This is a genomic window from Hydrogenophaga sp. (assembly GCF_018780075.1).
In the GTDB taxonomy this organism is placed as follows: domain Bacteria; phylum Pseudomonadota; class Gammaproteobacteria; order Burkholderiales; family Burkholderiaceae_C; genus Hydrogenophaga.
Genome location: NZ_JADMKB010000105.1, coordinates 1 through 57,326, shown reverse-complemented (window position 1 = coordinate 57,326; position 57,326 = coordinate 1). Strand labels below are relative to the sequence as shown.

General features: G+C 67.5%; 47 protein-coding genes and 1 pseudogene (1 of these 48 running past the window's edge). 22 read left to right on the top strand and 26 right to left on the bottom strand.

The features are described 5' to 3' along the window. Positions 1-2,091: the 3' portion of a patatin-like phospholipase family protein gene (locus IV088_RS17440; RefSeq protein WP_291104786.1), read on the top strand. The gene continues 198 nt to the left of window position 1, outside the view; 2,091 of the gene's 2,289 nt are visible here — the last part of the coding sequence; its start codon lies off the left edge, out of view; it ends in the stop codon at positions 2,089-2,091. Positions 2,092-2,177: 86 nt separating this feature from the next. Here the strand turns inward: IV088_RS17440 and IV088_RS17435 are convergent, their stop codons facing one another. The 11 genes from IV088_RS17435 to IV088_RS17385 form a co-directional block, all read right to left on the bottom strand. Beyond that, positions 2,178-2,999, bottom strand: coding sequence for a thioesterase family protein (locus IV088_RS17435; RefSeq protein WP_291104784.1), 822 nt, complete (start codon positions 2,997-2,999; stop codon positions 2,178-2,180). A gap of 4 nt (positions 3,000-3,003) precedes the next feature. Then, complete coding sequence (locus IV088_RS17430; protein WP_291104781.1) at positions 3,004-4,212, bottom strand: acetyl-CoA C-acyltransferase; 1,209 nt, start codon at positions 4,210-4,212, stop codon at positions 3,004-3,006. Positions 4,213-4,221: 9 nt separating this feature from the next. After that, positions 4,222-6,621: a 3-hydroxyacyl-CoA dehydrogenase/enoyl-CoA hydratase family protein gene (locus tag IV088_RS17425; protein ID WP_291104778.1), complete on the bottom strand. Its 2,400-nt coding sequence runs from the start codon at positions 6,619-6,621 to the stop codon at positions 4,222-4,224. Positions 6,622-6,747: 126 nt separating this feature from the next. Beyond that, positions 6,748-7,188: a DUF2147 domain-containing protein gene (locus IV088_RS17420; protein ID WP_291083784.1), complete on the bottom strand. Its 441-nt coding sequence runs from the start codon at positions 7,186-7,188 to the stop codon at positions 6,748-6,750. Between the two features lie 34 nt (positions 7,189-7,222). Then, complete coding sequence (locus tag IV088_RS17415) at positions 7,223-9,019, bottom strand: acyl-CoA dehydrogenase C-terminal domain-containing protein (protein ID WP_291104775.1); 1,797 nt, start codon at positions 9,017-9,019, stop codon at positions 7,223-7,225. 43 nt (positions 9,020-9,062) lie between these two features. Next, on the bottom strand, positions 9,063-9,767 hold the full coding sequence (locus IV088_RS17410) for a TetR/AcrR family transcriptional regulator (protein ID WP_291104774.1): 705 nt from the start codon (positions 9,765-9,767) through the stop codon (positions 9,063-9,065). 319 nt (positions 9,768-10,086) lie between these two features. Continuing rightward, positions 10,087-10,740, bottom strand: a complete 654-nt coding sequence (slmA, locus tag IV088_RS17405; protein ID WP_291104965.1) for a nucleoid occlusion factor SlmA — start codon at positions 10,738-10,740, stop codon at positions 10,087-10,089. Positions 10,741-10,874: 134 nt separating this feature from the next. Next, the gene (locus tag IV088_RS17400) at positions 10,875-12,350 is read right to left on the bottom strand and encodes an ATP-binding protein (RefSeq protein ID WP_291104772.1); all 1,476 of its coding nucleotides are present in this window, start codon (positions 12,348-12,350) and stop codon (positions 10,875-10,877) included. After that, positions 12,334-13,026 carry a response regulator transcription factor gene (locus IV088_RS17395; protein ID WP_291104769.1) on the bottom strand — a complete coding sequence of 231 codons (693 nt, stop codon included), beginning with the start codon at positions 13,024-13,026 and terminating at the stop codon, positions 12,334-12,336. Before IV088_RS17395 ends, IV088_RS17400 begins: the two co-directional genes overlap by 17 nt. A 103-nt stretch (positions 13,027-13,129) precedes the next feature. Next, positions 13,130-14,041, bottom strand: a complete 912-nt coding sequence (argB, locus tag IV088_RS17390; RefSeq protein WP_291104767.1) for an acetylglutamate kinase — start codon at positions 14,039-14,041, stop codon at positions 13,130-13,132. 138 nt (positions 14,042-14,179) lie between these two features. Next, positions 14,180-16,165, bottom strand: coding sequence for an SDR family oxidoreductase (locus IV088_RS17385; protein ID WP_291104765.1), 1,986 nt, complete (start codon positions 16,163-16,165; stop codon positions 14,180-14,182). A 214-nt stretch (positions 16,166-16,379) separates the two neighbouring features. Between IV088_RS17385 and IV088_RS17380 the strand changes: the two genes are divergently transcribed. The 4 genes from IV088_RS17380 (at position 16,380) to IV088_RS17365 (ending at position 19,732) form a co-directional block, all read left to right on the top strand. Beyond that, positions 16,380-16,922: a phasin family protein gene (locus IV088_RS17380; RefSeq protein WP_291104763.1), complete on the top strand. Its 543-nt coding sequence runs from the start codon at positions 16,380-16,382 to the stop codon at positions 16,920-16,922. Positions 16,923-17,045: 123 nt separating this feature from the next. Then, positions 17,046-18,281, top strand: a complete 1,236-nt coding sequence (locus IV088_RS17375; RefSeq protein WP_291104761.1) for a patatin-like phospholipase family protein — start codon at positions 17,046-17,048, stop codon at positions 18,279-18,281. A gap of 3 nt (positions 18,282-18,284) precedes the next feature. Then, entirely contained in the window at positions 18,285-18,944 is a 660-nt protein-coding gene (locus tag IV088_RS17370; RefSeq protein ID WP_291104758.1) for a TetR/AcrR family transcriptional regulator, read from the top strand. A 14-nt stretch (positions 18,945-18,958) separates the two neighbouring features. Continuing rightward, positions 18,959-19,732 carry a hypothetical protein gene (locus tag IV088_RS17365; protein ID WP_291104755.1) on the top strand — a complete coding sequence of 258 codons (774 nt, stop codon included), beginning with the start codon at positions 18,959-18,961 and terminating at the stop codon, positions 19,730-19,732. Between the two features lie 30 nt (positions 19,733-19,762). Here IV088_RS17365 and IV088_RS17360 read toward each other — a convergent pair whose 3' ends face one another. The 3 genes from IV088_RS17360 to IV088_RS17350 form a co-directional block, all read right to left on the bottom strand. Continuing rightward, the gene (locus IV088_RS17360; RefSeq protein ID WP_291104753.1) at positions 19,763-20,875 is read right to left on the bottom strand and encodes a M14 family metallopeptidase; all 1,113 of its coding nucleotides are present in this window, start codon (positions 20,873-20,875) and stop codon (positions 19,763-19,765) included. Then, positions 20,872-22,089 carry a M20 aminoacylase family protein gene (locus IV088_RS17355; RefSeq protein WP_291104750.1) on the bottom strand — a complete coding sequence of 406 codons (1,218 nt, stop codon included), beginning with the start codon at positions 22,087-22,089 and terminating at the stop codon, positions 20,872-20,874. The genes IV088_RS17360 and IV088_RS17355 overlap by 4 nt, the downstream gene beginning before the upstream one ends. A 113-nt stretch (positions 22,090-22,202) precedes the next feature. Beyond that, positions 22,203-23,351: an ABC transporter substrate-binding protein gene (locus tag IV088_RS17350; RefSeq protein ID WP_291104747.1), complete on the bottom strand. Its 1,149-nt coding sequence runs from the start codon at positions 23,349-23,351 to the stop codon at positions 22,203-22,205. A gap of 141 nt (positions 23,352-23,492) precedes the next feature. Here IV088_RS17350 and IV088_RS17345 point away from each other — a divergent pair, with 141 nt between their 5' ends. The 3 genes from IV088_RS17345 (at position 23,493) to IV088_RS17335 (ending at position 27,103) form a co-directional block, all read left to right on the top strand. After that, entirely contained in the window at positions 23,493-25,526 is a 2,034-nt protein-coding gene (locus IV088_RS17345) for a molybdopterin oxidoreductase family protein (RefSeq protein WP_291104744.1), read from the top strand. 164 nt (positions 25,527-25,690) lie between these two features. Next, a complete protein-coding gene (locus tag IV088_RS17340) occupies positions 25,691-26,764 on the top strand; it encodes an aminopeptidase (RefSeq protein WP_291104742.1) in 1,074 nt (357 codons plus the stop codon). 12 nt (positions 26,765-26,776) lie between these two features. Next, the gene (locus IV088_RS17335; protein ID WP_291104739.1) at positions 26,777-27,103 is read left to right on the top strand and encodes a polyhydroxyalkanoic acid system family protein; all 327 of its coding nucleotides are present in this window, start codon (positions 26,777-26,779) and stop codon (positions 27,101-27,103) included. 121 nt (positions 27,104-27,224) lie between these two features. On the opposite strand, the gene IV088_RS17330 is transcribed toward IV088_RS17335, so the two are convergent. Further along, positions 27,225-27,479, bottom strand: a complete 255-nt coding sequence (locus tag IV088_RS17330) for an acyl-CoA-binding protein (RefSeq protein WP_291104736.1) — start codon at positions 27,477-27,479, stop codon at positions 27,225-27,227. Positions 27,480-27,734: 255 nt separating this feature from the next. Here IV088_RS17330 and IV088_RS17325 point away from each other — a divergent pair, with 255 nt between their 5' ends. Continuing rightward, positions 27,735-29,159, top strand: a complete 1,425-nt coding sequence (locus IV088_RS17325) for a wax ester/triacylglycerol synthase family O-acyltransferase (protein ID WP_291104962.1) — start codon at positions 27,735-27,737, stop codon at positions 29,157-29,159. A 28-nt stretch (positions 29,160-29,187) separates the two neighbouring features. Here the strand turns inward: IV088_RS17325 and IV088_RS17320 are convergent, their stop codons facing one another. Both IV088_RS17320 and IV088_RS17315 read right to left on the bottom strand, forming a co-directional pair. After that, positions 29,188-29,952, bottom strand: a complete 765-nt coding sequence (locus IV088_RS17320; RefSeq protein WP_291104734.1) for a type III pantothenate kinase — start codon at positions 29,950-29,952, stop codon at positions 29,188-29,190. Between the two features lie 198 nt (positions 29,953-30,150). Continuing rightward, on the bottom strand, positions 30,151-30,822 hold the full coding sequence (locus IV088_RS17315) for a helix-turn-helix transcriptional regulator (protein WP_291104732.1): 672 nt from the start codon (positions 30,820-30,822) through the stop codon (positions 30,151-30,153). Between the two features lie 87 nt (positions 30,823-30,909). Between IV088_RS17315 and IV088_RS17310 the strand changes: the two genes are divergently transcribed. Both IV088_RS17310 and IV088_RS17305 read left to right on the top strand, forming a co-directional pair. Then, the gene (locus IV088_RS17310; protein WP_291104730.1) at positions 30,910-32,241 is read left to right on the top strand and encodes a HAMP domain-containing sensor histidine kinase; all 1,332 of its coding nucleotides are present in this window, start codon (positions 30,910-30,912) and stop codon (positions 32,239-32,241) included. A 3-nt stretch (positions 32,242-32,244) separates the two neighbouring features. Beyond that, complete coding sequence (locus tag IV088_RS17305) at positions 32,245-33,231, top strand: response regulator (protein ID WP_291104728.1); 987 nt, start codon at positions 32,245-32,247, stop codon at positions 33,229-33,231. Here IV088_RS17305 and cqsA read toward each other — a convergent pair. From cqsA to IV088_RS17285, 4 genes and pseudogenes are all read right to left on the bottom strand, one after another. Continuing rightward, positions 33,219-34,466: an alpha-hydroxyketone-type quorum-sensing autoinducer synthase gene (gene cqsA, locus IV088_RS17300; protein WP_291104724.1), complete on the bottom strand. Its 1,248-nt coding sequence runs from the start codon at positions 34,464-34,466 to the stop codon at positions 33,219-33,221. The genes IV088_RS17305 and cqsA overlap by 13 nt on opposite strands. A gap of 196 nt (positions 34,467-34,662) precedes the next feature. Further along, positions 34,663-35,073 (bottom strand): rhodanese-like domain-containing protein, encoded by a 411-nt coding sequence (locus tag IV088_RS17295; RefSeq protein WP_291104959.1) that lies wholly within the window; start codon positions 35,071-35,073, stop codon positions 34,663-34,665. Positions 35,074-35,277: 204 nt separating this feature from the next. Further along, positions 35,278-35,778 (bottom strand): annotated as a pseudogene (locus IV088_RS17290) (MBL fold metallo-hydrolase); the annotation flags it as partial. Between the two features lie 27 nt (positions 35,779-35,805). After that, entirely contained in the window at positions 35,806-36,051 is a 246-nt protein-coding gene (locus IV088_RS17285) for a metal-sensing transcriptional repressor (RefSeq protein WP_291104722.1), read from the bottom strand. A gap of 264 nt (positions 36,052-36,315) precedes the next feature. Here IV088_RS17285 and IV088_RS17280 point away from each other — a divergent pair, with 264 nt between their 5' ends. The 6 genes from IV088_RS17280 (at position 36,316) to IV088_RS17255 (ending at position 48,694) form a co-directional block, all read left to right on the top strand. Continuing rightward, positions 36,316-37,434, top strand: coding sequence for a TRAP transporter substrate-binding protein (locus IV088_RS17280; RefSeq protein WP_291104719.1), 1,119 nt, complete (start codon positions 36,316-36,318; stop codon positions 37,432-37,434). A gap of 59 nt (positions 37,435-37,493) precedes the next feature. Next, positions 37,494-38,114 carry a TRAP transporter small permease subunit gene (locus IV088_RS17275; protein WP_291104717.1) on the top strand — a complete coding sequence of 207 codons (621 nt, stop codon included), beginning with the start codon at positions 37,494-37,496 and terminating at the stop codon, positions 38,112-38,114. Further along, positions 38,111-40,120, top strand: a complete 2,010-nt coding sequence (locus tag IV088_RS17270; RefSeq protein ID WP_291104715.1) for a TRAP transporter large permease subunit — start codon at positions 38,111-38,113, stop codon at positions 40,118-40,120. The genes IV088_RS17275 and IV088_RS17270 overlap by 4 nt, the downstream gene beginning before the upstream one ends. Before the next feature lie 137 nt (positions 40,121-40,257). After that, positions 40,258-41,148: a PPK2 family polyphosphate kinase gene (locus IV088_RS17265; protein WP_291083835.1), complete on the top strand. Its 891-nt coding sequence runs from the start codon at positions 40,258-40,260 to the stop codon at positions 41,146-41,148. Between the two features lie 41 nt (positions 41,149-41,189). Then, positions 41,190-44,483, top strand: coding sequence for a fused isobutyryl-CoA mutase/GTPase IcmF (gene icmF, locus IV088_RS17260; protein WP_291104713.1), 3,294 nt, complete (start codon positions 41,190-41,192; stop codon positions 44,481-44,483). Positions 44,484-44,680: 197 nt separating this feature from the next. Beyond that, entirely contained in the window at positions 44,681-48,694 is a 4,014-nt protein-coding gene (locus IV088_RS17255; RefSeq protein ID WP_291104710.1) for a PAS domain S-box protein, read from the top strand. Between the two features lie 6 nt (positions 48,695-48,700). Here the strand turns inward: IV088_RS17255 and IV088_RS17250 are convergent, their stop codons facing one another. Beyond that, complete coding sequence (locus IV088_RS17250) at positions 48,701-49,816, bottom strand: DUF6352 family protein (protein ID WP_291104708.1); 1,116 nt, start codon at positions 49,814-49,816, stop codon at positions 48,701-48,703. Positions 49,817-49,866: 50 nt separating this feature from the next. Between IV088_RS17250 and rocF the strand changes: the two genes are divergently transcribed. Together rocF and IV088_RS17240 are read left to right on the top strand one after the other, a co-directional pair. Further along, a complete protein-coding gene (rocF, locus tag IV088_RS17245) occupies positions 49,867-50,796 on the top strand; it encodes an arginase (RefSeq protein WP_291104706.1) in 930 nt (309 codons plus the stop codon). 70 nt (positions 50,797-50,866) lie between these two features. After that, positions 50,867-51,505: a LysE family translocator gene (locus IV088_RS17240; RefSeq protein ID WP_291104704.1), complete on the top strand. Its 639-nt coding sequence runs from the start codon at positions 50,867-50,869 to the stop codon at positions 51,503-51,505. A 123-nt stretch (positions 51,506-51,628) separates the two neighbouring features. On the opposite strand, the gene IV088_RS17235 is transcribed toward IV088_RS17240, so the two are convergent. Continuing rightward, positions 51,629-51,928 (bottom strand): antibiotic biosynthesis monooxygenase family protein, encoded by a 300-nt coding sequence (locus IV088_RS17235; protein ID WP_291104702.1) that lies wholly within the window; start codon positions 51,926-51,928, stop codon positions 51,629-51,631. Positions 51,929-52,065: 137 nt separating this feature from the next. Beyond that, positions 52,066-53,700 (bottom strand): choline dehydrogenase, encoded by a 1,635-nt coding sequence (locus IV088_RS17230; RefSeq protein WP_291104699.1) that lies wholly within the window; start codon positions 53,698-53,700, stop codon positions 52,066-52,068. A 230-nt stretch (positions 53,701-53,930) separates the two neighbouring features. On the opposite strand from IV088_RS17230, the gene IV088_RS17225 reads away from it, so the two are divergent. Both IV088_RS17225 and IV088_RS17220 read left to right on the top strand, forming a co-directional pair. Next, on the top strand, positions 53,931-54,782 hold the full coding sequence (locus IV088_RS17225) for a 3-hydroxybutyryl-CoA dehydrogenase (RefSeq protein ID WP_291104696.1): 852 nt from the start codon (positions 53,931-53,933) through the stop codon (positions 54,780-54,782). Between the two features lie 115 nt (positions 54,783-54,897). After that, positions 54,898-55,437, top strand: coding sequence for a hemerythrin domain-containing protein (locus tag IV088_RS17220; RefSeq protein WP_291104694.1), 540 nt, complete (start codon positions 54,898-54,900; stop codon positions 55,435-55,437). Between the two features lie 30 nt (positions 55,438-55,467). Here the strand turns inward: IV088_RS17220 and IV088_RS17215 are convergent, their stop codons facing one another. Together IV088_RS17215 and IV088_RS17210 are read right to left on the bottom strand one after the other, a co-directional pair. After that, a complete protein-coding gene (locus IV088_RS17215) occupies positions 55,468-56,409 on the bottom strand; it encodes a pyridoxamine 5'-phosphate oxidase family protein (RefSeq protein ID WP_291104691.1) in 942 nt (313 codons plus the stop codon). Beyond that, on the bottom strand, positions 56,406-57,038 hold the full coding sequence (locus IV088_RS17210) for a glutathione S-transferase (protein WP_291104689.1): 633 nt from the start codon (positions 57,036-57,038) through the stop codon (positions 56,406-56,408). The genes IV088_RS17215 and IV088_RS17210 overlap by 4 nt, the downstream gene beginning before the upstream one ends. A gap of 101 nt (positions 57,039-57,139) precedes the next feature. Between IV088_RS17210 and IV088_RS17205 the strand changes: the two genes are divergently transcribed. Further along, positions 57,140-57,326: LysR family transcriptional regulator (locus IV088_RS17205; RefSeq protein ID WP_291104686.1), on the top strand; the 187-nt coding region annotated here is incomplete at its 3' end.

The following is a 57,326-nucleotide window of genomic DNA, read 5'->3' as shown; positions in this document are numbered from 1 at the left end:
GCGCGGGTGCCGGTGGACGTCATCGTCGGCACCTCGATGGGCGCGATCATCGGCGGGCTCTACGCCAGTGGCATGGGGGCCGAGGACCTGGAGCGAGAGATCCTGGCGGTGGACTGGGGCGACGTGTTCGAGCGGCGCGAACCGCGCCAGCTGCTCTCACAACGCCGCAAGGAAGAGGACTTCGAGCTCTCGCCGGTGCTGCAGGTGGGCTTTCGCGACGGCGAGTTCCGGTTGCCCACGGGCGCGGTGTCCACGCGTTCGCTGGAGATGCTGCTGCGCCGCTACACGCTCTCGACCCGCCTGCTCGCCACCTTCGACGGCCTGCCCACGCCGTTCCGCGCGGTGGCCACCGACATGGAAACCGGCAAGGCGGTGGTGATGGACCACGGCGACCTCGCGGCGGCGCTGCGCGCGAGCATGTCGGTGCCCGGCGTGTTCTCGCCCCTCGAAGTGGACGGCCGCATCCTGGGCGACGGCGGGCTGGTGAACAACCTGCCGGTGGACGTGGCGCGGCGCATGGGCGCGGACGTCATCATCGCGGTCAACATCGGCACGCCGCTGGCCGGGCGCGAGACCCTGGGCAGCCTGCTGGGCATCACGACGCAGATGGTCAACATCCTGACCGAGCAGAACGTGCAGGCCAGCATCGCCACGCTCACGCCCAGCGACTTGCTGCTGCAGCCACCGCTGGGCAAGCTGACCTCGGCCGATTTCGATCAGGCGAAGGCGCTGGTGGGCATCGGCACCGACCACGCGCGCTCGATGCGCGAGGCGCTGGCGCGCTTTGCGGTGGACGAGGCCAGCTACGCGCAATGGCGCGCGGCGCGCGGCATGAACGCGCAGGCCTACGCGGAGCGCATGGGCCAGGTGAAGGCGGTGCGCTTCGAGGGCGTGCCCGGGGCGCGCGCCGAGCAGCTCGCGCACACGCTGGACACCGCACCGGGGCAGCGCGTGGACGTGAAGCAGATCGAGGCCGATCTGCAGAAGCTCGCCGCCAGCGGCGACTACGACCGCGTGGACTACCGGCTGGAGCGCGAGCGCGGCAACACCGACGAAACCCTGGTGGTGAGCCTGCGCGAGAACGACTGGGGCCCCAACTACCTGCGGCTGGGCATGGACCTGCGCACCGATTTCGAGGGGCGCGGCGCCTTCAACCTGTTGATCAGCCACAACCGCCACTGGCTCAACGACCTCGGCGCCGAATGGCGCAACCGGCTGCAGCTGGGCGAAACGCTGGCAGGCTACTCCGAGCTGTACCAGCCCCTGGGCCAGGCCAACGAAGCCTTCGTGGCCGCCTACACCGACGCCAGCCTGAAGCGCGTCGAGGTGTACGGCAGCGACGGCAGCGCGCTGGGCATTGGCCGGCGCCAGGGCCTGCGGCTGGGCGCCGACATCGGCTGGCCCATCGGCATCCTGGGCCGCTATGGCGACCTGCGCGTGGGCCTGCAGCTGGGGCTGAACAAAGCCGTGCCCGAGCTGGTGTCGGCCAGCGTGGTCAACACGAGCGAGGCGATCAGCTCGCAGAAGTGGCGCGACGCCGGCGTGCGCGCGGCGGTGATCTCGGACCAGCTGGACTTCGCCAACTTCCCCTCGTCGGGCTACCGCCTGCAGGGCGAGCTGGCGGGCGGCCGGCGCAGCCTCGGCAGCGGGGCGAGCACCCGTTTCTCGCGGCTGGAGAGCAGCGGCACGGCGGTGCGCACCTGGGGCCGCCACAGCTTCAACCTTGGCGGCCGCTTCGCGCGCGCCACGCAGATCCCCGCGGGCGCCATCGACGAGTACTCGCTCGGAGGCTTCCAGCAGCTCTCGGGCTACCGCGTGGGCCAGGTCGCGGGCAACTACCTGTTGTTCGGGCGGCTGACCTACTACCAGCGCCTGCCCTGGAACGTGAGCGTGGCGCGCGCGCTGTTCGCGGGCGGGTCGATCGAGGCGGGCAACGCCTGGGCGAGCCGCCGCGACATCAGCTTCAAGGGACTGCGCACCGGCACCAGCCTGTTCATCGGCGCCGACACCGGGGTCGGCCCGCTGTACCTGGGCGTGGTCAGCGCGCCCAAGGGCTACACGGGGCTGTACCTGTTCCTGGGCCGACCGTGAACATCAGGCCCCCACACTCCGCCGCTGCGCGTGTCGTTGCCCCCCGAGGGGGCTGATCCGGCTTGGGGCGGCCCGGCGCCGGACCGTCACTCCTTGTAGTAAACGACCTGGTGGCTGGAGCACAGCAGGTGCCCGGCCTCGTTCCAGAGCAGCGCGGTCTGGTCGAAGAAGCCGTTGCGAAAGGCCTGGGCCCGCGCCTGGCCCAGCACCCAGCCGTGGCCGACCTCGGCCAGCTGCGCCGAGCCGGCGTGGAAGTACACCGTCATCGACACCGTGCCGGCCGGCACGCGCGTGGCGCGGCGCAGCCAGACGCGCGGGAAGAACACGTCGGCCAGCGCCGCGAGGCCACACAGGTCCAGTGGCCGCGGCACCGCCTCGCGCATCCACAGGCGCGAGCGGCTGTCGCTGCCCGTGCCGTCCCAGGTGGGCGGGATCGCGCCTTCGATGGGCCGCAGCTCGTAGCGCCGGATCCACTCGACCGGTGAGGGCACGGTGTACGGCGACACCTCGGACGGAACTGGGACGGCCGGCATGGCTTCGTCGTCCACGCTCCAGGTCTCGCGTCGCGCGGCCGTGACGGCCGAGGCGGTTGTCACGGTCTCGGCCTCGCCGGCGGCGTTGGTCTGAGTGATCGCCATCACCCAGTGCTGGGTGGAGCGGTTGGTGCGCACCGGCTGCGCCGACACCTCGAACGGCCCGTCGGCCAGCCCCGCGCAGAAGTTGACCGTCAGCGACAGCGGCTCGCCCAGCAGCGCCGGGTGAAGCATCACCGCGTTCAGCACCGTGGCCGCCGTGATGCCACCGAAAGGCCCCACCATGTTGGCGTAGGCCGATGAAGTGGCGCCGGTGTATTGGCCGTCGCCGGTGGCGGTCAGCGCGATGGCCTGGTCAAAGACATGCGCGTTCATGGCGTCACACCCGCTCAAAGATACCCGCCGCCCCTTGCCCCATGCCCACGCACATCGTCACCATGCCGTACTTCTTGTTGTGGCGCCTGAGCGCGTGCACCACGGTGGCCGAACGGATGGCGCCCGTCGCGCCCAGCGGGTGGCCGAGCGCGATGGCGCCGCCCATGGGGTTGACCTTGGCCGGGTCCAGGCCCAGGGTGTTCACCACGGCCAGCGACTGCGCGGCGAAGGCTTCGTTGAGCTCGAACCAGTCGATCTGGTCCTGCGTCAGGCCGGCGTTTTTCAGCGCCGCCGGGATCGCCTCGATCGGGCCGATGCCCATCAGGTGCGGTGGCACGCCGCGCGACGCGTAGCTGACGAAGCGGGCCAGCGGCGTGAGGTTGTAGCGTTTGAGAGCAGCCTCACTCACCAGGATCAGCGCACCCGCGCCGTCGCTGGTCTGCGAGCTGTTGCCCGCCGTCACCGAGCCGCGCGCCGCGAACACGGTGCGCAGCTTGGCCAGGCCTTCCAGGCTGGTGTCGGGGCGCGCGCCCTCGTCCAGGCTGATGATGCGGCTGCTGGTCGACACCTCGGCGGTTTCCAGGTTCACGCTGCGGTCGGTCACTTCCACCGGCGTGATCTCGTCGCTGAACTCGCCGTTCTTCATCGCGATCACGGCGCGCTGGTGCGACTGCACCGCGAACGCGTCCTGCGCGTCGCGGCTCACCTTCCATTGCTGCGCCACCTTCTCGGCCGTCAGGCCCATGCCGTAGGCGATGCCGTAGCTCTCGATGTCGTCGGTGTTGCGGAAGATGGTGGGCGAAAGGCTGGGCGAGTTGCCCATCATGGGCACCATGCTCATGCTCTCCACACCGGCTGCGATCATCACGTCGGCTTCACCAACGCGGATGCGGTCGGCCGCCATGGCCACGGCCGACAGGCCGGAGGCGCAGAAGCGATTGACGGTGATGCCGCCCACCGAGTTGGGCAGGCCGGCCAGGATGGCGCCGATGCGCGCCACGTTCAGGCCCTGCTGGGCTTCGGGGATCGCGCAGCCCGCGATCACGTCTTCCACGGCCTTGGGGTCCAGGTTCGGCACCTGGGCCATGGCGGCGCGCAGCGCGTGGGCCAGCAGGTCGTCCGGCCGCAGGTGCTTGAACGAACCCTTGTGCGAACGGCCGATGGGCGTGCGGGTGGCGGCGACGATGTAGGCGTCTTGGATCTGTTTGCTCATGTCGCTTCCTCAGTTGCGGACGGGCTTGCCGGTGTTCAGCATGCCCAGAATGCGCTCTTGCGTTTTCGGGTGAACGATCAGCGAGCAGAAGGCCTGGCGCTCCAGCGTCATCAGGTATTCCTCGCTGACCAGCGTGCCGGGTTCGACATCGCCGCCAGTGACCACATTCGCGATCAGCGACGCGATGTGGAAGTCGTGCTGGCTGATGAAGCCGCCGTCGCGCATGTTGACCAGGCTGCCCAGGATGGTGGCCTTGCCGTCGCGGCCGGCGACAGGGAACAGGCGCTTGTGCGGCGCGCGGTAGCCGCCCGCGAACAGTGCCTTCGCTTCGTTGATGGCGACGAACAGCAACTCGTCCTTGTGCGGCACGATCAGGTCGGAATGCAGCACATAGCCCAGCTGGCGCGACTCGATGGCGCTGGTGCCGACCTTGGCCATGGCCGCGGCGGTGAAGCCTTCGGTCAGGAAGGGCAGCAGGTCTTTGCCCGTGGAGGTCTCGGCGTTCTCGGCCGCGCGGCGCGCGATGTAGGTCAGGCCGCCGGCGCCGGGCACCAGGCCCACACCGACTTCGACCAGACCGACGTAGCTTTCCATGTGCAGCACGCGGCGCGCGCTGTGCACCGCCAGTTCGCAACCGCCGCCCAGCGCCAGGCCGCGCACGGCACTGACCACCGGCACGTTGGCGTAACGCAGGCGCAGCATCACCTGCTGCATGAAGCCTTCGGCGTCTTCGATGGCGGCCACGCCCACGGCCATGAAGGCCGGCAGCATGGCCTGCAGGTCGGCGCCGGCGCTGAAGGGCTCGTCGCCCGACCAGACCACCAGGCCCTGGTACTCCGACTCGGCCAGATCGATGGCGGCCATCAGGCCTTCGCAGACCTCGGGGCTGATGGCGTGCATCTTGGTCTTGATGCTGGCGATCAGCACCTGACCGTCCAGCGTCCAGGTGCGCAGGCTGTCGTTTTCGTCGATGGTGGTGCCAGCGGTCTCGAACTTCGGCCCGGCTTCGCCCAGCAGCAGCTCGGGGAAGTGCTGGCGCTCATAGACCGGCAGCGAGCGGCGCGCTTCGAACACGCCCTTGGACGGGTTCCACGAACCCTGGGCGGTGTGCACGCCACCGACCTCGGCCACGGGGCCCTTGAACACCCAGTCGGGCAGCGGTGCCTTGCTCAGCGCCTTGCCCGCGGCTATGTCCTCCTGGACCATCTTCGCGACTTCGAGCCAGCCGGCTTCCTGCCACAGCTCGAAGGGGCCCTGCTTCATGCCGAAGCCCCAGCGCATGGCCTGGTCCACATCGCGCGCGGTGTCGGCGATGGTGGCCAGGTGCACGGCGGCGTAATGGAAGCCGTTGCGCAAAATCGCCCAGAGGAACTGGCCTTGCGGGCCTTCGGCGTTGCGCAAGAGCTTCAGGCGCTCGGCGGCCGGACGCTTGAGCATGCGGCCGTAGACCTCGTCGGCCTTCTCGCCGGCAGGCACGTACTCACCGCTCTCCAGATCGAAGCGTTGGATGTCGCGCCCCACCTTCTTGAAGAAGCCGGCCTTGGCCTTCTGGCCCAGGCTCCCCAGCTCGATCAGCTTGGCCAGCACCGGCGGTGTGCCGAAGCTGCCGTAGAACGGATCGGTCTGTTCGTTCAGGTTGTCCTGCAGCGTCTTGATGACGTGGGCCATGGTGTCCAGACCCACCACGTCCGCGGTGCGGAAGGTGCCGCTGGACGCGCGCCCCAGGCGCTTGCCGGTCAGGTCGTCGACCACGTCGTAGGTCAGGCCGAAGTTCTCCACCTCCTTCATCGTCGCCAGCATGCCGGCGATGCCGATGCGGTTGGCCACGAAGTTGGGCGTGTCCTTCGCGCGCACCACGCCCTTGCCCAGGCCGCTGGTGACGAAGGCTTCCAGGTCGTCGAGGATCTGGGCTCCGGTCGTCGGGGTGTTGATCAGCTCCACCAGCGTCATGTAGCGCGGCGGGTTGAAGAAGTGGATGCCGCAGAAGCGCGGCTTGATCGCCTCAGGCAGCACCTCGGAGAGTTTGGTGATCGACAGACCCGAGGTGTTGGACGCGACGATGGCGTGCGGCGCAATGAAGGGCGCGATCTTCGTGTACAGGTCGAGCTTCCAGTCCATGCGCTCGGCGATGGCCTCGATGATCAGGTCGCAGTCCTTCAACTGATCCATGTGCTCTTCGTAGTTGGCCTGACCAATCAGGTCGGCATCGGCCACCACGCCCAGCGGTGAGGGCTTGAGCTTCTTCAGGTTCTCGATCGCGCGGGTCACGATGCCGTTCTTCGGGCCTTCCTTGGCAGGCAGGTCGAACAGCACAACCGGCACCTTGACGTTGACCAGGTGCGCGGCGATCTGCGCGCCCATCACGCCTGCGCCGAGCACGGCGACTTTCTTCACTTGAAATCGGTTCATTCGTTGAGTTCCTTTACGCGCCATGCAACGCGCGAGGGGTGTTGATCGAGGGATACCGCGGAACCGGCTTTGCCGGGCCGCAGGTGTCGCCCCCTTGAGGGGGTCGCGCGAAGCGCGGCAGGGGTGTCATTCCACCCTTATCCAGACCTGGGTGCGGTAGAACGGGCCGATGTAGCCGCGCATTTCCAGCTTCTTGCCGTCTTCGACGGGTTTGAGGCGCGTGCGGTAGACCTTGCCGTTGTTCGGGTCGACGATGTCGCCACCGTCGTACACGGTCTTGTCGTCGGCGCTCTGCTTGAGGTTGCGCAGAATGGTCATGCCCAGCACGGGCTTGTCCTTGCGCTCGTCGGTGCACTTGTCGCACACCGCGTCCTGTTTGCTGGTCGGGTCGAGCAGCTTTTCGATCGTGCCGCTGTAGACGCCGTTGTTTTCCTTGATGCGCACCAGGGACTTCTCTTTCTTCGAGTCGTCGTCAATCGTTTTCCACAGGCCCACGGGCGACATCTGCGCGAACGCGGACAGCGATGCCAGCGACAGGGCGAGGGTGCTCACAACGGTCTTGATCATGGAAGTCTCCTGGTGGTTGTTGGGAATCGCGTGTTTACGCCAGGGCGGCGTCGGTGTCCATCAGCACTTTTGAACCCGAGCGCGCGGTGCGCATCAGCGTCGCGGTCTCGGGGAACAGCTTGGCGAAATAGAAGCGCGCGGTCTGCAGCTTGGCCACGTAGAACGGGTCGGTGTTGCCGGCCGCGATCTCGCGCAGCGCCACCTGCGCCATGCGGGCCCAGAAGTAGCCGAACACCAGGTGACCGGCCACGCGCAGGTAGTCCACCGCGGCGGCGCCCACCTCGTCGGGGTTCTGCAGGCCCTTGAAACCGATCTCCATGGTGAACTTGGTGATCTGCTCGCCCAGCACGGCCAGCGGGTTGATGAACTCGGCCATCTTCTCGTTGACGCCCTCTTCCATCACCAGCGCGCCCACCAGCTTGCCGAACTTCTTGAGCGTGGCGCCGTTGTTGCCCAGCACCTTGCGGCCCAGCAGGTCCAGCGACTGGATGGTGTTGGTGCCCTCGTAAATCATGTTGATGCGCGCGTCGCGCACGAACTGCTCCATGCCCCATTCCTTGATGTAGCCGTGGCCGCCAAAAACCTGCTGGCACATGGTGGCCGCCTGGTAGCCGTTGTCGGTCAGGAAAGCCTTGGTGATGGGCGTCAGCAGCGAGAGCATCTCGTCGGCGTCCTTGCGCACCTTCTCGTCGGGGTGGTTGTGCACCTTCTCCAGCAGCACCGAGCTGTAAATGGCCAGCGCCCGGCCGCCTTCGGCGTAGGCCTTGGCGGTGAGCAGCATCTTGCGCACGTCGGGGTGCACGATGATCGGGTCGGCGGGCTTGTCCTTGGCCTTGGTGCCGGACAGGCTGCGCATCTGGATGCGGTCCTTGGCGTAGGCCAGCGCGTTCTGGTAGGCCACCTCGGTCAGGCCCAGCGACTGGTTGCCCACGCCCAGGCGGGCGGCGTTCATCATCACGAACATGCCCTGCATGCCCTTGTGCGGCTGGCCCACCAGGGTGCCGATGGCGCCGTCGATCACGATCTGCGCCGTGGCGTTGCCGTGGATGCCCATCTTGTGTTCCAGGCCACCGCAGTAGATGCCGTTTCGCTCACCCAAGGAGCCATCGGCGTTCACGAGGTACTTCGGCACCACAAACAGGCTGATGCCCTTGATGCCGGGGGGCGCGTCGGGCAGGCGGGCCAGCACCAGGTGGATGATGTTGTCGGCCATGTCGTGCTCACCGGCGCTGATGAAGATCTTGTTGCCGGTGATCTTGTAGGTGCCGTCGGCCTGCGGCTCGGCCTTGGTGCGCATGAGGCCCAGGTCGGTGCCGCAGTGCGGTTCGGTCAGGCACATGGTGCCGGTCCATTCGCCGCTGGTCATCTTGTGCAGGTAGGCGGCCTTCTGCTCGTCGGTGCCGTAGGTGTGCAGCGCGGCGTAGGCGCCGTGCGTCAGACCGGGGTACATGGCCCAGGCCTGGTTGGCCGAGTTCATCATTTCGTACATGCACTGGTTCACCACCAGCGGCAGGCCCTGGCCGCCGAACTCGGGGTCGCAACTCAGCGCCGCCCAGCCACCGTCCACATAGGTCTTGTAGGCTTCCTTGAAGCCCTTGGGCGTGGTGACTTCGTGCGTCTTCTGGTCGAGCTTGCAGCCTTCGGTGTCGCCGCTGATGTTCAGCGGAAAGATCACCTGGGATGCGAACTTGCCGCCCTCTTCCAGCACCGCGTTGATGGTGTCGGCGTCGATCTCGGTGTGTGCCGGAATGGACTTGAGGTCGTCGGTGACTTTGAGCACTTCGTGCATCACAAACTGCATGTCTCGCAGGGGCGGGTTGTAAACGGGCATGGGGAAACTCCTGTGCTGGGTTTGTGAAAAGGCGAAAAGGAAATCAGCCCTGCGTGCGTGCGGAGGCTGGGGTTTTGGTGGTCTTGCGCGCGATTGGCGCGGGGGCGCTCCCGAAGCGGGTCACGATGTTCTCGAACGCGCGCACGGCGCGGCTGGCCGAGTCGGGGCTGCGCAGGAAGCGGGCCTCGTAGTGCAACGCCAGGATCAGCGCGTGGATCTCGAACGCCATCTGCGCCGCGTCGGTGTCGGGTGCGAGGTGGCCTTCTTCGATGGAGATCTCGACCGCGCGGCGCATGGCGGAAAGCCAGGTGTTGACCGAACTCGCCAGCGCGTCGCGCACCGGGCCGGGCCGGTCGTCGAACTCGACCGCGCCGCTGATGTAGATGCAGCCCGAGTCGATCTCGACCGAGGTGCGCTTCATCCAGTTGTCGAACATCGCTCGCAGGCGGGGCAGGCCGCGCGGCGTGCTCATGGCGGGGTAGAACACCTCTTCTTCGAAGCGCGCGTGGTACTCGCGCACCACCGAGATCTGCAGCTCCTCGCGCGAGCCGAAGTGCGCAAACACGCCCGACTTGCTCATCTGCATGACCTCGGCCAGCGCCCCGATGGACAGGCCTTCGAGACCGATCTGTGTCGCCAGACCGAGCGCGGCGTCGACGATGGCCGCCTTGGTCTGTTGCCCCTTCTGCAAGGGTCGTACCTCGGCGGGTTCGCTGCGAGAGCGCTTGACGGTGGAAGTGATGCTCATGCGAGGTGGCGGTGCGTTAAAAAACAAACCGCTCGCAAATCGAACGGTCGTGCTATTTTTACCGCAAAACGTGCCACCCGTGCGATCTGCACGCCACGGGCGTCGAAATTGTTTAGGGGCCAGGCCCTAAAAGATCGACAGAAGAACGGTCCGTTGAGGGTTAACCCGCGCGCCTTGATGCCACCCCAGTCTCGCATCCGGTTTGGCGTGGTGCGGACGCGCGAGGCGGTGAGCCCAGGGCACCGCCGGGCCGGCTTCGCCGGACGGCCAGTGCCGCCCCCTCGAGGGGGTCGCGCAAAGCGCGGCGGGGGTGCTTCGTTTAAAGCCGGCCTTCGGGCAACAGCAGGGCCAGGCTGTGGTCCAGGCTTTCGCTGGGCAAGCGCTTGAAGCCGCTGCGCGCGAAGCGCTGCAGCCGCCCCACACAAAACGAGGTGATCACCGACGCATCGGCCTGGGCATCGACCGTGGGGGTGGCGGTGCCGACGAGCAAGGCCGCTTCGCGCATGTTCTGGCGCAGGGCCGACTCGATCTTGTCGAAGAACAGGTTCATGCGCTGCTGCAGCCGCTCGTTTTCAAACACCAGCGCGTCGCCCACCATGACCCGCGCCATGCCCGGGTTCTTTTCACCGAACTGCAACAGCAGGCTGACCAGCTTGCGCGAACGCAGGACCGCATCGGGTTCGCGGTCGCCCAGCTGGTTGATCAGGCCGAACACGGTCTGTTCGATGAACTCGATCAGGCCCTCGAACATCTGGGCCTTGCTGGCGAAATGGCGGTAGAGGGCGGCCTCGCTCACATCGAGCTTGGCGGCCAGCGCGGCCGTCGTGATGCGCTCGGCGCCGGGTTGTTCCAGCATGGTGGCCAGAGCCTGCAGGATCTGCACCTTGCGCTCGCCCGGCTTGGGCCGTTTGCGTCCATTGCCTTCGCTGCTGTCGGCGGCTTCGGGTGCGGCATCGGAAGCGGCGGCGGCCATGGGCAGAGGGGCGCTGGAGGTCATGGGCGAAAAGGTCCGTTGGTTTTCGGCGGTGGGCGAGAGTCCCTGCCCGTGGTGTGTCTTCCCTGTTTTGATTCTCGCACAGGCCCGTCGGCCCTCGGCCCGCGCTGAAGTCAGCGCGCAACAGCGCCGGGCGGCGGTGTCACCGCGTCAAAGCTCACCCGCACCCGCAGGCCATGCCCCATGGCGCCCACCGCCAGCTGAAGCTGCGTGCGGTGCGCGCGCGCGATCTCGTCGGCAATGGCCAGGCCCAGGCCGTTGCCCTCGGTCTGCGTGCCGGGCAGGCGGTAGAAGCGCTGCAGCACACGGTGCTGCTCGTCGCAGGCGATGCCCGGGCCGTCGTCTTCGACCTCCATCCAGGCGCGCCGCCCTGCCGGCGATTCTTCCAGCCCGCAACGCAGGGTGATGCGACCGCCCGGCGGGGTGTACTTCACCGCGTTGTCCACGACGTTGATCAGCAGCTCGCGCAACAGCCAGGCGTGGCCGCGCGTCTGGGCGGGCTGGCTCTCGATGCCCAGGTCCATCTGCTTGTTCGCCGCCGCATCGAGGTACAGCGCGAGGATGTTCTCGCACAGCTCGCGAAGGTCCACCTGCTCCATCGGCTGCGTGTCGGCGCTCACGCTGTCGGCGCGCGACAGCGCCAGCAGCTGGTTGGCCAGCTGCGAGGTCCGGCGGGTGGCGTCCCGCAGGCGCTGCACCTGTTCCACGCGCAGGCTCAGCAGATCGCCCTCCCCCATGGAGCGGGCCGCCTGCGCCCAGGCCTCCACCTGGGCCTGCAGACCGGCCAGCGGCGTGCGCAGCTGGTGCGCGGCGTCGGCGACAAAACGGCGCTGGGCCTGCGTCTGGTCGTTCACCAGCGAGAACAGGCGGTTGAGCGACGCCACCAGCGGGCGCACTTCGGCGGGCGCGCTCTCGGCGTCGATGGGGCTCAGGTCGCGCGGGGAACGGTGCTCCACCGCTTCCTTCAGGTCGATCAGCGGCCGCAAGGCGCGGGCCACGGCCCAGGTCACGGCCGCCGCGGCCACCAGCAGGAGCAGCAGGTTGGGCAACAGCACCCGCACCAGCACCGTGTCCAGCCAGTGCTGGCGCGCGTCCGATCCGTCGGCCAGCATCACGATCAACTCACCGGCCGCCGTGTCGTTGCGCTGCGCCACCACGCGGTAGGTGACACCGCCTTCCACCACACTCAGAAATTCAGCGTCACCTGTCGAAGGCAGCACCGTCGGCAGCCACGCGTCGCCGAGCAACAAGCGGCCGCTGGCGTCCATCAAGCCATAGGCCGCAAAGCCCTCCCGCTCTTTGAGAAACTCCTCCACCGGCGGCGCCAGGAGCAGCGCGAGCCCCAGCTCGGTCCCCAGCGCGCGGGGCTCGGAACCGTCCTGGCTCACCACCACCGAGTCGGCGAGCAGGGGCACCAGGCGCAGCAGCTGCTGGTCCTGCTGCAAGGCCGCCGTGCCGGCGCTCTGGTAGTGGAAAAACACGCTGACCATGCCCACCATGCCCAGGGGCAGAAACAGCATCACCAGCAGGCGGCGCTGCAGGCCCCAGATCAGGCCGTCCGAGGCCGCGCGTTCAACCCGGGGGCGCATGGTCGGGCGGCGCCGTCAGCTCCAGGCGGTAGCCAAACCCCCGGATGGAGCGCAACGCCACACCCGCCGGTTCGAGCTTGGCCCGCAGACGCGAGACATAGACCTCGATCGCGTTGGGCGTGATCTCCTTGTCCCAGCCGGTCAGGGCCGCCAGCAGCTTGTCTTTGGCCGCGGGCTTGGGCGCCTGGAGCAACAGGTATTCGAGCACCGTCCACTCGCGCGGGCCCAGCTCCATCGGTTGCCCTGCGAGGGTGACGCGGCGTTGCGCGGTGTCCATCTCCAGCGGCCCGAGCCCGAGCACCGCCGAGGTCGCGGCCTGCGAACGGCGCAGCAGGGCGCGCAGGCGCGCGAGCAACTCGGGCAGCTCGAAGGGCTTGAGCATGTAGTCGTCGGCGCCGAGGTCCAGGCCCTGCACGCGGTCGTGCAGCGCGTCGCGCGCCGTCAGGATCAGCACCGGCATGGTGAGTCCGAGCACGCGCAAACGCTGCGTGAGCTCCAGGCCGTTGAGCCCGGGCAGACCGATGTCCACGATCGCCAGATCGAAGCTGTCGCGCTCCAGCGCCTGCTCGGCCCGCTCGCCGCTGCCCACCCAGTCCACGGTGTAGCCGGCATCGGTGAGCCCCAGCTTCATGCCGCTGGCGACCATCACGTCGTCTTCAACCAGCAAGAGTCTCATCTAGCGATCCCGAGGGGGACGCACCCTGGAACCGGTGAAGCCGGATCCTCGGGTGCCCTGGATCGGAGGCCTCGCTCCGGACAGGAGCGTGCGAGTGTCCATGTCAGTGGTTCTTGATCATGGTGCCGAAGGGCTGGTCGCCCAGCACCTCCAGCAGCAACGCGTGCGGCACCCGGCCGTCGATGATGTGCACCGCGTTCACGCCGCTCTTGGCCGCGTCCAGCGCGCCCGCGATCTTGGGGATCATGCCGCCGGAGATGGTGCCGTCTTCACACAGCTCATCGATGCGGCGCGGCGTCAGCTCGGTCATCAGATGGCCTTCTTTGTCCAGCACACCACGGATGTTGGTGAGCATCAGCAGCTTCTCGGCCTGCAACACCGTGGCCAGCTTGGCGGCCACCACGTCGGCGTTGATGTTGTAGCTCTCGTTCTTCTCGCCGAAGCCGATCGGGCTGACCACCGGGATGAACTGGTCGTCCTGCAGCGCCTGGACCACGCTGGGGTCGATGCTGACGATGTCGCCCACCTGGCCCACGTCGTGCTCCAGACCCGGGTCCTTCTGATCGGCCAGGCGCAGCTTCTGGGCCCGGATCATCGCGCCGTCACGCCCCGTCAGGCCCACGGCCTTGCCGCCGGCGGCGTTGATCAGGCCCACGATGTCCTGCTGCACCTCGCCGCCGAGCACCCACTCGACCACCTCCATGGTTTCGGCATCGGTCACGCGCATGCCCTGGATGAACTGGCCCTTCTTGCCCAGGCGCTGCAGCAGCGTCTCGATCTGCGGACCACCGCCATGCACCACCACCGGGTTGATGCCGACCAGCTTCAGGAGCACCACGTCTTCGGCAAAGTCCTGCTGCAGGGCCGGGTCGGTCATGGCGTTGCCGCCGTACTTGATGACCATGGTCTTGCCGTGGTACTTGCGGATGTAGGGCAGGGCCTGCGCCAGGATCTCGGCCTTTTCGCGGGGCTGGATGTGGGAGAGGTCGACAGGGGTGTGGTCAGGGCTGGTCATGGCGGATGGGCAAATGAAAAGAGAGGGCCGCCAAATTGTAGGTCGCGCCGCCCGTCAGCCCCTCCATCCGGAAACACCGCGGAACCGCCCTTCGACAAGCCCAGGACGGGTCGCTGGTGTTGCCAGCGGCGGGGGGCTTCAGAAGTGGATGCCGCGCATCATCTGCTGCATCGCCACCGCCTCCGGCGACAACTGTGGCTTCGCGCCCTTCTCGCCCTTGGCCGCGGACGAATCCGGGAACATGCGGAAGCTGGTGTTCATCACGATCTGCGCGATGCGTGGCACGAAGGCGTGCAGCACCTGCCCCGTCACGCCCAGGCGCGTGGCGATGCGCACCGGCTTGAAGATGCAGGCCTGCGCGATCATGTCGGCCGCCTCTTCCGGCGCCAGCGTGGGCACGTTCTTGTAGATCTGCGTCGGCGCGATCATGGGCGTGCGCACCAGCGGCATGTTGATGGTGGTGAACGAGATGCCCTGGTCGGCGAATTCGCTGGAGGCGCAGCGCGTCCAGGCGTCCAGCGCGGCCTTGCTGGCGACATAGGCGCTGAAGCGCGGCGCGTTGGTCAGCACGCCGATGGAGCTGATGTTGACGATGTGCCCCTTGCGCTTGGCCACCATGCCCGGCAGCAGCCCCATGGTCACGCGCAGGCAGCCGAAGTAGTTGAGCTGCATGGTGCGCTCGAAATCGTGGAAGCGGTCGTAGCTGCCTTCGATGGCTCGGCGAATCGATCGGCCGGCGTTGTTGATCAGGAAATCCACACCGCCGTGGTTGGCGATGAGCAGTTGCACGAAGCGGTCGGCGTCGCCCATGTCGGCGATGTCGGCCGGGTAGGGAATGAACTGGTAGCCCTTGTCCTTCGCTTCCTTGCAGGCCTCGTCGAGCTTGTCCTGGTCACGGCCGCAGATGATCGTCACGGCGCCGGCCTCGGCGAACTTGTGTGCGGCGGCCAGGCCGATGCCCGAGCTGCCGCCGGTGACCAGCACCACCTTGCCGGCCACGGTGCCGCGCAGGCTGCGGTCGATGTGCAGGTCGGGGTCGAGGTGGCGTTCCCAGTAATCCCAGAGGCGCCAGGCGTAGTCCTTGAAATCGGGGCACGCGATGCCGCTGCCCTTGAGCGCGGCCGTGGTGTCGCGGCAATCGAAACGCGTTGGGTAGTTGACGAAGGTCATCATGTCCTCGGGCAAGCCGAGGTCCTGCATCACTGCGCGGTAGACACGCCGCACCGGCGCCAGCGCCATCAGGCCCTTCTTCACGCTCTTGGGAATGAAGCCCATCAGCGCCGCGTTGATGAACAGGTTCATCTTGGGCGCGTGCGCGGCCTTGCTCAAAATGTCCAGCACATCGCCCACGCGGTAGCCCATGGGGTCCACGAGGTGGAAGCACTGACCACCACCGCGTTTCTGGTGGCTGATGTGGTCCAGCGCGTTGACCACGAAGTCCACCGGCACGATGTTGATGCGCCCGCCTTCGAGGCCGACGCTGGGCATCCAGGGCGGCAGGATCTGGCGCATGCGCTGGATCAGCTTGAAAAAGTAATACGGCCCGTCGATCTTGTCCATCTCGCCGGTGCGGCTGTCGCCCACCACGGCGGCGGGCCGGTACACCGACCACGGGCTTTTGCACTCCTGGCGCACGATCTTCTCGCTCTCGTGCTTGGTCATGAAGTACGGGTGGTCCAGCCCCTCGGCCTCGTCGAACATGTCCTCGCGGAACACGCCTTCATAGAGGCCGGCGGCAGCGATCGAGGACACGTGGTGGAAGTGCCCCGCGGCAATGGCCTTGGCGAACTCCACCGTGTTGCGCGTGCCATCGACGTTCACCGCGATCTGGCTCTCGGCGTCGGCCTCCAGGTCGTACACCGCGGCCAGGTGGTAGAAATGATCGATCTGCCCTTTCAAGGCCTTCACGGCCTCGGCGCTCACGCCCAGCTTTTTGGTCGTGAGGTCACCGAACACCGGCACCGCACGCGCCGCGCTCACGCCCCAGTACTCGCGCAAGGCCGCCACCTTCGCTTCGCTTTCCTGGCGCAGCAGGAAGTGCACCACCGACCCTTTGCGCTCCAGCAGTTTCTTGACGAGGCGTTTGCCGATGAAGCCGGTGGCACCGGTGACGAAGTAATGCATGGCGTTTCTCCTGAGGTCGTTGGTTTCGGGCACAGCCCGCCATTCTTCACCATGCCCGAAGCCCCGGGGTTCAGCACAAACCCGTGGACCCGCGGCCAGGATTTAGTCGTGAACCCCTACACAGGCCCCACGGCACCCCCTTACATTGACTCCGTTGCAGAGGGCTTCCCCCTCTGTCGAGCACACCCCCCTGTCCACCTTCAACGGAGTCCCCATGGTCACCAAGACACAAAAATCCGGCACCTCCAAAGCCAGCACCGCCGCCTCCGGCTCGCCCCTGTCCGGCGCCATCAAGGACTCCGCACAGCAGATCTGGCTGGCCGGCCTCGGCGCCTTCTCCAAGGCCCAGGAAGAAGGCGGCAAAGCCTTTGAATCGCTGGTCAAGGAAGGCCTGTCGATCCAGCGCAAAACCCAGGCCGTGGCCGAAGAGCGCATCTCCGAAGCCACCAACCGCATGAGCGGCATGGCCACCGAGATTTCGTCCAAGGCCGCCGGTCAGTGGGACAAGCTGGAGAACATTTTTGAAGACCGTGTCGCCAAGGCCCTGAACAAGCTGGGCGTGCCCTCGGCGCGCGACATCGACGCACTGATCGAACGCATCGACGCCCTGAACGCGCTGGTGCAGAAGCAGGGCATCAAGGCCGTCGCCGCGCCCAAGGCGCCCGCTCGCAAAGCCGCGCCGGCCAAGGCAGCGCCCGCCAAAGCCGCGGCCAAGCCGGCCGCTCGCAAGACCCCTGCCCGGACCAAGAAGGCCTGAGACCGCTGACCGTGCACACCGTTTGCACGCAGCATCCGGGGCGCGAGGCGCCCCTTTTTTTGGCCCCGTGGTCATGCTGCGATGCAACATGACCGGTCACGTGGGCGGTCTACACTCAATCGCATGACGCCCACCCGCACAGCCCCCGCCGCTCGACCCAAGGGCCCGGCGCGCGACAGGCGCCGGCCGCGCATCGCGCTGGCGTTCGCCGGTGGCGGGCCGCTCGGCGCCATCTACGAAATCGGCGCGCTGTGCGCGCTGGCCGATGCACTGAAGGGCCTCGACTTCAACGGCTGCGATCACTACGTGGGCGTGTCCGCCGGGGGCTTCATTGCGGCGGGTCTGGCCAACGGCATCACCCCGCGCCAGCTTTGCGACGCCTTCATCGAAGACCGCCTGGGTGACGACCACTTTGACCCGGCCTGCCTGATGAAGCCGGCCTGGGGCGAGCTGAGGGACCGGGCCAGACGCATTCCAGGCCTGCTCGGCGGCGCGCTCTGGGCCTGGATGGCACAAGGCAAAAGCCTCACCAACGCCTTCGAGCGCATGGGCGCCGCACTGCCCACCGGCGTGCTCGACAACGAAGGCATTCACGAGCAGGTTCAACGGCTCTTCGACAAGCCCGGTCGCAGCAACGACTTCCGCCGCCTGCGCGCGCGCCTGACCCTGGTCGCCACCGAGCTCGACACCGGCGAGGCCGCGCCGTTTGGCCAGCCGGGCTGGGACCATGTGCCGATCTCGCGCGCGATCCAGGCCAGCGCCGCCCTGCCCGGCCTGTTTCCGCCGGTGGAGATCGAAGGCAAACACTACGTCGATGGCGCACTGAAGAAGACGGTGCACGCCACGGTGGCGCTGGATGAGGGCGTGGACCTGCTGCTCTGCCTGAACCCGCTGGTGCCGTTTCACGCCGATCCCCGCGCCAGCCACAGCACCCGCATCCCGTCCCTGGTCGAGGGCGGGCTGCCGGCGGTGATGAGCCAGACCTTCCGCTCCATGATCCACTCGCGCCTGGCGCTGGGCTTCAAACACTACGAGCGCGCCTACCCCGACACCGACATCGTGCTGATCGAGCCCGACCAGCGCGACGCCGAACTGTTTTTCGCCAACACCTTCAGCTACCGCCAGCGCCGCGAGCTGGCCGAACACGCCTACCAGCAGACGCTGCGCCTCTTGCGCCAGCGCGCTTCGGTGCTCGGTCCGCGCCTGCAGCGCCATGGTGTGACGCTGGACATGGACGTGATCCACGACTGCCAGCGCCGCCTGCTCGCACCGCTGCGTCCGCGGCGGCCCGCCGCGCTGGACCGGCTGCACGCCACACTCGACACCCTGCAACAGCGGCTGCAGACCCAGCGCGCCTGAACCATGGCGAAAAAAGCCCCCCGCCGCACCGCCGAGCGCATCCTGGAGGTTTCGCTGGCGCTGTTCAACCGCTTCGGTGAACCCAACGTCTCCACCACCCTGATCTCGTCGGAGCTGGGCATCAGCCCGGGCAACCTGTACTACCACTACCCGGCCAAGGACGAGCTCATCAACTCGCTGTTCGAGCGCTACGAGCGCGCGCTCGGCGAGCTGCTGGGCGCCAGCGACGGCGTGCGCAACGTGGAAGACGCCTGGTTCTTCCTGCACTCGCTGTTCGAGATCATCTGGGAGTACCGCTTCCTCTACCGCGACCTCAACGACCTGCTGTCGAAGAACCGCCTGCTCGAAACCCGCTTCCAGGGCGTACTGAAAAACAAGACCCGCGCCATCCGCAGCCTGCTCTCGGGCATGAGCCGTGCCGGTGCCATCGACCTCGATGCCCGCGAGCTGGAGCCCACGGCCAACTGCATGGTGGTGCTGCTCACCTACTGGCTGAGCTTCGAATACGTGCGCGATCCGCGCCACGCCCTCGAACCCGACAACGCCCAGAAAGCCCTGCTGCGCGGCGCGCAGCACGTGCTCAACCTGCTGGCGCCTTACCTCGAAACCGGTCAGCGCCAGCATTTGCTGCAGCTCACCGGCGCCTACCAGAACCCGGCCTGACCCCGGGACGCGCCATGCCTTCGTGGACACCTTGCCCCTTCTCCGGCGTGTACCAGTACCACCGCGACAGCATCACCGGGCACTGGGCAGACCTGCACGCGGGTGACGCCGAACCGCTGCCCACCGATGCCGCGCTGCTGGACGCCTGGGTGCTGTACCACAACGGGGCGTTCGAGGACGCGGCCCTCGCCGCGCTGGCGCTGGGCCCGTCAGGGCTCACCCTCGCCAACAAGGCCGCCTGCATCCACGCCACCTACGTCGAACCGAGCGAGCCGGTCCGGCTGGAGCGCCTGCTGGGCGCGGCGGAACGCGCCCAGCAGCAACAAGCCCTTGCGCCAGACCTTCCCGGCGCCTGGTACTGGCAAGGCTATGCGCTGGGCCGCTACAGCCAGGGTGTGAGCGTGGCCAAGGCCCTGACCAAGGGGCTGGGCAGCAAGGTGCGGCACGCCCTGGACACCACCATCGCGCTGGCGCCCCACCACGCCGACGCCCACCTGGCGCTGGCCAACTTCCACGCGGAAGTCATCGACAAGGTGGGCGAGCTGATCGGCGGCATGGTGCATGGCGCGCGCAAAAGCGCTGCGCTGGCACTCTACGAAAAAGCCCTGGCGCTCAACCCCCGGTCAGCCGTCACGCTCCATGAATACGCCAGCGGGCTGCTGATGCTGGAGGGCGAGGGAGGGCTGGCGCGGGCCACCCAGCTGCGCGAACGGGCCGACGCCTTCGACCCGCTGGACGCGATGGAACGGCTCTACCTCGCCGGGGTCAGGGCCGACCTCGGCAGCTGAGCGGCGCACCCCGGGCGATGGTCCACGCCGTCACACGCAGGCGCAGCGGCGGCGCAGGCCGTCCACCGCCTGGAACATCGCCTGCCGGGCCTGCACCACCACCTGGGCCCGCCACTCGTCGGTGTCCACATAAAACGCCTCTTTCATGCGCCGCTGGATCGCCGTGCGCAAGCCCGCCGGCGCATCGGGGTGCTGGTGCAGCCAGTGGTCGCCGCGCAAGGCGTTCAGCATCTCCAGAAGCGGCAAGGTGCCGTACTCCATCGCCATGCCGGTGTACTCGGCCTGCGGGCACTCGTCGTACACCGCGCCGCACATGAGCCCCGTGAGCCGGGCCGAGGTCGACGTGCCGTCGTAGATCGACGTCACCGGGGTCTGTCCGTCGCCACCCCACCAGGCGCGGGCGCGCCGCATCGCGTCCACGTCGTCGCGGCCGGCAAAGATGCGCTCGCCCAGGCCGCTGGGGCCGAGGCCCGTGTGCAAGTCGATCCACGCGATGTGCCGCGCGGTCCGCGCGTGCTGGCGCAGCACCTGCCGCAGGGTCAGGTTGCTCCAGGTGGGCGCGATGCCGCCATAGAACAGACCGTCGGCGTGGTGGTGCTGCCCCTGGGACACCGCCGCCTGGTAGCGGCTCAGGCCATGCCGGCCGATGTAGTGGGCGATGCGCGCCTCGGCGTCGGCCGTGGGGGGCCACTCGGCGGGCACCAGGGCGCTGTGCAGTTCGTCGTAGGCCGGGTTGGCGGGCAGCGGCTGGCTGAAATCGTGGAAGTTGCGGTTGAGGTCCACGTTCTCGTGGGTCACGCGGCGCAGGTGGGAGAACCCGTGCGGGTTGAGCGCGTGGATGTAGAGCACGGCCACGCCGGCCGCCCTGGCGTGGGCGCGCCATTCGGCATCGTGCGCAGCGAACACCTGCACCCCCGAGCCGCAAAACCCCTCGACGCCGTGACAGGCGCTGCTGACGATCAGCAGGCACCCGGCATCGGACGCGCCGTCCAGCGCGGTGTCCATGGCCAGGGTTTCGCCGTCGCGCCCCGCCAGCGGATGGTCGTGGCTCCGGATCGACATGCCGGCGGTGGCCGCACCTTCCAGAAACTGGACACGGGCGCGGGCATAGGAGCTGGCAAAGGCCAACAGGGGATTGATCATGCCGCCAGCCCCGGACGGGCCTGTCCCAGCCACCGCTCGGCGAGCCGGACCCAGTAGGTCGCGCCCAGCGGGATCAGGTCGTCGTTGAAGTCGTAGCTCGGGTTGTGCAGCATGCAGGGGCCGCCGCCGTGGCCCATCTCGCGGTGCGCGCCGTCGCCGTTGGCGATGAAGGCGTAGCAGCCCGGGCGGGCCTGCAGCATGTAGGCAAAGTCTTCGGCGCCCATGGTGGGCTCCTGCTCCAGCACGCGCTCGGGCCCCACGATCTCGGCCATGACCTCGCGCGCGAACGCGGTCTCGGCGGCGTGGTTGACGGTGGGCGGGTAGTTGCGCTTGAACTGGAACTCGACCGTGGCACCGAAGGCCGCGCTGGTGTGTTCGGCAATCGCCTGCATGCGCTGCTCGATCATGTCGAGCACCTCGAACGTGAAGGTGCGCACCGTGCCCTGGATCTCGCAGCTGTCGGGCACCACGTTGGTGGCCTCGCCGGTGTGGATCATGGTGACCGAGATCACGCCGGCGTCCACCGGCTTCTTGTTGCGCGAGATGATGGTCTGGAAGGCCATCACCATCTGGCAGGCCACCGGCACCGGGTCGATGCCGTTGTGCGGCAGCGCGGCGTGCGCGCCCTTGCCACGGATGACGATGTGGAACTCGTTGCTCGACGCCATCACCGGCCCGGCGCTGGCGGCGAAGGTGCCCACCGGCATGCCCGGCCAGTTGTGCATGCCGAACACGGCCTCGACCGGAAACTGCTCGAACAGGCCGTCCTTGATCATCTCGCGCGCACCGCCACCGCCCTCTTCGGCCGGCTGGAAGATCAGGTAGACCGTGCCGTCGAAGTTCCGGTGTTTCGCGAAGTGCTGCGCCGCGGCCAACAACATGGCGGTGTGGCCGTCGTGGCCGCAGGCGTGCATCTTGCCGGCGTGCTGGCTCTTGTGGGCAAAGTGGTTGTGCTCCTGCATGGGCAAGGCGTCCATGTCGGCGCGCAGGCCGATGGCCCGACCACAGGCCCCGCCGTCGCGGCCGTGCACGATGCCCACCACACCGGTGGTGCCCATGCCCCGGTGCACCGGGATGCCCCACTCGGCGAGCTTGTGCGCCACCACGTCGGCGGTACGCACCTCTTCAAAACAGAGCTCGGGGTGGGCGTGGATGTCGCGGCGCACGGCCGCGATGCTGGCCGCCTGCGTCAGGATGGAATCGATCAGTTGCATGAGAGCCTCCGGTTGCCCGGGGACGGGCACCCCGGGTCAAAGGCTCATGGTAACCAAGACCTGTCGCGCCCGAGCGCGACACCGCCCATCCGGCCCGCCGCCGGGCCGGGGCTTCAGCGCCGGATGCGCCCGTCCTCGGTCAACAGGGTGAGCTCCACGAAGCGCGAGCCGGTGTGCTTCTGTGGGCCGAAATCCACCGGGAAACCGCCCAGGTTGACCGCCTGCATGCCGTGGATGGCATCGATGAACGATTCCCGCGTGGCGCCGCGGCCGGCCCGCTTGAGCGCTTCAACAAACACCTTCGCCGCCACGTAACCCTCCATGCCCGAGTAGTTGGGCGCCTGGCCACGTTTGTCCTTGAGGTCGGCGAGGTACTCGCCCGAGAGCTGGGTGGCCGGCGAATAGGGAAAGGGCATCACCTGGCTCACCACCACCCCTTTCGCCACCGCCCCCAGCTCATCCATCAGGGCCTGGGTGCCGACGAAGGACACGTTGTAGAAATTGCCACCAAAGCCCTGCTGGCGGGCCAGCCGGATGAAGGTGGCACAGGCCTTGTAGGCGCCGATCTGCACGATCGCTTCGGGCTTGGCCGCCAGGATGTCTTTCAGCGCCGGCGCCACGTCGTTGGTGTTGCGTTCCACCGAACCGAGCGCCGCCGTCTCCAGGTTCATCGCTTTCAGCGCGCGCTGCACGCCTTCCAGGCCGGTCTTGCCGTAGGCGTCGTTCTGGTAGAACACCGCGAGCTTCTTGATGCCGGTGGACGTGACCTGCCGCACGATGGCCGCCGTTTCGTCAAAGTAGGAGGCCCGGACGTGGATCGCGTAGCGGTTGAAAGGCTCACGCAGCGCCTGGGCGCCGGTGAACGGGGCAAAAAACGGCGTCTTGGCTTCGGTGGCCAGCGGCAAGGCCGCCAGGCTGGTGGCCGTCCCGACATAACCGAACAAGGCGAACACACCGTCGGAGATGAACTGCTTGGTGTTGGCCGCACAGCGTTCGGGTTCGTAGCCATCGTCGAGGCGCTGCAGATCGATGCGCCGCCCGTTGACGCCACCCTTGGCATTGACCTGCTCGAAGTAAAGCTGGGCACCCAGGTGAAACTGCAGGCCCAGTTGGGTAGACGGCCCGGTGAATGGGGCCGACTGGCCGATCACGATGCGGTCGCCCCCGCCAGCGCTTTGGGCCTGAGCCATGGCGCTCCATCCCCCCAGAACAGACCCTCCCACCAACGAACCCACACTCGCAATCACCCGACGACGTTGCATACAGTTTCTCCTGATATGCTTTTTTGATGCATTCGGCACGCTCTCGCACTTCCCGTGTGAGCAGCTGTCACCACTGGCTTTGAGCGTACTACAGCCCCTTTCCCCTGCCTACACTTTCGGCGGTACCAAATGTCCCAAGTTATGCAAGAACGCACGGTGCGCGGCGCCTGCCCTCACGACTGTCCCGACACCTGCTCGTTGATCACCACCGTGATCGACACCAAGGCGGTGCGCGTGGCCGGCAACCCGGCCCACAGGCACACCGACGGTGCGCTGTGCACCAAAGTCTCGCGCTACACCGAACGGACCTACCACCCCGAGCGCATCCTCCATCCGCTACGGCGCGTCGGACCCAAAGGCAGCGGCCAGTTCGAGCCGGTGGGCTGGGACGAGGCGCTGGACGACATCGCCGCTCGCCTGAAAGACGTCGCCGCGCGCGACCCACAGGCCATCCAGCCCTACAGCTACGCCGGCACCATGGGCCTGGTGCAGGGCGAGGGCATGGCAGCGCGTTTCTTCAACCGCCTCGGCGCCGCCCACCTGGACCGCACCATCTGCGCAGCCGCGGGCGGCGAAGCGCTGGTGCAGACACTGGGCGGCAAGCTGGGCATGAAGGTCGAGTGCTTCGCCGAGGCGAAGCTGATCGTGATCTGGGGCAGCAACTCCATCGCGAGCAACCTGCACTTCTGGCGCCTCGCGCAACAGGCCAAGCGCGACGGCGCGCGGCTGGTGTGCATCGACCCGCGCCGCAGCGAGACGGCGGACAAGTGCCACGAACACATCGCTCTGCGCCCCGGCACCGACGCCGCGCTGGCGCTGGCGCTGATGCACCAGCTGATCACCCACGACTGGCTGGACCACGATTACATCGCGCAGCACACGCTGGGCTGGGAAGCGCTGCGCGAACGTGCCTTGCAGTGGCCGCCCGAGCGTGCGGCCGAGGTCTGTGGTGTGCCGGTGCAGCAGATTGTTGACCTCGCGCGCGCCTACGGCACGACGAAGCCCGCCGCGATCCGGCTCAACTACGGCATGCAGCGCGTGCGCGGTGGCGGCAACGCGGTGCGGGCGGTGGCCTGCCTGCCGGCGCTGGTGGGCGCGTGGCGGCACCGCGCGGGCGGCCTGCTGCTCTCGGCCTCGGGCCACTTCCCGGTCCGCCGCGCCGCGCTGCAACGGCCCGACCTGCTGACCGGTCGCACGCCACGCACCATCAACATGGTGACGATCGGCGACGACCTGCTGCGCGAGGCCTCGCCGGATTTTGGTCCGAAGATCGAGGCACTCATCGTCTACAACAGCAACCCGGTGGCGGTGGCGCCCGAGTCGGGCCGGGTGGTGAAAGGCTTTGAGCGCGAGGACCTGTTCACCGTGGTGCTCGAACACTTCCAGACCGACACCGCCGACTACGCCGACTACATCCTGCCCGCCACCACGCAGCTGGAGCACTGGGACATCCACACCAGCTACGGCCACACCGACGTGCTGCTCAACCAGCCGGCCATCGCGCCGCTGGGGCAGTCGCGCAGCAACACCGACATCTTCCGCGCGCTCGCCGCACGCATGGGTTTCGATGAGCCCTGCTTCGCCGACGACGATGAAACGCTGTGCCGCACAGCCTTCGGGACATCGATCGATTTCGATCAACTGCTCGCCCAGGGTTTCGCCACCCTGCCGCTGCCTGAGGCGCCCTTCGCGCAAGGCGGCTTCCCTACCGCCTCGGGTCGCTGCGAGTTCTTCAGCGCCGCACTCGCCGCGCAGGGACAGGACGGCCTGCCCGACCACCTGCCCAACTTCGAGACGGCAGGCAGCGACCCGCGCCACCCGCTGGCCATGATCTCGCCACCGGCCCGCAACTTCCTCAACTCCAGCTTCGTCAACGTGAAGAGCCTGCGCGACATCGAAGGCGAGCCTTTGCTGGAAATGCACGCCGAGGACGCCGAGGCGCGTGGCATCCAGAGCGGCGACACGGTGCGGGTCTTCAACGGCCGGGGCGAATACCGCTGCAAGGCCAAGGTGTCGGCGCGGGCGCGACCTGGCGTGGTCAACGGCCTGGGCATCTGGTGGCGCAAGCTGGGGCTGGACGGCACCAACGTCAACCAGCTCACCAGCCAGAAGCTGACCGACATGGGACGGGGGCCGGTGTTCTATGACTGTCTGGTTGAGGTGGAAAAACAATGATCCCCCCTGCGCCGCTGCGCGGCGTCCCCCCAGGGGGACCACGCCCTCGGACCGGCGAAGCCGGATCTTCGGCGTGTGCTGGCAGGGCTGCCCTTCTTGGGCTGAGGGGATGGTTTCTTTGCGGTGCCGTCTCGCGGTTGCCTCATGTGGCGGGGCCACGGCGATTGCTGGCGCAGCTCCTTGTTGCCAGTCTCGTCGGCGGCTGCGCTGCTACAGACGCTGGTCCCAGCTACTACTGGCAGTCGGTCACCGGCCACCTGAAGCTGATGCACGCGGCGCGCCCGGTGCAGGACTGGCTCGACGACCCGGCCACGCCGCCGGTCCTGCAGCAAAAACTGGTGCTGGCCCAGCGCATGCGCCGTTTCGCCGTGACCGAACTGGGCTTGCCGGACAACGCGAGCTACCGGCGTTATGCCGACCTCCAGCGCCGCGCTGCCGTCTACAACGTGGTGGCCGCGCCGGAGCTGTCGCTCAAGCTGCACAACTGGTGCTTTCCGGTGGCGGGTTGTGTGGGCTATCGCGGCTACTTCGACGAGGCCGAAGCCAAGGCGTTCGCGGCGGCCCTGTCGTCGAACATGGACGTGGCGGTCTACCCGGTGCCGGCGTATTCGACCCTGGGCTGGATGAACTGGGCCGGCGGCGATCCGCTGCTCAACACCTTCATCGGCTACCCCGAGGGCGAACTGGCCCGGCTGCTGTTTCACGAGCTGGCGCACCAGGTCGTCTATGCCTCGGGCGACACGGTGTTCAACGAGTCCTTCGCCACGGCGGTCGAACGCATCGGCGGTGCCCGCTGGCTGGCCCAGGCCGACGAACCGGCACGCCAGGCCTACGCCGAATTCGACGGCCGCCGGCAGGCCTTTCGGGCGCACGCGCTGGCCACGCGCCAGCGGCTGCAGGCCGTGTACGACGACGTCAGCCTCGACGACGACACCAAACGGCAGCGCAAGGCCGCGGCCATGGACGACTTCCGCCGGCGCTACCAGGAGCTGAAGCAGGGCTGGGGGGGCTACAAAGGCTACGACGCCTGGGTGGCGCAAGCCAGCAACGCGACCTTTGGCGCGCAGGCCGCCTACGACCAGTGGGTGCCCGCTTTCGATGTGCTGTTCGAGCGCGAAGGCCGGGACTTTGCGCGGTTTTATGATGCGGTTCGCGCGCTCGCCGCCATGGGCGCCGACGATCGCCAGGCCGCATTGCAGGCGCTCGCGCCCGCCGCATCACCCCTTCCCACCCACTGAACAGGACAACCCATGGCCGACATCCACATTCAGCGCTCCCACCAACTGGGTCTGAGCGGCGCTCGCAAGGTGGCCTGGAAATGGGCCGAACACGCCGAGGCCGAGTTCGACATGGCCTGCGCCTACGAAGAGGGCGACGATTGCGACGAGGTGCAGTTCACCCGCTCGGGCGTGAAGGGCACGCTCAAGGTCTCGGCCGACCACTTCGAACTCGACGCCCAGCTCGGCTTCCTGCTGGGCGCGTTCAGGGACCGCATCGAAAGCGAAATCGTCAAGAACCTCGACGAGCTGCTGGCCGAGAAAAAGAAAAAGCCGGCGACCAAGAAGAAAGCCCCCTGAGGGGCAGGCAGAGATCTCCGCCTGCGCGAGATCCCCTGGCCGCAGAATGCGGTGGAACCGGCTTCGCCGGGCCGCCTGTATCGCCCCCTTGAAGGGGTCGCGCGCAGCGCGGCGAGGGAGTTCAGGCCAGCGACCCGATCAGGTCGATGTACTGCTGCTTCGCGGCGTCGGCCGCCGTGCCCTTGAGACCGTTCCACGCATCCCACTTGGCACGGCCGACCATGTCGCCGAAGCCCGGTTTTTTCTCGGTGTTGTCGCCGGTGGTGGCCTGCTTGTACAGGCCGTAGATCTTCAGCAGCGTGGCGTTGTCCGGGCGCTCGCTGAGGTTCTTGGAGTTGGCCACGGCGGCGTCGAAACGGGACTGCAGATCGGACATGTTGGGGCTCCTGTGGAAAGCATGGGGCGCCGGCGGAGGGCCGGGCTAAGGGCTGGCCCGGTATCTTACGTTTGGATCCACCGGCAAAATAGACGCCAGCACCCAACCACAGACCCCGCGCCATGACGCGGCGCAGCAGGAGACCCCATGGTTCAGCGCACTTCCCGGGCAACGCGTCCAGCCGCAGCCCCTCCCCGCCCACGCGCCGCCACGGCCTCGAACCTGGCGACCACGCTGGGGCTGGAAGGCGAGCGCATGAGCAAGGTGGACACCGCCTGGCTGCGCATGGACTCGGCCACCAACCTGATGATGATCGTGGGGGTCTGGATCCTGCGCCCGGGCATCACCCTGGAAGCGCTGACCGAACGCGTGAGCGAGCGCCTGCTGCCCTACCGCCGCTTCGTGCAGGTCGCGCGGCAGGACGCGGCCGGCGCCCACTGGATCGACGACGCCGACTTCGACATTCACCGCCACGTGGTGCGCCACGTGCTCACCCGGCAGCGCGGCCACAGCGAGCAGCAGGCCCTGCAGGCACGCGTGGGCACGCTGGCGATGGAGCCGCTGGACGCACAGCACCCACTGTGGCGCTTTGAGCTGGTCGAGCGCTACGACGGTGGCTCGGCGTTGGTGGCCCGCATCCACCATTGCATCGCCGACGGCATCGCGCTCATCGGCGTGATGATGAGCCTGGTCGATGGGGGCGCCTTGCCACCGAAGCGCAAAGCCAGAGAAACCAAAAGCGGGATGGACGCCGCCGAAGACTGGGTGGCCGACACCCTGATCCGCCCGTTCGGCGACCTGACCGCCCGGGCGCTGGAGGCCGCCGGCGGCGGCGCGGCCAAGTCGTTTGCCCTGCTGGCCTCGCCCCAGCAGGGGCTCAGCGACTCGCTGGGGCAGGCGGTGGAACTCGCCCGCATGGGCGGCCAGCTCGCGAGCGACCTTGCCGCGCTCGCCCTCATGCCCGACGACTCGCCCACCCGCCTCAAGGGCCAGCCCCAGGGCAGCAAACGCGTGGCCTGGGGCCAGCCGATTCCGCTCGACGAGGTGAAGGCCATCGGCAAGGCCTTGAACTGCTCGGTCAACGACGTGCTGCTCGGCTGCGTGGCCGGCGCCATCGGCGCCTACCTGAAGCAGCAGGGGGACGACCCGAAAGGCCAGGAGATCCGCGCCATGGTGCCGATCAACCTGCGGCCCATGGAAGACGCCTGGAAACTGGGCAACCGCTTCGGCCTGATCCCGCTGGTGCTGCCGATCGGCATGGACAACCCCATCGAGCGCGTGTACACGGTGCGCTCGCGCATGAACGCGCTCAAAGGCAGCCTGCAGCCGCTGCTGACCTTCGGCCTGCTGTCGGTAGCGGGACTGCTGATCAAACCCGCGCAGGACGCGATGCTGAGCCTGTTTGGCCGCAAGACGACGGCGGTGATGACCAACGTGCCGGGGCCGGCGACCAAGCTGAAGTTCTGCGGCGCCACGCTGGAACAGACCATGTTCTGGGTGCCGCAGACCGGCACCGTGGGCCTGGGCGTGTCGATCCTGAGCTACGGCGGCGGCGTGCAGTTCGGCGTGATTTCGGACAGCGCCCTCTGCCCCGACCCGCAGCAGATCATCGACGCCTTCGAACCCGAGTTCGCACAGCTGCTGGCGGTGACGCTGATGCTGCCGTGGGGGGTGGAGTAACCCCCCGTGCCGCCTGCGGCGCGGGGGGCTACCCCAGCCTTTGATGTGCGATTTCCAGCAGCCCGTCGAAGATCAGGCTGTCCACCAGTTCGCACGGCGTCGACATGCTCGGCGCCATCTTCCAGCCGGCCCCACCGGTCATGAAGACCACGGGCGCTTCGCCGCAGTGGTTCTGGAGGTTGTCCACCATGCGCTGCACAGCCCCTGCGATGGCAAAGGTGCCACCGCTGGTGAGCGCGTCGCTGGTGTTGGTGGGGAAGTCGCGCACCTCGCCGGTGGGCACGTGCAGGCCGGCGGTGCCCGACTCCAGCGCGCGCAACATGATGCCGTGGCCGGGCAGGATGATGCCGCCGAGAAAACGGCCCTCGGCGTCGATGGCCTCCACCGTCACCGCCGTGCCGACCATCACCACCACGCAAGGCCGTGGGCGCCCCTGCTGCAACAGCCGCTGGCGCGCACCGATCATGGCCACCCAGCGGTCGGACCCGAGCCGGGCCGGGTGATCGTAGCCATTGGTCAGTCCGGCCTCTGCGGCGCTGGAGACCACCCATTGCGGGGACACGTCCCACAGCTCCATTTGCTCGATCACGCGGCGCTTGACGGCGTCTCCGGCCACCACGCAACCCAGCACCCAGGTGGGGGCCGGCAGCACGCTCCAGTCGCCCTCGGCGAGCTTTTCGATGTTTTCCAGGAACTGCGCGCCATGCGCCAGCAACCGGCCCCCCACCCGGGGTGCGTCGTACAGCGCCCATTTCAATCGCGTGTTGCCTACGTCCAGGGCCAAGAATGTCATGGTCCGATTATGAACAAGGGCCAACACCGAATATGCGGCGGCGCAGCACGGACGCTGCCGGACAGCCCACGCAACCCCTGCAAGCGGAAGCGCTCATCCGGCGCGAGGTGAATGCCCCCAGGATGCGGTGGAACCGGCTCTGCCGGGCCACCTGCGTCGCCCCCTTGAGGGGGTCACGCGCAGCGTGGCGGGGGTGGGTCAAATCAAACCGATCCAGCAGGCCCGCTGCACCGCCGAGAGCTTGTTGTCGGTCTTGAGCTTGGCCATGGCGTTGGCCAGGTGGTAATTGACCGTGCGCTCGGAACAATCCATGCGCAGCGCCGTTTCGCGGGCGGTCAACCCTTCGAACGCGAGGTTCAGGCTCTCCTGCTCGCGCGGGCTCAGGGTCACGCGCTGCTCGGCGATCGCGCGCCGCAGCATCGGCCAGATGTTGAACGCCGACCAGGCCAGCGAGGCCGCTTCCGAGCGGTCCGCAAACGCCCGCGGGCTGAACATGAAGCACTCGAACGCCCGGCCCGCCGGCAGGCTGAACGCCACGCGCACCAGCGTCTGGTGGCCGTGCGCCAGCCACAGGCGGCGCCAGCGCCCGGCCTGTTCGGCGTAGGCCGATTTGGAAATGTCCTGCCAGGCCACCAGGGGCGCATCGCTGTCGCGCCAGCTGGCGCCAAAGTCGGGGCTCTCGGCCAGCGCCTGTGCCGGACCGAGCAGGCGCGGCGGGTGCACCGCCAGCACCTCGCGCTCATCGCGCCCGCCCAGCGGATTCGGACCGAGCACCAGGACCGCTTCCACGCCGTGGTCCTGCAGCGCACGAACCCAATCGGCCAGAATGGCGTCGACCCCCACGCTGTCAAAATTGACAGGCAAGGTCATGACCGGGGACGCCCCGCAAAAGGGACAATGCACCACTTCGTCCCAGAGGCTCTGGCGAAAGGTTTGAACCGTAGCTGAAAGGAATACATGTTGCCGCTGGACCGCCTGTGGGTTCACAACGCCAGTGCAAGGTTCTGGCGCTGGGTGGTGGACGAAGTCGTCCACGCTCCTCTGGAACCTATTTTGCACCCATCCACGGTGCGGACTCAGTGGCTGGGTCTGTTCACGTTCGGCGGCCATTTCCTGTTCGCGTGGCTGTGGGGGCGCTTGCTGCCGCAGCCCTACGAGGTTTTCAGCGTGCGTGTTGCACTGGCCGTCATGGGCCTGCTGCTGCTGCTCAAGCGGGTGAACCGCGACCTGACCGCCACCACGAGCATCTGGGTGTTCGGCCTGATCTTCTGGACACAATTGCCGCTGTACTTTGGCTGGATGTACCTGATGAACGAGGGCAACAAGGTCTGGCTGGCCAGCCTCTGCTCGATGCTCCTGATCTACTACCACATCACCGACTGGCGCCTGGCCACGCTGGGCTCGGTGACCGGGTTTGCCCTGGCGGCGGTGCTGTTTGAACTCACCCGGACCGACCAGGCGTGGCTGGGTCTGGACCTGGACAACCTCGCCGTGCTGTCTTTCGCCTGGGTCATGAGCATCATGCTGGGCATGTCGGGCGCCAACCTGCGCCGGGCGCGGCTCATCAACACACTGAGCACCATGGGCGTCATGGCGCACGAGTTGCGCACGCCGCTGGCGTCGGTGAACCTGATGGGCGACGTGCTGCGCGGTCTGGCCCAGGCCGACATGCCCGAGGGCAAACGCAAGAAGCTCGAAGACCTGTCGGTCCGTTTGCAGAGCATGGTGCGCAGCATGAACCGGCAGATCGACACCCAGATTTCCAATGCCCAGTTGCTGCGCCTGCCCCGCCCGACCACGCGAATCATGGGGTTTGAATTGGTTCAGGACGTGGTGACGCAGTACCCTTACCGCTCACCGGGGGAGCGCGAGTGCGTGACCCTGAACCTCAAGGAAGATTTTTGTTTCCTGGGCTCGCGGGCCCAGTTTGCCCAGGTGCTGGTGAATCTGATCAAAAATGCACTGCATTCACTGGCCTCGTCCAGCGAGGCATTGCAAACCGGCGCGCTGCACATCACGGTGGAGGTGTCCGGGGGCCGAGGACGTTTCACGGTGGCCGACAAAGGCATGGGCATTCCCCTGGCCAAACAGCAGCGGGTCTTCGAACCCTTCTTCTCGCTGCAAAACACCGTGGGCAACGGACTGGGCCTGACCTTTTGCAAGAACGTGGTGGAAGCCGCAGACGGGGTGCTGAGCCTGCACTCCGAACCACCGCATGGCGCCACCTTCACGATCGACCTGCCGATCCACCGCCCCACGTCCGCCGAACCGTCACCCGATACCGCTTGATCCATGGCCCTCAAACTTCCCCTGTACCACCGCTCGGGCTGCATCCTCTTTCTCGATGACGACATCGACTACCTGGAGATGCTCGGCATGGTCGTGCCGACCCACATGCAGGTGGAGCTGTACTCCCGCCCTGCGGCATTCCTGGCCCGCATGCGCGATGAACCCGCCAAGTGGGAAGCCGACGCGGCGCTGCATTTGCTGATGATCGAGCGCTGGCGCCAGGGACATCCGCTGCTGCCGCAGGTGATGAGCTACTGGGGCAACCACCCGGCGCGCTACCAGCTGGCGCACACCTGCGTGGTCGACTACGCCATGCCCGGAACCGACGGCCTCAAGGTGCTCAAGACCCTGCTGGACTGGCCGGGCTCGCGCATCCTGCTGACCGGTCAGGCCGACGAGCAGATCGCCATCCAGGCCTTCAACCAGGGTTTGATCGACCAGTTCATCCCGAAACAGACGGCCGACATCACCGGGCGCCTGCTGACCACCCTGGTCCGGCTGGCCCACGCGGCCCACCCCCGGCTCAACACGCTGTGGCGCACCGCGCTGCAACCGGCGCAACAGTCGCTGCTGCAGGTGCCTTCACTGGCCGAGGCGCTGCAGGCCTATGCACTGAAGCACTGGATCGAGTACGTGGTGCTGGGTGAGCCGTTTGGCATGTTCGGGCTGGACGCGGCGGGTCGCTGCCACTGGCTGCAGCTCGAACCCGCCGCCGGTCTCAACGACGTCGCCGAGCTGGCCCGCTCGGCGGGGCTGGGGTCCGACACCGTGCGCGCCATTCAAAGCGGCGCCCTCCTGCCCGCGGTTGAGCTGCACCAGCAGCTGGGCCTGCGCGGTCCGATCCGCACCGCCCCCGCCTTTCCCATCGGCAACGAGAGCCTGCTGAGCGGCGCGGTGTTCAGCCTGGACGATGCCGACACACCGCACCCGGTGTACCCGTACCACAACTTCCTGGACGTGCAGGGCTCCCGCGCGATTCACGACAGCTGAGTCGCGCCCCGGTTCCGGCGCGCCACGGGCCAGTCCCAGGGCTTCACCAGCGCCGCCACTTCCTGCGCGGCCGCCTCGACGTGGCTCAACTCGGCCTCGGTCAGCGCGGCGTGCAGGGTCATCCTGGCCAGCGACCGGTTGCGGCTGGTCGCGGGCGCGCCAAAAAACGCGGTGTGCACACCCCGGGCATCCAGTTCGTCGCGCAGGCGGATGGTGGCCGGTTCGAGCCCGGCCTCCAGCGCAATGATCTGTTCGGTCCCCTGATGGATCGGGTAGCCCATGTCGGTGAGCGACTGGCGCATGCGGCGGGTGTGCCGCTGCAGCGTGGCCCGCGCGGCATCGGCCTGCTGCAGCACGTCCACGGTCGCGCCGAGACCGACCGCCTCGTGCGGCAGCACACAGGAGCTGAAGATGTTGGGAAAGCTCGACGTGAGGATGTGGTACCGCAGCTTCGCGGGGGCGCTGAAGAAGCCCGCACGGCCGGCCAGTGCCTTGGCCAGGCTGGCCGAGATGAAGTGCACGCGATCGGTCACGCCCAGCTGCGCGCACAAACCCGCGCCGCGCGGACCGTGTGTGCCCAGCGAATGCGATTCGTCGACCAGGATCATGGAACCGTGCCGCTCGACCACCTCCAGGATCTCCTCCAGGGGACACAGGGCGCCCGTGGTGCTGTAGACCGAGTCCACCGCCACCAGGCCCGGCCCCGCGCGCGACATGAGCTTGTCCAGGTGCTGCGGGTCGTTGTGGCGGAACACGTGCGCCGGGGCGCGGGCCGCGTGCGCCCCCTCCCACAGCGAGGCGTGGGCCTGTCCGTCCAGGTACACCGGCGTGTCCTGGTTCGCGACCGACTGGATCAGACCGACATTGGCCGCGTAACCCGATTGACAGACGAATCCGTCGTCCATGCCCACCCAGTCGGCCAGCTTCAGCTCCAGGTTGCGGGTCGGGTGCTCATCGTGCATGAACACGCCCGATTGCACCGCGAAATTGCCGCAGCGGGTCAGGGCCTCGACCTGCGCGCGAACAATGTCCGGGTGACCCGAGACGGCCAGGTAGTCGTTGCCGTCCAACCGCACCGAATTGGGCCCGGGCCGCGCGCCTTGGACGGCGAAACGTCCGCTCCAGAGACCGTTCCAGCGCGGCGCAAAGTCCCGCTCCACGCGGGCCTCCAGTGCCGCACTCAAACGGGGTGCCGAACGGGGTGTTGAACGGGCGGTGGTTTCGAGCAGTTCCATGGGATTCTCCTGAGTAAAGAAGAACCCATTGAAAAAAGAAACAAAATGAAACCCCCGCACCACCTGTCAAGGTTGACAGGGGTTGTTACGCTTTCTTCTCAAGTTTGGGGCTGTTCATCCGATAAGCGGCGCCGTTGCCCTCCCGCCGAGGCCAGAAACCGCCGGGTCGCCTCGCCATCCGGGACCGCGCACCGGCTCAATTCTGGCGCCAGGGCAAACCGTGGTGGCGCCAGCCGCCCTTTCGCCCCCGCTGAGCCTGGGCGTCCGGATCGCCCTCGAAACCTTCCAGGATGTTGTAGGCCTCCAGGCCAAGCTCGGTGGCCCGCTTGGCGGCGGCGATGGAGCGCACGCCGCTGCGGCACAACAGCACCAGCGGCTTCCCGCCGACCGCGGCCTGCCGCACGGCGTCGTCGAACTGCGGGTTCATGGCCATGCCCGGCCACTGCTTCCAGGCCACCGGCACGGCGCCCGGCACAAAACCCACCCATTCACGCTCGGCATCGGTGCGCACGTCCACCAGCACCGCCCGGCCCGCCTGCGCCCACTGCCAGGCCAGCTGCGGCGACACATCGCCGGCGTAGCCGCTCTGGGTGGGTCGCGGCTGCATGAGCAGCGCACCGTCCATGTCGTGGCGGATGCCGGAGGTGAGGTTGGCCGGCACGGCCTCGTCGATGCGCCTGGGCTTGGGCAGGTTCAGGGCGTCCATGAGGGCCACGAACTCGGCCTCGCTCTTGCCCGCCACCCGCGGATTGCCGGCCTTCTCCTGACCGATGGTCGAGTGGCTGCGGCCCTGGTAGTCGTGACCCGGCCAGACGGTGGTCGTGTCGGGCAGCGCAAACAGCACCTGCGTGAGACTGCGGTAAAGGTCGGCGGCGTTGCCGGACTGGAAGTCGGTGCGGCCGCACCCGTTGATGAGCAGCGTGTCGCCGGTGAACACGTGCTCACGCCACACGAAGCTCATGCTGCCGGCGGTGTGTCCCGGCGTGTGCAGGGCGCTCAGCGTCTCGCCACCGAACGACAGGGTGTCGGCGTGCCGCAGTTGCACCCCCGCCGTGCCGATGCCGCAACCGACCGGCGCGGCGGTCCTGGCGCCGGTCAGCTCGGCGAGCTTGCCGGCGCTGGTGATGTGGTCGGCGTGGGCATGGGTCTCCACCGTCCACACGAGCTTCAGGCCGTACTCGCGCAGCGTCGCCAGGTCGCGTTCGATCTGCTCGTCCACCGGATCGATGATCAGCGCGTCGCGGGTGGACTGGTCGAACAGCACATAGGTGAAAGTGCTGGAGTCGGGGTCGAACAACTGGAGGGGCTTCATGGCGGGTCGGCTTCCCAAAATGGTGTGTCAGGCAAAACGCGACAGCATATCGGCCACATCGTCGGGCGGCACGTCACCTTGTGCGATCACGCAACCCACCATGGCGAAAAACGTCTTGTCGAGGGCCTTGCGCGCCGCCGCCATCTGCTGCGCCACGGTCTCGCAGTCCGCGTCGCTTTCGATGAGCTTCTGGATGCCGCGCAACTGGCCCTCCACCCGCTTGAGGCGCAGCACGAGCGCGCGTTGGCGTTCGGGGTCGTGGACGGTGGTCATGGGCACTCCTGTGTGCATGGGGACAAGTCCGGGGCGGCATCACGCCATACCCTGACAGGTATTGTAGGGAAGCGCACGCCGGTGTCCGGCGGGCCCCGCAAATCACCCTCTTTTTTTCACCTTTCCTGCGCCTTTTTGAAAGACCCTGTTGGCCTCGCATCTTGCAGTCCCAGACACGACAGTGGTTGGTGAAAACCCCTGTCCGCACGGCGACACATGCCGCGCATGATGAAACGCTCTTTCACCTCCTTGGAGACTCCCTCGATGAGTGACAAAAAAGCCGCCCCTTCACGCCGCAACATCATCAAGGGCGCAGCCGTCGCGGCAGGCGCGATGTCGGCGCCGATGATCGCCACCGCACAGACCACCAGCCTGCGGTTCCAGAGCACCTGGCCGTCGAAAGACATCTTCCACGAGTACGCCTCCGATTTCGCCAAGAAGGTCAACGACATGGCCGGTGGCAAGCTGAAGATCGAGGTGCTGCCGGCGGGCGCCGTGGTGCCCGCGTTCCAGTTGCTCGAAGCGGTGGCCAAGGGCACGCTGGACGGCGGCCACGGCGTGGTGGCCTACCACTACGGCAAGAACTCGGCGCTGGCCCTGTGGGGCTCCGGCCCGTCCTTCGGCATGGACCCCAACATGCTGCTGGCCTGGCACAACTACGGCGGCGGCAAGGACCTGCTGGCCGAGATCTACAAAAGCCTGAACCTGGACGTCACCTCCTACCTGTACGGCCCCATGCCGACCCAGCCCTTCGGCTGGTTCAAGAAACCGATCGCCAAGGCCGAGGACCTGAAGGGCGTCAAGTTCCGCACCGTGGGCCTGGCGGTGGACATGTACACCGACATGGGCGCTGCGGTGAACCCGCTGCCCGGTGGCGAGATCGTGCCCGCGCTGGACCGCGGCCTGATCGACGCGGCCGAGTTCAACAACGCGACGAGCGACCGCCTGCTGGGCTTCCCCGACGTGGTGAAGAACTGCATGCTGCAGAGCTTCCACCAGAGCGGTGAACAGTTCGAGATCCTGTTCAACACGGGCAAGCTCAAGGCGCTGCCCACCGAGCTCAAGGCCATCATCGACTACGGTGTTCAGGCCGCCAGCGCCGACATGAGCTGGAAGGCCATTCAGCGCAACTCCGAGGACTACATCGACCTGAAGAAGAAGGGCATCAAGTTCTACAAGACGCCCGACACCATCCTGCGCGCGCAGCTCGCGGCCTGGGACAAGATCATGGCCAAGAAGGGTGGCGAGAACCCCCTGTTCAAGAAGGTGCTGGACAGCCAGCGCGTCTTTGCGCAGCGGGCCGGTCAGTGGCAGAACGACTACATGGTCGACTTCAAGATGGCCTACAACCACTACTTCGGCAAGGGCGCGAAGAAGGGCTGATCCCTGGCTGTCCAACAGGGGCGCCACCGGCGCCCCTTTCTGTTTGAGTCGGAGACACGATGCAACAATTTCTCTGGACGGTGGACCGTCTCTCGACCGGGTTCGGCAAGCTCTGCGCCTGGTCGGTGGTGGCCCTCACCCTGCTGATCAGCTGGGAGGTGTTTTCGCGCTACGTGCTCAACCAGCCGCACGCCTGGGTGCTGGACGCACAGATCATGATGTACGGCCTGCTCTTCATGTCGGCGGGCGCCTACACCCTGGCGAAAAACGGCCACGTGCGCGGCGACGTGCTCTACGGCTTCTTCAAGCCGCGCACGCAGGCCAGCGTGGACCTCACGCTGTACATCGTGTTCTTCCTGCCCGGCATCGTGGCGCTCACCTGGGCCGGCTGGACCTTTGCCAACGACTCGCTGGCGATCCGGGAACAGACCTTCAACGCCGACCCGCTGCCGGTCTACCCGTTCAAGTTCGTGGTGCCCATCGCGGGCGCCATGCTGCTGCTGCAGGGCCTGGTGGAGATCGTGCGCTGCGTGATCTGCCTGAAGACCGGTGAATGGCCGACCCGCGAAGACGACGTGGAAGAGGTCGATGTCGACAAGCTGAAAGAGATGGTCCACGTGAAGGACAGCGACATCGAGAGCCTGGACCAGCTGGTGCAGCAGAAGGGCGGCCAGCCATGACCATCCGCAAGGAACTCTGGTTCGGCTTCGGTCTGATGGCGCTCATCCTCGTGGCCGTGCTGGCCATGGTGATCAGCGTGCCGACCATGACCAACGGCCACTACGGCCTGCTCATGCTCTCGCTGGTGGTCGTGGCGATCATGCTGGGCTTTCCGACCGCGTTCACGCTCATGGGCATGGGCATGCTGTTTGCGTTCTTCGCCTACCACTCGGGCGACCAGACCTCCGCCGGCGCGATCCGGCAGACGCTGGACCTGATGGTGCAGCGCGCGTTTTCGGTGATGAGCAACGACGTGCTGATCTCGATCCCGCTGTTCGTGTTCATGGGCTATCTCGTGGAACGCGCCAATCTGATCGACAAGCTGTTCCGCAGCCTGCACCTGGCCCTGGCCCGTGTGCCGGGCTCGCTGGGTGTGGCCACGCTGGTGACTTGCGCGGTGTTCGCCACCGCCACCGGCATCGTGGGTGCGGTCGTCACGCTCATGGGTTTGCTGGCCCTGCCGCAGATGCTGCGCGCCGGCTACGACGTGCGCCTGTCGGCCGGTGTCATCACCGCTGGTGGCTGCCTGGGCATCCTGATCCCGCCCTCGGTGCTGTTGATCGTGTACGGCGCCACCGCCGGCGTGTCGGTGGTGCAGCTGTATGCAGGTGCCTTCTTCCCCGGCATCATGCTGGCCGGTCTGTACATCCTGTACGTGATCATCATGGCCAAGATCAAGCCGGCTTGGGCGCCGCCGCTCACCGCAGCGCAGCGCTTCGTGCCGCTGCCGGCGCCGCTGACGGCCATCGGTGCCACCGGCGACGGCTGGGCCGTGTCCAACCTGATCAAGGCACTCAAAGGCCGGCGCAACCAGGACGTGTCCGCCAAGTACCTGCTGGGCCAGTTGGGCATCGCACTGCTGCCAGCGATCCTGTTCGCCGCCGTGGCCTTCGCCAGTTACCAGAGCGCCACCACCGTGGTGCCGGTGGAAACCTACGAAGAGCTGCAGCCCATGGGCGCTGGCGCCAACGTGGACGAGAACACCAGCGAAGGTGGTCTGGCCGAACCCGAAGCCGAAGAAGGCGGTCTGGCTGAACCCCCATCCGACGACGCGGTGGCCGAGCCACCGGGTGCACAGGAAGGCGCCGTGGCCGAACCACCCGGTGCCGAGAAAGAGGCTCCTGCGGCTGGCGCGGCACCCGATGCCGTGGCCGAGCCGGCTGCTGCTGCAGCTCCCGCAGGTGAGGCCGCAGAGCCTGCTGCCACCACCAAGCCAGCCTCCATGAGCTTCTGGATCGGCCTGGCCGTGGGTCTGCTGGCCATGGTGATCTTCTACGCCATCCTGAGCTTCACGCGGTTGGAAGTCTTCAAGATGCTGCTCTCCAGCTTCTTCCCGCTGCTGGTGCTCATCCTGTCGGTGCTGGGTTCGATCGTCTTCGGTCTGGCCACGCCCACGGAAGCGGCAGCGGTGGGCGCCTTCGGCGGCTTCCTGCTGGCGGCGGCCTACCGACAGCTCACCTTCAGTGTGGTCAAGGAAAGCGTGTTCCTCACGGCCAAGACCAGCGCCATGGTGTGCTGGCTGTTTGTGGGCTCGGCCATTTTCTCGGCGGCCTTCGCGCTGCTGGGCGGGCAGGAACTGGTCGAGACCTGGGTGCTGAGCATGAACCTGTCCAAGACCGAGTTCCTGATCTTGTCGCAGGTGCTGATCTTCATCCTGGGCTGGCCGCTGGAGTGGACCGAGATCATCGTGATCTTCATGCCCATCTTCATCCCGCTGCTGGACAACTTTGGTGTGGACCCGCTGTTCTTCGGCCTGCTGGTGGCGCTGAACCTGCAAACCGCCTTCCTGAGCCCGCCCGTGGCCATGGCGGCCTTCTACCTCAAGGGCGTGTCGCCCAAGCACGTGACGCTGAACCAGATCTTTGTCGGCATGCTGCCTTTCATGGGCATCCAGATCCTGGCCATCGTCCTGCTCTACCAGTTCCCGGCCATCGGCATGTGGCTGCCACAGGTGCTCTACCGCTGATCCAGCGGGCAGCAACCATGCAGAACCAGGGGCGCGCAAGCGCCCCTTTTTTTGCCGATACGCGGTAACATTACGTTTACGTAAACGTCAACCAAACGGGCCCGCAAGAAAGTGCCCGTGCACCGAACGGAACCCCCATGCCCAGCACGACCGACGCCGCCCTGCCCTTCCCCGCCCGTGCCATCCTGGCCGGCAAAGGCAGTCCCTGGCAGGACTGGCAGGTGAGCCCCGGCAACGGCAGCAAGAAGGCCAAGGGCGTCTCACTCAAGTCGTTCAAACCCGACGCCAAGCCGTTTTCCAGCGGCAGCAAGTCTGCTGACCAGGCGGCCCTGGCCATCCTGGCCGAAGAGCTCGACGCGCTGCAGAACCTCTTCCATGCCGACGGCCGCTACAAGCTGCTGGTGATGCTGCAGGGCACCGACACCTCGGGCAAGGACGGCACGGTGCGTGGCGTGTTCGCGCGCACCAGCCCGCTGGGCGTGCACACCGTCGGCTGGAAAGCGCCCACCGAGGCCGAGCGCGACCACGACTACCTCTGGCGCATCCACCAGAAAGTCCCGGGCGCCGGCGAGATGATGATCTTCAACCGCAGCCATTACGAAGACGTGCTGGTGCCTGCGGTCAATGGCTGGATCACGCCGCAGCAGACGCTGCAACGCTACGAACACATCAAGGATTTCGAGCGCCTGCTGGCCGAGACCGGCACGGTGATCCTCAAGTTCATGCTGCACATCGGCAAGGACGAGCAACGCGAGCGCCTGCAGGAGCGGGTGGACGATCCCGAAAAACACTGGAAATTCAGCCTGAGCGACCTCGACGTGCGCAAGCAATGGGATGACTACCAGAGCACCTACGAAGCCTTCCTCAACGCCACGAGCACCCCCTGGGCACCCTGGACCGTGGTGCCGGCCGACTCCAAGACACACCGCAACCTGATGATCGCCACCATCGTGCGCGACACGCTCAAGGCGCTGGACTTGCGCTTTCCGCCCGAAGACCCGAAGCTGTCCGGCCTGAAGATCGCCTGACGCCTGCCACCCCTTTTCCGCTACCGACCCAGAGACACACCATGAGCAACCTTGCCGCCGAATACCAGGCCCTGGCCAACTACCGCCCCACGCACAAGGTGCGCTTCGTCACCGCTGCGAGCCTGTTCGACGGGCACGACGCGGCCATCAACATCATGCGGCGCATCCTGCAGGGCATGGGCGCCGAGGTGATCCACCTGGGCCACAACCGCTCGGTGGACGACGTGGTCACGGCCGCGCTGCAGGAAGACGTGCAGGGCATCGCGATCAGTTCCTACCAGGGCGGCCACGTCGAGTACTTCAAGTACATGGTGGACCTGCTGCGCGCGCGCGGCGGTGAGCACATCCAGGTGTTCGGCGGCGGCGGCGGCGTGATCGTGCCGGCCGAGATCCGCGAGCTGCACAGCTACGGCGTGGGCCGCATCTACAGCCCCGAAGATGGCCAGAAGATGGGCCTGCAGGGGATGATCGGCGAGATGGTGATGCGCTGCGACCGCGACATCAGCGCGTACGCCCCCAAGGCCATCGAAGCGATCCAGGGCCACAACGAACTGAACTGGCGCGCGCTGGCGCAGCTGATCACGGCCATCGAGAACAGCCAAGCCGAAGCATCGGTGCTCGACGCGGTGCGCCTGGCCGCCGCAGGCATCAAGACGCCCGTGCTCGGCATCACCGGCACCGGCGGCGCCGGCAAGTCCAGCCTCACCGACGAACTGATCCGCCGCATCCGCCTGGACCAGGACGACGCGTTGCGCGTGGCCGTGATCAGCATCGACCCCTCGCGCCGCAAGAGCGGCGGCGCCCTGCTCGGCGACCGCATCCGCATGAACGCGATCACGCCATGGCAGAACGGCCAGCGCGTCTACATGCGCAGCCTGGCCACGCGCGACACCAGCAGCGAGATCAGCGCCGCCCTGCCCGACGTGGTGGCGGCCTGCAAGGTGGCGGGCTTCGACCTCATCGTGGTCGAGACCTCGGGCATCGGCCAGGGTGACGCGGCGATCGTGCCGCACGTGGACATCCCGATGTACGTGATGACACCCGAGTTCGGTGCCGCCAGCCAGCTGGAAAAAATCGACATGCTGGACTTCGCCGAGTTCGTGGCGATCAACAAGTTCGACCGCAAGGGCGCGGCCGACGCGCTGCGCGACGTGGCCAAGCAGGTGCAGCGCAACCGCGAGGCCTTCACCGTCATGCCCGACCAGATGCCGGTCTTCGGCACCATGGCCGCGCGCTTCAACGACGACGGCGTGACCGCGCTCTACCAGGCCATCAAGGCGCGCCTGATCGAACTCGGCTTGAAGCTCACCGACGGCCACCTGCCGCGGGTGAACGTGCGCCACAGCACCAACCAGACGCCCATCGTGCCGCCCGCGCGCACCCGCTACCTCGCCGAGATTTCGGACACCGTGCGCGGCTACAAGAAGAAGGCGCGCGAGCAGGCGAAGCTGGCGCGCGAGATCCAGCAACTGCGCGCCGCCGCCGACATGCTGGCGGTGGACAAGCCCAACCGGCCCAAGGCGTCCGAGGCCGCCATCGACCTGGCACAAACGCGTGAACTGTCGCAAGACGCAGCCGCGCGCAAGCTGCTCGTGCAATGGCCCGACATGCAGAAGGCCTACGCGGGCGACGAGTACGTGGTGAAGATCCGTGACAAGGAAATCCGCACGGCACTGACCACGAAATCGCTGTCCGGCACCACCATCCGCAAGGTCGCGCTGCCGCAGTACGAGGACCACGGCGAGATCCTCAAGTGGCTGATGCTGGACAACGTGCCGGGCAGCTTCCCCTACACCTCGGGCACCTTCGCCTTCAAGCGCGAGGGTGAGGACCCGACCCGCATGTTCGCTGGCGAAGGCGATCCGTTTCGCACCAACCGCCGCTTCAAGCTGGTGAGCGAAGGCCTGCCGGCCAAGCGCCTGTCCACCGCTTTCGACTCGGTCACGCTCTACGGCAATGACCCCGACCTGCGGCCGGACATCTACGGCAAGGTGGGCAACAGCGGTGTGAACGTGGCCACGCTGGACGACATGAAGGTGCTGTACGGCGGCTTCGACCTGTGCCACCCGACCACCTCGGTGTCGATGACCATCAATGGCCCGGCGCCGTCCATCCTGGCGATGTTCATGAACACCGCCATCGACCAGAACCTGGACAAGTTCAAGGCGGAGAACGGCCGCGAGCCCACCGACACCGAGGCCGCCAAGATCCGCGAGTGGGTGCTGGCCAATGTGCGCGGCACGGTGCAGGCCGACATCCTGAAAGAAGACCAGGGTCAGAACACCTGCATCTTCTCGACCGAGTTCTCGCTCAAGGTGATGGGCGACATCGCCGAGTACTTCGTGCACCACGACGTGCGCAACTTCTACTCGGTCTCGATCTCGGGGTACCACATCGCCGAAGCCGGCGCGAACCCGATCAGCCAGCTCGCCTTCACCCTGTCCAATGGCTTCACGTTTGTGGAGGCGTACCTGGCGCGCGGCATGCACATCGACGATTTCGCGCCCAACCTGAGCTTCTTCTTCAGCAACGGCATGGACCCGGAATACACCGTGCTCGGCCGCGTGGCGCGCCGCATCTGGGCGGTGGCGATGAAGGAAAAATACGGCGCCAACGAACGCAGCCAGAAGCTCAAGTACCACATCCAGACCAGCGGCCGCAGCCTGCACGCGCAGGAGATCCAGTTCAACGACATCCGCACCACGCTGCAGGCGCTGATCGCGATCTACGACAACTGCAACACGCTGCACACCAACGCCTTCGACGAAGCCATCACCACGCCGACCGAAGAGTCGGTGCGCCGCGCGATGGCGATCCAGCTCATCATCAACCGCGAGTGGGGCCTGGCGAAGAACGAGAACCCCAACCAGGGCGCTTTCATCATCGACGAGCTGACCGAGCTGGTCGAAGAAATGGTGCTGAGCGAGTTCGAGAAGATCGCCGAACGCGGCGGCGTGCTGGGCGCGATGGAGACCGGCTACCAGCGCTCCAAGATCCAGGAAGAGAGCATGCACTACGAGATGCTCAAGCACACCGGCGAGTACCCCATCATCGGCGTCAACACCTTCCGCAACCCGCACGGCGACCAGACGCCCGAGACCATCGAACTGGCGCGTTCGACCGAGGAAGAAAAGCAGAGCCAGCTGCAGCGCCTGGCCGACTTCCACACCCGCCACGCGAACGAGGCGCCCGCCCTGCTGGCGCGACTGAAGCTGGCCGTGATTCAGAACAAGAACGTGTTCGAGGTGCTGATGGACGCGGTGCGCTGCTGCTCGCTGGGCCAGATCACCTCGGCCCTGTTCGAGGTGGGCGGCCAGTACCGGCGCAACATGTGAACCCTTCGGGGGGCGCGGCGGTCGCGGGCATCTGGCCTGCTTTTGCAGGCCAGATTTCCCACTGAAACCGGCGGCGCATTGCTAGACTTGATCGCGGCCCCACGTGGGGTCACGCACCGAAGCCCACCCCCCGACCCATGGCCTCACACACCGCGCCGTCCGAGCCTTGCCCCCCGGCGCCCCCGGCATCCGCTGCCATGCGGCCCCGGTCCGGCGCCAGGCCCTGGGGGCTCGTGGCACTGGCGCTGGTGTCCATCGGGCTGCTGCTGTCGCTTTCTGCGGTCCTGCTGGCCGCTCAGCGCGATGCCACCCTGGACCTGGCCAAGGCCCGGGCGCAGCGCGAGGTCAAGCGCCTCGCGGCCGAACTCGACCAGTCGCTGCGGCTGGGTCGCGCCAGCATCGAGGTGGCCAGCCAGTCGCCGCAACTGCAGGCCACCCACCTGCTGGGCGACCACCAACCGTTGGTCGAGGCGCTGAGCCTGCCGTTCGAACTCAGCCTGCTGGACCCGGGGTCGCGGCCCGGCCCACCGCTGCCGGAACGGACCTGGGTACCGGAACGAGCCCGCCAGCAGGCCGACCGCTGGGTACTGCCGTTCCTCTGGCAACAGCCGGGCGCGGGCGCTCCCCAGACCCACGAGCTGTTGTTGCCCCGCGACGCTGTCCTGGCGCGTTTCGAGTCCGAGGGCCTGCCCGCCGGTGGCAGCATGAGCCTTTTCCGGCTGGAGCCGGACGGGGCGACCACGCTGCTGGTGCGCCATCCGCTGGTGCCCGAGGAGCAGGGGCGCAGTTTCCACGGACATGTCGCGACCGCGGTGGCGGCGCAGACCGCCGGGGTGTTTCGGGCGGAGGCCCAACTCGATGGCGTCGAGCGGATCGTTGGCTTTCAGCGCCTGGCTGGCGGAGCCGACCGCATGGTGGTGGTGTTCGCGCTGTCGGTCGACAGCGTGCTGGCCGGATGGCGGGCCATCCTGCCGCTGGCCTGGGGGCTGACCCTGCTGGTGGCCGCCGCCATGGCCTACGGCGCCTGGCGCCTGGACCGCTCGGTGCGCGCCCTGGCCCGCAGCAAAGTCCATTTCCAGACCCTGACCGACCACATGCCCGATGTGGTCGTGCGCTATGACAGCGCCTGCCGGGTGCTGTACGCCAACCCGGCCATCGAGTCGGCCACCGGCCGCAAGCCGGAAGACCTGACCGGCCACTCGGTCGAGTCCCTTGGTGCATCCCCCGACAACCAGGCGGTGTGGGCCGCCTGCCTGCAACGCGTGCTCGCCACCGGACTGGCGGAGACCCTGTACTTCAGTCACAGCGGGCCGGGTGGTGTGCGGCACTGGGAGGCACAGGCCCGCCTGGAAGCCGCACCCGCTGGCGAGGCGCCCACCGTCCTGGTCATCACGCGCGACATCACCGAACGCGTTGAGGCCGAGGCCCAGCGGCACGCGGCCCAGCAGCTCTTTGAAACCGTCTTTCAGTCGGCACCGGAGGCCATGTCGCTCAGCGAATGGGACAGCGCCCGCCTGCTGCTGGTCAACGATGCGTTCTGTGCCCTGTTCGGCCGCGCCCGCGATCAGTTGCTCGGCCAGCCCGCCACCGGCCTGGGTCTCTGGCGATCGGCCGCCACCCGTCAGCAACTGCTGGAAGCACTGGAGCGTGGCGAGAAGGTGCGCGATGTCGCGGGCAGCAGCAGCCGTCCGGATGGGCAGGTCATCCACGTGCGCTACAGCGCAGAACGGGTGGAGCAGAACGGAGAACACCGCCTGTTGCTGATGTTCCGCGACGTGACCCAGCTGGAGCTCGACCAGCCGGCACTGGCGCGGAGCGAGCAGCGCTTCCGGCTGGCGGCCTCACATGGCCAGGTGTGGGAGTGGGACTTCGGGCAGGGTTTGGCCCAGCCCAGTGACGAGTTTTTCGTTTCCCTGGGCCACCCGTCCCCGTCGACCGACCGCGTGGCGCAGACCCTCAAGCACCTGCTGCACCCGGAAGACCGGCCGCGGATGCGCGAGGCCCTGGACCGCTTCTATGCGGGCGGGGCCGACTTTCGCATCGAGTACCGCGCCCGCGATGCAAACGGCCAGTACCACTGGTTCGACACCCGGTGCAACGGCCTGCGCGATGCCAGCGGCCGTGTGACCTACATGGCCGGCACCACCTTCGACATCACCGATCGCAAGGCCCTGGAGGAAGCGCAGCGGCAGACCCTGAAGCACCTGGACACGGTGGCCAATGCCTCGGCCGCCCTGGCCTGGACCGTGGACGCCCAGAAGCACCCGGACTGGCTCAACCAGGCCTGGCTCGACTTCACCGGGCGCGACCTCGCCACCGAGTGCGACACCCACTGGCTGGAGGACCTTCACCCGCAGGACCAGCAGCGCTGCGAGAAGATCTTCGAAGAGAGCTTCGCGGCACGCCGACCCTACAGCACGGAATACCGCCTGCGGCGCCACGACGGCCAGTACCGCTGGGTGCACGAGCAGGGCAAACCCCGGTACGACGCCGACCAACGCTTCATCGGCTACGTGGGCTCCTGCCTGGACGTGACCGATCTGCGGGAGGCCGAAGCCACCGCGCGCGAACGCGACGCGACGCTCAAGCAGGTCTTCGACGTGCTCAAGGACATGCTGTTCGTGGTGGACGCCCAGCAGCGCTTCGTCTTCTTCCAGGCCGGTTCCGAAGAGCGGCTCTACCGCCGGCCGGAGGACTTTCTGGGGCACACCATCAGCGAGGTCATGCCGCCGCCGCTGGTGGCCGACCTGAGGTCCGCCATGGAGAAGGCGCGCACCGACGGTCTGCAAGAACTGGACTACAGCATGGCACTGCCGGTGGGCACCCACCACTTCAACGCCCGCCTGGCCTGGCTGCCCGGCGACGAGCAGTGCATGTTCCTGGTGCGCGACACCACCGAGCAGCAGGCGGTCCAGCGCGAGCGCGAACGCTTGAACGACTTCGTGCTGCTGCTGTTCCGGCTGGCCAACCGCTTCATCAACCTGCCCCTGCAGCAGATGGACCAGGCCATTCAGGAAGCGCTGGGTGATCTGGGCCGTTTCGTCTCGGCCGACCGCGCCTACCTGTTCCACTACGACTTCCAGGCCCGCACCAACTCCAACACGCACGAGTGGTGCGCCGAGGGCATCACCTCCGAAAAGGCCCGGCTGCAGAACCTTCCCCTGGACTGGGACCTGGGCTGGGTGGCCGCCCACCAGCGCGGCGACATGGTGTACGAGCCCGACGTCCAGTCCATGCCGGAAGGCCCGCTCAAGGACCTCCTCATGCCTCAGGGCATCCGCAGCCTCATGACGCTGCCCCTGATCGGCCAGGACGCGTGCCTGGGCTATGTGGGCCTGGACTCGGTGCGCGGAACCCATGCCTACGAAGACGAAGAGATCACGCTGCTGAAGCTGTTCGCACAGATGCTGGTCAACCTGCAGGAGCGCAGCCGCGCCCAGGCGCAGCTGCGCGAACTGGCCGAGCAGCTCGAACAGAAGGTGCAGGAACGCACGCAGCAACTGCACGAGAGCGTGCAGCGGCTGCAGACCGTCAACCGCGAGCTGGAGTCCTTCACCTACTCGGCCTCGCACGACCTGCGCACGCCGTTGCGCGGCATCGAGGGCTTCAGCGCACTGCTGCTGGAGGAACACGCCGCGCAACTGGACGACCAGGGCCGGGAGTACCTGGGTCGCATCCAGCGTGCGACGCTGCACATGTCGCGCCTGGTCAGCGACCTGCTGGCCTACTCGCGCCTGCAGCAGATGGTTGAACAGATCTCGCCTGTGGCGCTGGCGGAGGGTGTGCGCGAAGTGGTGGCCCCTTTTCAGGACGAGATCGAGGCACGCCAGGGCCAGCTGGCGGTGCAGATACCCGATGGGCTGCGGGTGCAGGCCGATCCCAAGGGCCTGGCCATCGTGCTGCGCAACCTCATCGACAACGCGCTGAAGTTCACGCCGGCGGGCGCCGCGCCGCGCATCCGCATCGAGGCACAGGCCGACGGCGACCGGGTGCTGCTGAGCGTGTCCGACCAGGGCATCGGCTTCGACATGAAGCACCACGACCGCATCTTCGGCATGTTCCAGCGCCTGCACCGGCAAGACCAGATTCCCGGCACCGGCATCGGGCTGGCACTCGTGCAGAAAGCGGTGGAGCGCATGGGAGGGCACATTCGCGCAGAAAGCGCACCTGGACAAGGTGCCACCTTCCACATCGAGCTGCCGCGCGTGTAAGCCCGCTCAGGCGGATGCCGCCAGCGGCAGGTTGAGCAGCAGGTTCTGCGGCTTGAGCTTGAGCAGGCCGTCGGCCGTCATGGCCAGCCCCAGGTAGACCGGCTTGCCCTGCAGGTCGGCCCGCATCTGCTGCGGATCGTCGAAGCGCAGGCGGAACAGGCTGATCAGACGCTGCAGGCGCTCGGGCGCCACCTCGTGGCCCAGGTACAGGTCATTGAGCAGGGGGCTGGACTCGGCGTCCAGGCCCAGGTGCCAGCGCCACGACGGGTCGTCCACGCGCGACTCGGGCTGGATCTGCACCGAGGCCCCCAGGAAGTGTTGCACCCACCGCTCCAGCACATGGGCCAGCGCCGTCAGGCCCGAATCCGCGCGGTTCATCGTCAGGGTCAGACCGTGGGGCAGCTCGTTGTGCACCTCGTGCGTGAGGTCCAGCAGAAAGTTGAAACGGCCCTCCCCCGCCTGGCTCTGCCGGTAGTGGGCGGCGTTGTCCTGCCCCAGCACGGCCATCTGCACCACCGGCAGCGCCGCGCCGCCCTGCATCAACAAGCGGCCCATCTCACCAAGCCCGCCGGTCTCGCTCATCATGTCCAGCACCTCGCTGTCGCCGCAGAGCACGCGCCCATCCTGCACGCTCACGCGCTGGCGGCGGAACAGCAACTCGGCCGCACGCCAGTGCCAGGCATCGTCGTCGCCGGCCAGCAGGCGGCAGACGATGGCCTGCGCCAGCAGGTCCAGGAACAGCGGCGGGAGCTGGATCGCGCCGGCCCTGAACAGGCCCAGGTAGGCCGCTTCGAGCGAGCCCGCTGCCAGCACCGCGTCACGCAAGCCGAGGAACAGGCGGACGTTGGCGCGCACGTCGGCGTCTTCGATGGCGTCGAGTTCAGCGGCCTGCACGGCCCGCCGGGGCGATTCCATGAGGGCCGTGTGCAGGGCGGTTTCCCCTGCACAGGACGCCTCCACCAAAGCCAGTTCGGGCCGCTCCAGCCACAGCCGCCAGTAGGCATCGGTGGGCACGAGCCAGCCATGGGCGTTGGTTTCCAGGCGGTCGTGGCCGCAAGAGGTCCAGAAGGGGTGCACGGCAGGGGGAGGAAAAAAGAAACCGCAGCGCGCGGCGGTGGTCAATCGGGCAAGCGATTGTCGGCCAGCGGGCTGACTCGCTTCACAATAAGGACATGCAACACCCCATCAGTCTCATTGGCGTTCCCACCGACATCGGCGCGGGCGCGCGCGGCGCCTCCATGGGGCCCGAAGCCCTGCGCGTGGCGGGCATCCAGGCCGTGCTGGAAAGCCATGGCCTGCAGGTCGCCGACCGCGGCAACCTGGGCGGCCCGGCCAACCCCTGGTTACCACCCACCGAGGGCTACCGCCACCTGGCCGAGGTCGTGGCCTGGAACACCGCCCTGCACGACGCGGTGCATGCCGAGCTGGCACAGGGGCGCATGCCCATCGTGCTGGGCGGCGACCACTGCCTCGGGCTGGGGTCGATCAGCGCGGTCGCGCGCCATTGCCGCGACACCGGCAAGACACTGCGCGTGCTCTGGCTCGACGCCCACGCCGACTTCAACACCGCCGCCCTCACGCCCAGCGGCAACATCCACGGCATGCCGGTGGCCCTGCTCTGCGGCATGGGTCCGTCGGCCCTCACCGGCATCGGAGGCACCACCCCGGCCATCAGCGCGAGCGTGGTGCGCCAGATCGGTATCCGCAGCGTGGACGCGGGGGAAAAACGGCTGGTGCACGAAGCGGGGCTGGAGGTGTTCGACATGCGCTACATCGACGAGATGGGCATGCGCCACACCATGGACCAGGCGCTCATGGGCATGGATGACAACACGCACCTGCACGTGAGTTTCGACGTGGACTTTCTCGACCCCGAGATCGCGCCCGGCGTGGGCACCACGGTGCCCGGCGGCCCCACCTACCGCGAGGCGCAGCTCTGCATGGAAATGATCGCCGACACCGGGCGCCTGGCCTCGCTCGACGTGATGGAACTGAACCCCGCACTCGACGTGCGCAACCGCACCGCCGAGGTGGCGGTGGACCTGATCGAGAGCCTGTTCGGCAAATCCACGCTGATGCGCCAGACGGCGCCGAGGGCCTGAGCCCCGTGAGCGCCGTCCGGCCGCTCCGAAGGCGCTCAGCCCCGCAGTGCGCAGCGCGGAGGGTGGTCCAGTGAGCCTGCAAATGCTGCTGGCCTACAGCCTGATCACCTGGCTCACGGCCGCCACGCCCGGCCCGGCGGTGCTGCTGGCGCTGCGCAACGGCGCCACCCGCGGCTTTCGCGCCGGCCTGTTTTCCACCCTGGGCAACCAGCTGGGCCTGGTGCTGCTGGCGGGCGCGTCCATCCTCGGCCTGGGCGTGATCCTGCACACCTCGGCCTGGCTGTTCACGCTGGTGAAGTGGGTGGGCGCGGCCTACCTGGTGTACCTGGGCACGCGCATGCTGCTGGCGCGCGGCGGGATGGAACTGGACAGCACCGACGGCGGCGATGCGCCGCCCGCCAGCGATGCGCAGATGCTGCGCCTGGGCCTGTGGGTCTCGCTCACCAACCCGAAAGCCATCCTGTTTTTCGGTGCGCTGTTCCCGCAGTTCGTGTTGACCGACCAGGCGCTGCTGCCGCAGTTCGCCACGCTGGTCTCGCTCAGCATCTGCGCCTCGGTGTCGTGCCTGCTGACCTATGTGTGGCTCGCCAGCCGGGCGCGGCACTGGCTGCGGCGGCCGCGCGCCACGCTGTGGATCAACCGCGTGGCGGGCAGCGTGTTCATTGGCTTCGGCGTCGTACTCGCCGGATTGCGCCGGACGCCGGCCTGAATCCGGCGCGCGTGATCCCAACCAAGAATGCCGTGGAACCGGCTTCGCCGGGCCGCAGGCATTGCCCCTTGAGGGGCTGAGCTGGCGACACGAAGTGAGCCAGCGATGGGGGTGGGATGTGACTCAGCTTTTGCTGACCAGCTCCAGGTGTTCCACCACGGGCGGCTGGGCGAAGAACGGTCCCACGATGGCGCGCCACTCGGCAAACGCCGGCGACTGGCGGAAACCCATCGTGTGGTCCTCCAGCGTGTCCCAGTAAATCATCAGGATGTAGCGGCCCGGGCTCTCGATGCTGCGGTTGACCTTGTAGCCCTGGAAGCCCTTGGCATGGGCGATCACGGTGCTGGCACCGCGGGTGATGGCGGCTTCGAATTCGGTGGCCTGGGCGGGATCGATGCGGATGTCGGCGTGTTCAAGAATCATGTGGATGAGCTCCCCCCGCGCCGCTTCGCGTCACCCCCCAGGGGGCGATGTCTGCGGCCTGGCAAAGCCAGTTCCGCGGCATCCTGGTTCGGCAGACACAGCGCGCCGGAGCGTGGGTGTTGAAGGTAGGAGCGAGGTTACCGCAGTCCCGCTGCAGCACGATCGCCGCGCACCATATCGACCGCTTTCTCCGCCATCATGATCACCGGCGCATTGGTGTTGCCGCCCACCACGCTGGGCATCACCGAGGCATCGACCACGCGAAGCCCCGCCACACCGTGCACGCGCAGGCGGGCGTCCACCACCGCCAGCGCATCGGCGCCCATGCGGCAGGTGCCCACCGGGTGGTAGATCGTGTCGGCGTGGTTCCGGACGAACTGTTCGATCTGTGCGTCGCTCTGCGCGCCGGCCGAGGCTTTCGACTCCACCCCGCCATGGCGCGCCAGCGCCGGTTGCTGCAGCAGGTGGCGCATCACCTTGAAGCCGCGCACCAGCCGCTCGACGTCATCCGGGTCCTTCAGGAACGCCGGGTCGATCAGCGGCATCACCTGCGGGTCGGCGCTCGCCAGGCGCAGCGTGCCCCGACTCCGGGGGCGCAGCAGGCACACGTGGCACGAATAGCCGTGGCCCAGCACCGTCTTGCGACCGTGGTCCACCAGCTTGCCGACCACGAAGTGCAGTTGCAGGTCGGGAATGGCCTCCTCCGGCGCGCTCTTGATGAACCCTCCCGCCTCGGCGAAGTTGGTGGTCAGCATGCCGCTGCGGCGGCGTCGCCATTCGAAGATGCCCTTGAGCATGTTCAACACGCCACGCGGCGAGATGCCGAACAGCTCGCGCACCTTCGGCGCGTTCACCACCATCACCACATCGGGGTGGTCGTGCAGGTTCTCCCCCACGCCGGGCAGGTCGCGCACCACCGGGATGCCGTGTTCGCGCAGGTGCGCGGCGGGACCGATGCCCGATAGCATGAGCAACTGCGGTGAACCGAAGGCCCCCGCGCTCAGCAGCACCTCGCCACCGGGCTGGAGTATCAGGCGCTGCGACGCGCCGCGCCCGCCGTCGGCCCGGTATTCCACGCCCACCGCGTGGGGCTGGCCGTCCACCGTGTCGGTGAGCACCCGCGTGGTCAGCGCGTTGGTGATCACCTGCAGGTTGGGCCGCCCCAGGTGCGGCGTGAGGTAGGCCTTGGCGGCGCTGAAGCGTTCACCGTTCTTGTGCGTGACCTGGTAGACGCCCACGCCCTCCTGCTCGGGGCCGTTGAAGTCGGGGTTGTGACGGTGGCCCGCCTGCTGCCCGGCCTGCACAAAAGACGGCAGAAACGGATTGGGCGAACGCAGGTCCATCACGTTGAGCGGGCCGCCCTGGCCGTGCAGCGCGTCCGCGCCGCGCTCGTTGTGTTCGGCGCGCTTGAAGTACGGCAGCACATCGGCGAACGACCAACCCGGGTTGCCTTCGGCGGCCCAGCTGTCGTAGTCCTGCGCATGGCCGCGCGCGTAGATCATGGCGTTGATCGAGCTGGAGCCGCCCAGCACCTTGCCGCGCGGCTGGTAACCCCGGCGCCCGTTCAGGCCGGGTTGCGGCACGGTGCTGTAGCCCCAGCCGTTGAGCTCGTACTTGGCCATCACGGCCAGACCGCCCGGGCAGTGGATCAGCACGCTGTTGTCCGCCGGACCGGCTTCGAGCAGGGCCACGCGCACGGCCGGGTCTTCGCTCAGGCGCCCCGCGAGCACGCTGCCCGCCGAGCCGCCGCCGACGATGATGAAATCAAACATGGGGTCTCCGTTGTGTGGCACGGGAATCGCTTCCCCGTGCAAAGCGCACCACTGTCATGCCACGGCACGGTGTGGCGCGACAATCTGCGGGCAAGTTAGCACGGCCCCCAGGGGCGCCGGTAGGTGCGCCAGCCTAGGAAAGACGCCTGCGGGACGGCCCTTTGGCCCCGACCGCACACCACCCCGGACAATGTATTTTTCGCAACGAACCACACAGGAGTGAACCCTTCATGAGCAGCATTCAAACCGTCGGCATCATCGGCTCGGGCACCATGGGCAATGGCATCGCCCAGGCCTGCGCCACCAGCGGCCTGCGCGTGGTCATGGTCGACATCGCGCAGGCAGCGGTCGACAAAGGCCTGGCCACCGTCGCCGGCAGCCTGGACCGCCTGATCAAGAAAGAGAAGATGACGGCCGCCGACAAGGACCAGGCGCTGGCCCTCATCAAGGGCTCGACGAACTACGACGACCTCAAAGGCGCGCAGCTCGTCATCGAAGCCGCGACCGAAAACGAGGGCCTGAAGGTCAAGATCCTGCAGCAGCTGGACACGCTGCTGGCGCCCGAGGTGATCGTGGCCACCAACACCAGCTCGATCAGCATCACCAAGCTGGCCGCCGCCACGCAGCGTCCCGACCGCTTCATCGGCATGCACTTCTTCAACCCCGTGCCCATGATGGCGCTGGTGGAGATCATCCGCGGCCTGCAGACCAGCGACGCCACGCACGACGCGGTCAAGGCCCTGGCCGAAGCGCTGGGCAAGACGCCGATCACGGTGAAGAACGCGCCCGGTTTTGTGGTCAACCGCATCCTGGTGCCCATGATCAACGAGGCCTTCTTCGTGCTGGCCGAAGGCATCGCCACGCCGGAAGACATCGACGCCGGCATGAAGCTGGGCACCAACCAGCCCATCGGCCCGCTGGCCCTGGCCGACATGATCGGCCTGGACGTGTGCCTGGCCGTGATGAACGTCTACATGGCCGAGTACAACGACAGCAAGTACCGCCCGGCGCCGCTGCTGAAGGAAATGGTGGCGGCTGGCTGGCTGGGGCGAAAAACAGGCAAGGGTGTGTACACGTACTGACCCCAACACCGCGGTTCATCGGAAGCCCGCTTCGGCGGGCTTTTTGTTTGCGCAAGATCAAAATGCCGCGGCGCCGCATCCTCAGAATGAACCCACTGTTTCACAGGAGTTCATCATGAATGCCGCCCCCGTCTCCCTCGCCGTTTTCGAGTTCCTCGACAGCACCCATCAGGAGATCCAGTCCCAGATCAAGCTGTTGCATGCGCTGGTGGATGCGATCGAAAACGATGGCCTGAACCAGGCCAACCGCGGGCAGGCGCGGCGCGTGCTCGACTACTTCAACGGCGAGGCCCGTCAGCACCACCTCGACGAAGAAAAACACATCTTCCCGGCCCTGCTGGACAGCCAGAACCCCGAGGTCGTGCAGGCCACCGAACACCTGATCCAGGACCACGGCTGGCTGGAGGAAAACTGGATCCAGATCGCGCCTTCGCTCGAAGCCGCCACCGGTGGCAACCTGTGGTTCGACACCATGGAGCTGCGCCACGCGCTGGAGGTGTTCGAAGCGCTGTACCTGGACCACATCCTCCTGGAGGAGTCCATCGCCTACCCGGAAGCGAAGAAGCGACTGATCGGCATCGACACCCTGGGCATGGGTCGCGAGATGGCCAAACGCCGTGCGCTGCAGCGCGACGAGGTGCGTGCCAAGGCATAGCCCCACCGGCCAAAGACCTTGCGCCCTCGCCTACCGTGATGGCCAATGCCCCATGCCAGCGAGGTGGGGGGAGCGCTCGGCAGGGCCCCAGCGCAACGGCAAGCCGCCCTGCACGCGCAGGGCGTGCGTGACCTCCAGCCGCAGCAAGCGCTGCGCGCCCTCGAAGGCCGCGAGCTCGGCGCCATCCCACACCACGCTGGCGCGCGCTGCGAGGTAGAGCCGGTCGCCGCGTTCGAAGTCCATGAACAGCAGGCCCGCCAGCGGATGCACCGCGACGTTGCCCAGTGTGTTGAAGAACTGGTTGCCCACGAAGTCGGGCACGGTGAGGCGCTCACCCTCGACCTTCACGAAACCCGGCGCGCCACCTCGGTGCGACACGTCCACCCCGTGGCTGGGCTCGCGCACCACGGCCGCACCGGGGTGTGCGGTGGCAATGAAAAAGGTGTCGGCCGCGCGGATCAGCTCGCGCGAGGCCTCGTCCAGCTCCGCGCCCTGGTGCGCCACCCGGCCCGCCGGCGCGGCGGGTGTCCACACCGGCTCGCGCGCCTGGATGTACTTCGGGCAGTTGCCAAAGCTCTGCCCCACTTCGACCATGAAGCCGTCGTCCCGCAGGTGCGCCGTGCCGTTCATGCGGTTGCGCCGCCGTGTGTGCGGCTGGATGCCCAGTAAGCCGAGCGCCGAGCCTTCTTGCAGCGTGTCCTGCAGCGGGTCGTGTGGCAGCGCCTGTGCGCGGATGTGCAGGTGCCTGGGGTCGGGCGAGTGCATGAAGCCCGGTGCGCCCGCCAGCACGCTGGCCCAGGGCTGGCCCTGGGCGTCCACGCTGCCCACCACCACCAACGGCAGCAGGCCGAAGAATTCGCGGTGCTGGTCGGGCATGTGGTCGCGCATCACGCGCGGGCCGATCTGCGCCAGTTGCGCCTGCACGCCCACGCGCGCCTGCAGGGTCTGTTCACCGGCGTGGAAGGCGTTCATGCTTCCAGTCCCACGGGCGACTTGAGCATGGGCACAAACCCCGGCAGCGCCTCGATGCGCGCGAGCCAGGCACGGATGGCCGGATACGGCTGCAGCGACACCAGGCCCTCGGGGGCGCGCGCCACGTAGGCGTAGTGCGCCAGGTCGGCCAGCGTGGCGCGCTCGCCCACCAGGAACGGCGTGCGGTGGAGCTCCGTCTCCATCAACCCGAGCAGTGCCTCGGCCCGCGCGATCGCGTCCTTCGGGTCGGTCGGCAGCTTGAAGAGCTGCACCACGCGGGCGGCGGCCGGCCCGAAGGCGAGCGGGCCGGCGGCCAGCGACAGCCAGCGCTGCACGCGCGCCGCGCCCACCGGGTCGCGCGGCAACCACTGGCCTGGCGCGTAGCGGGCTTCCAGGTAGACCAGGATCGCATTCGAATCCGCCAGCGTCAGCTCGCCATCGCGCAGCACCGGGATCTGGCCCAGCGGGTTCATGGCGAGGAAGTCGGGGGCTTTGTGCTGCTTCTGCGCGAGGTCCACATCGATGCTTTCGAACGGCAGGCCGAGCAGCGAGAGGAACAATTCAACGCGGTGGCAGTGGCCCGAGACGGGGTTGCGGTAGAGCCTGAGGGTGGGGAGGGTGGGCTTCATGGCGGTTCCTGGGTGATGAGGCCGCCATCTTGTTTGCTGCGGCCAGTTTCACAAATACCCTTTTCCACACATCACTGCTCCGAAAATCGGTTTAATGCCGCATGGACAAGTTCCGCGCCATGGACACCTTTGTGCAGATCGCCGACGCCGGCAGCCTCACCGCGGCGGCTTGGGCGATGGGCACGTCCTTGCCCGCGGTGGTGCGCCTGCTCGCGGCCTATGAGGCCGACCTGGGCGTGCGCCTGTTCAACCGCACCACGCGCCGCATCTCGCTCACCGAAGAGGGCC

Coding starts and splice junctions, on each gene's coding strand:
- IV088_RS17230 (WP_291104699.1), bottom strand. CDS start 53,700: ATGTTTGATTTCATCATCGTCGGCGGCGGCTCGGCGGGCAGCGTGCTC.
- IV088_RS17345 (WP_291104744.1), top strand. CDS start 23,493: ATGCAAGAACGCACGGTGCGCGGCGCCTGCCCTCACGACTGTCCCGAC.
- IV088_RS17350 (WP_291104747.1), bottom strand. CDS start 23,351: ATGCAACGTCGTCGGGTGATTGCGAGTGTGGGTTCGTTGGTGGGAGGG.
- IV088_RS17410 (WP_291104774.1), bottom strand. CDS start 9,767: ATGAGCATCACTTCCACCGTCAAGCGCTCTCGCAGCGAACCCGCCGAG.
- IV088_RS17375 (WP_291104761.1), top strand. CDS start 17,046: ATGACGCCCACCCGCACAGCCCCCGCCGCTCGACCCAAGGGCCCGGCG.
- IV088_RS17285 (WP_291104722.1), bottom strand. CDS start 36,051: ATGACCACCGTCCACGACCCCGAACGCCAACGCGCGCTCGTGCTGCGC.
- IV088_RS17220 (WP_291104694.1), top strand. CDS start 54,898: ATGAATGCCGCCCCCGTCTCCCTCGCCGTTTTCGAGTTCCTCGACAGC.
- IV088_RS17335 (WP_291104739.1), top strand. CDS start 26,777: ATGGCCGACATCCACATTCAGCGCTCCCACCAACTGGGTCTGAGCGGC.
- IV088_RS17420 (WP_291083784.1), bottom strand. CDS start 7,188: ATGATCAAGACCGTTGTGAGCACCCTCGCCCTGTCGCTGGCATCGCTG.
- cqsA (WP_291104724.1), bottom strand. CDS start 34,466: ATGGAACTGCTCGAAACCACCGCCCGTTCAACACCCCGTTCGGCACCC.
- IV088_RS17255 (WP_291104710.1), top strand. CDS start 44,681: ATGCGGCCCCGGTCCGGCGCCAGGCCCTGGGGGCTCGTGGCACTGGCG.
- IV088_RS17430 (WP_291104781.1), bottom strand. CDS start 4,212: ATGAGCAAACAGATCCAAGACGCCTACATCGTCGCCGCCACCCGCACG.
- IV088_RS17400 (WP_291104772.1), bottom strand. CDS start 12,350: ATGCGCCCCCGGGTTGAACGCGCGGCCTCGGACGGCCTGATCTGGGGC.
- IV088_RS17280 (WP_291104719.1), top strand. CDS start 36,316: ATGAGTGACAAAAAAGCCGCCCCTTCACGCCGCAACATCATCAAGGGC.
- IV088_RS17355 (WP_291104750.1), bottom strand. CDS start 22,089: ATGCAACTGATCGATTCCATCCTGACGCAGGCGGCCAGCATCGCGGCC.
- IV088_RS17365 (WP_291104755.1), top strand. CDS start 18,959: ATGCCTTCGTGGACACCTTGCCCCTTCTCCGGCGTGTACCAGTACCAC.
- rocF (WP_291104706.1), top strand. CDS start 49,867: ATGCAACACCCCATCAGTCTCATTGGCGTTCCCACCGACATCGGCGCG.
- IV088_RS17330 (WP_291104736.1), bottom strand. CDS start 27,479: ATGTCCGATCTGCAGTCCCGTTTCGACGCCGCCGTGGCCAACTCCAAG.
- IV088_RS17225 (WP_291104696.1), top strand. CDS start 53,931: ATGAGCAGCATTCAAACCGTCGGCATCATCGGCTCGGGCACCATGGGC.
- IV088_RS17265 (WP_291083835.1), top strand. CDS start 40,258: ATGCCCAGCACGACCGACGCCGCCCTGCCCTTCCCCGCCCGTGCCATC.
- IV088_RS17325 (WP_291104962.1), top strand. CDS start 27,735: ATGAGCAAGGTGGACACCGCCTGGCTGCGCATGGACTCGGCCACCAAC.
- IV088_RS17385 (WP_291104765.1), bottom strand. CDS start 16,165: ATGCATTACTTCGTCACCGGTGCCACCGGCTTCATCGGCAAACGCCTC.
- IV088_RS17320 (WP_291104734.1), bottom strand. CDS start 29,952: ATGACATTCTTGGCCCTGGACGTAGGCAACACGCGATTGAAATGGGCG.
- argB (WP_291104767.1), bottom strand. CDS start 14,041: ATGACCAGCCCTGACCACACCCCTGTCGACCTCTCCCACATCCAGCCC.
- IV088_RS17415 (WP_291104775.1), bottom strand. CDS start 9,019: ATGCCCGTTTACAACCCGCCCCTGCGAGACATGCAGTTTGTGATGCAC.
- IV088_RS17235 (WP_291104702.1), bottom strand. CDS start 51,928: ATGATTCTTGAACACGCCGACATCCGCATCGATCCCGCCCAGGCCACC.
- IV088_RS17360 (WP_291104753.1), bottom strand. CDS start 20,875: ATGATCAATCCCCTGTTGGCCTTTGCCAGCTCCTATGCCCGCGCCCGT.
- IV088_RS17275 (WP_291104717.1), top strand. CDS start 37,494: ATGCAACAATTTCTCTGGACGGTGGACCGTCTCTCGACCGGGTTCGGC.
- icmF (WP_291104713.1), top strand. CDS start 41,190: ATGAGCAACCTTGCCGCCGAATACCAGGCCCTGGCCAACTACCGCCCC.
- slmA (WP_291104965.1), bottom strand. CDS start 10,740: ATGGCCGCCGCCGCTTCCGATGCCGCACCCGAAGCCGCCGACAGCAGC.
- IV088_RS17295 (WP_291104959.1), bottom strand. CDS start 35,073: ATGCAGCCGCGACCCACCCAGAGCGGCTACGCCGGCGATGTGTCGCCG.
- IV088_RS17305 (WP_291104728.1), top strand. CDS start 32,245: ATGGCCCTCAAACTTCCCCTGTACCACCGCTCGGGCTGCATCCTCTTT.
- IV088_RS17395 (WP_291104769.1), bottom strand. CDS start 13,026: ATGAGACTCTTGCTGGTTGAAGACGACGTGATGGTCGCCAGCGGCATG.
- IV088_RS17270 (WP_291104715.1), top strand. CDS start 38,111: ATGACCATCCGCAAGGAACTCTGGTTCGGCTTCGGTCTGATGGCGCTC.
- IV088_RS17310 (WP_291104730.1), top strand. CDS start 30,910: ATGTTGCCGCTGGACCGCCTGTGGGTTCACAACGCCAGTGCAAGGTTC.
- IV088_RS17425 (WP_291104778.1), bottom strand. CDS start 6,621: ATGAACCGATTTCAAGTGAAGAAAGTCGCCGTGCTCGGCGCAGGCGTG.
- IV088_RS17315 (WP_291104732.1), bottom strand. CDS start 30,822: ATGACCTTGCCTGTCAATTTTGACAGCGTGGGGGTCGACGCCATTCTG.
- IV088_RS17210 (WP_291104689.1), bottom strand. CDS start 57,038: ATGAAGCCCACCCTCCCCACCCTCAGGCTCTACCGCAACCCCGTCTCG.
- IV088_RS17435 (WP_291104784.1), bottom strand. CDS start 2,999: ATGAACGCGCATGTCTTTGACCAGGCCATCGCGCTGACCGCCACCGGC.
- IV088_RS17380 (WP_291104763.1), top strand. CDS start 16,380: ATGGTCACCAAGACACAAAAATCCGGCACCTCCAAAGCCAGCACCGCC.
- IV088_RS17370 (WP_291104758.1), top strand. CDS start 18,285: ATGGCGAAAAAAGCCCCCCGCCGCACCGCCGAGCGCATCCTGGAGGTT.
- IV088_RS17215 (WP_291104691.1), bottom strand. CDS start 56,409: ATGAACGCCTTCCACGCCGGTGAACAGACCCTGCAGGCGCGCGTGGGC.